General features: G+C 28.6%; 48 protein-coding genes and 3 tRNA genes (2 of these 51 cut by a window edge). 24 read left to right on the forward strand and 27 right to left on the reverse strand.

Going from position 1 to position 57,671, the window contains the following annotated elements:
* The 4 genes from ACXYRR_RS00355 to ACXYRR_RS00370 form a co-directional block, all read left to right on the forward strand.
* On the forward strand, positions 1 to 231 hold the 3' portion of the coding sequence (locus ACXYRR_RS00355; RefSeq protein WP_458597245.1) for a hypothetical protein. Its footprint begins 225 nt before the window's first position; 231 of the gene's 456 nt are visible here — the last part of the coding sequence; its start codon lies beyond the left edge, outside the window; it ends in the stop codon at positions 229 to 231.
* A gap of 125 nt (positions 232 to 356) precedes the next feature.
* Entirely contained in the window at positions 357 to 1,730 is a 1,374-nt protein-coding gene (locus ACXYRR_RS00360; RefSeq protein WP_458597246.1) for a dihydrolipoyl dehydrogenase, read from the forward strand.
* Positions 1,723 to 2,892, forward strand: a complete 1,170-nt coding sequence (locus tag ACXYRR_RS00365) for a nicotinamide mononucleotide transporter (protein ID WP_435130212.1) — start codon at positions 1,723 to 1,725, stop codon at positions 2,890 to 2,892. Before ACXYRR_RS00360 ends, ACXYRR_RS00365 begins: the two co-directional genes overlap by 8 nt.
* Before the next feature lie 86 nt (positions 2,893 to 2,978).
* Positions 2,979 to 3,488, forward strand: a complete 510-nt coding sequence (locus ACXYRR_RS00370; protein WP_458597247.1) for an adenine phosphoribosyltransferase — start codon at positions 2,979 to 2,981, stop codon at positions 3,486 to 3,488.
* Positions 3,489 to 3,524: 36 nt separating this feature from the next.
* Here ACXYRR_RS00370 and ACXYRR_RS00375 read toward each other — a convergent pair whose 3' ends face one another.
* Positions 3,525 to 6,362 carry an amidase domain-containing protein gene (locus ACXYRR_RS00375; protein ID WP_458597248.1) on the reverse strand — a complete coding sequence of 946 codons (2,838 nt, stop codon included), beginning with the start codon at positions 6,360 to 6,362 and terminating at the stop codon, positions 3,525 to 3,527.
* Positions 6,363 to 6,688: 326 nt separating this feature from the next.
* Here ACXYRR_RS00375 and ACXYRR_RS00380 point away from each other — a divergent pair.
* The 3 genes from ACXYRR_RS00380 to ACXYRR_RS00390 all read left to right on the forward strand — a co-directional run bounded on the left by ACXYRR_RS00380 (position 6,689) and on the right by ACXYRR_RS00390 (position 8,133).
* Positions 6,689 to 6,763: transfer RNA gene (locus ACXYRR_RS00380), tRNA-Cys, on the forward strand.
* A 9-nt stretch (positions 6,764 to 6,772) separates the two neighbouring features.
* A tRNA-Arg gene (locus tag ACXYRR_RS00385) sits at positions 6,773 to 6,849 on the forward strand.
* A 225-nt stretch (positions 6,850 to 7,074) separates the two neighbouring features.
* Positions 7,075 to 8,133: a zinc-dependent alcohol dehydrogenase family protein gene (locus ACXYRR_RS00390; RefSeq protein ID WP_458597249.1), complete on the forward strand. Its 1,059-nt coding sequence runs from the start codon at positions 7,075 to 7,077 to the stop codon at positions 8,131 to 8,133.
* A gap of 85 nt (positions 8,134 to 8,218) precedes the next feature.
* Here ACXYRR_RS00390 and lpdA read toward each other — a convergent pair whose 3' ends face one another.
* The 6 genes from lpdA to ACXYRR_RS00420 all read right to left on the reverse strand — a co-directional run bounded on the left by lpdA (position 8,219) and on the right by ACXYRR_RS00420 (position 15,618).
* Positions 8,219 to 10,084, reverse strand: coding sequence for a dihydrolipoyl dehydrogenase (gene lpdA, locus ACXYRR_RS00395; RefSeq protein WP_435130227.1), 1,866 nt, complete (start codon positions 10,082 to 10,084; stop codon positions 8,219 to 8,221).
* Position 10,085: 1 nt separating this feature from the next.
* The gene (locus ACXYRR_RS00400) at positions 10,086 to 11,021 is read right to left on the reverse strand and encodes a 2-oxo acid dehydrogenase subunit E2 (protein WP_458597250.1); all 936 of its coding nucleotides are present in this window, start codon (positions 11,019 to 11,021) and stop codon (positions 10,086 to 10,088) included.
* 29 nt (positions 11,022 to 11,050) lie between these two features.
* Positions 11,051 to 12,043, reverse strand: a complete 993-nt coding sequence (locus ACXYRR_RS00405) for an alpha-ketoacid dehydrogenase subunit beta (RefSeq protein ID WP_435130232.1) — start codon at positions 12,041 to 12,043, stop codon at positions 11,051 to 11,053.
* Entirely contained in the window at positions 12,043 to 13,155 is a 1,113-nt protein-coding gene (gene pdhA / locus ACXYRR_RS00410) for a pyruvate dehydrogenase (acetyl-transferring) E1 component subunit alpha (RefSeq protein ID WP_435130234.1), read from the reverse strand. Before pdhA ends, ACXYRR_RS00405 begins: the two co-directional genes overlap by 1 nt.
* 43 nt (positions 13,156 to 13,198) lie before the next feature.
* Positions 13,199 to 14,578, reverse strand: a complete 1,380-nt coding sequence (locus ACXYRR_RS00415; RefSeq protein WP_458597251.1) for an FAD-dependent oxidoreductase — start codon at positions 14,576 to 14,578, stop codon at positions 13,199 to 13,201.
* Between the two features lie 80 nt (positions 14,579 to 14,658).
* The gene (locus ACXYRR_RS00420) at positions 14,659 to 15,618 is read right to left on the reverse strand and encodes a phosphate acetyltransferase (RefSeq protein ID WP_458597252.1); all 960 of its coding nucleotides are present in this window, start codon (positions 15,616 to 15,618) and stop codon (positions 14,659 to 14,661) included.
* A 209-nt stretch (positions 15,619 to 15,827) separates the two neighbouring features.
* Between ACXYRR_RS00420 and ACXYRR_RS00425 the strand changes: the two genes are divergently transcribed.
* From ACXYRR_RS00425 to ACXYRR_RS00445, 5 genes are read left to right on the forward strand one after another with little or no spacing between them, the layout of a single operon-like run.
* Positions 15,828 to 16,145: a hypothetical protein gene (locus ACXYRR_RS00425; RefSeq protein ID WP_458597253.1), complete on the forward strand. Its 318-nt coding sequence runs from the start codon at positions 15,828 to 15,830 to the stop codon at positions 16,143 to 16,145.
* 3 nt (positions 16,146 to 16,148) lie between these two features.
* Complete coding sequence (locus ACXYRR_RS00430) at positions 16,149 to 17,132, forward strand: lipoate--protein ligase (RefSeq protein ID WP_435130245.1); 984 nt, start codon at positions 16,149 to 16,151, stop codon at positions 17,130 to 17,132.
* Positions 17,132 to 17,962: an alpha/beta fold hydrolase gene (locus ACXYRR_RS00435; protein WP_458597254.1), complete on the forward strand. Its 831-nt coding sequence runs from the start codon at positions 17,132 to 17,134 to the stop codon at positions 17,960 to 17,962. The genes ACXYRR_RS00430 and ACXYRR_RS00435 overlap by 1 nt, the downstream gene beginning before the upstream one ends.
* A gap of 30 nt (positions 17,963 to 17,992) precedes the next feature.
* On the forward strand, positions 17,993 to 18,727 hold the full coding sequence (locus ACXYRR_RS00440) for a type III pantothenate kinase (RefSeq protein WP_458597255.1): 735 nt from the start codon (positions 17,993 to 17,995) through the stop codon (positions 18,725 to 18,727).
* Between the two features lie 11 nt (positions 18,728 to 18,738).
* Positions 18,739 to 20,697: an MIP family Ig-specific serine endopeptidase gene (locus tag ACXYRR_RS00445; RefSeq protein ID WP_458597256.1), complete on the forward strand. Its 1,959-nt coding sequence runs from the start codon at positions 18,739 to 18,741 to the stop codon at positions 20,695 to 20,697.
* Between the two features lie 28 nt (positions 20,698 to 20,725).
* On the opposite strand, the gene rsmI is transcribed toward ACXYRR_RS00445, so the two are convergent.
* The 9 genes from rsmI to ACXYRR_RS00490 form a co-directional block, all read right to left on the reverse strand.
* A complete protein-coding gene (rsmI, locus tag ACXYRR_RS00450) occupies positions 20,726 to 21,448 on the reverse strand; it encodes a 16S rRNA (cytidine(1402)-2'-O)-methyltransferase (RefSeq protein ID WP_458597257.1) in 723 nt (240 codons plus the stop codon).
* On the reverse strand, positions 21,441 to 22,292 hold the full coding sequence (locus tag ACXYRR_RS00455) for a hypothetical protein (protein WP_458597258.1): 852 nt from the start codon (positions 22,290 to 22,292) through the stop codon (positions 21,441 to 21,443). The genes rsmI and ACXYRR_RS00455 overlap by 8 nt, the downstream gene beginning before the upstream one ends.
* Before the next feature lie 9 nt (positions 22,293 to 22,301).
* Entirely contained in the window at positions 22,302 to 22,949 is a 648-nt protein-coding gene (gene tmk, locus ACXYRR_RS00460) for a dTMP kinase (protein ID WP_458597259.1), read from the reverse strand.
* A 9-nt stretch (positions 22,950 to 22,958) separates the two neighbouring features.
* On the reverse strand, positions 22,959 to 23,549 hold the full coding sequence (locus tag ACXYRR_RS00465; RefSeq protein ID WP_458597260.1) for a toprim domain-containing protein: 591 nt from the start codon (positions 23,547 to 23,549) through the stop codon (positions 22,959 to 22,961).
* Positions 23,550 to 23,554: 5 nt separating this feature from the next.
* Positions 23,555 to 23,845, reverse strand: coding sequence for a YbaB/EbfC family nucleoid-associated protein (locus ACXYRR_RS00470; RefSeq protein ID WP_435130268.1), 291 nt, complete (start codon positions 23,843 to 23,845; stop codon positions 23,555 to 23,557).
* 11 nt (positions 23,846 to 23,856) lie between these two features.
* Positions 23,857 to 25,836 (reverse strand): DNA polymerase III subunit gamma/tau, encoded by a 1,980-nt coding sequence (gene dnaX / locus ACXYRR_RS00475; RefSeq protein WP_458597261.1) that lies wholly within the window; start codon positions 25,834 to 25,836, stop codon positions 23,857 to 23,859.
* Between the two features lie 385 nt (positions 25,837 to 26,221).
* Positions 26,222 to 27,922, reverse strand: a complete 1,701-nt coding sequence (gene aspS, locus ACXYRR_RS00480; protein ID WP_458597262.1) for an aspartate--tRNA ligase — start codon at positions 27,920 to 27,922, stop codon at positions 26,222 to 26,224.
* A 1-nt stretch (position 27,923) separates the two neighbouring features.
* Positions 27,924 to 29,270, reverse strand: a complete 1,347-nt coding sequence (gene hisS, locus ACXYRR_RS00485) for a histidine--tRNA ligase (protein ID WP_458597263.1) — start codon at positions 29,268 to 29,270, stop codon at positions 27,924 to 27,926.
* Between the two features lie 24 nt (positions 29,271 to 29,294).
* Positions 29,295 to 30,905 carry an MAG5620 family putative phospho-sugar mutase gene (locus tag ACXYRR_RS00490; RefSeq protein WP_458597264.1) on the reverse strand — a complete coding sequence of 537 codons (1,611 nt, stop codon included), beginning with the start codon at positions 30,903 to 30,905 and terminating at the stop codon, positions 29,295 to 29,297.
* A 103-nt stretch (positions 30,906 to 31,008) separates the two neighbouring features.
* Here ACXYRR_RS00490 and ACXYRR_RS00495 point away from each other — a divergent pair, with 103 nt between their 5' ends.
* Both ACXYRR_RS00495 and ACXYRR_RS00500 read left to right on the forward strand, forming a co-directional pair.
* Positions 31,009 to 31,866 carry a DegV family protein gene (locus ACXYRR_RS00495; protein WP_458597265.1) on the forward strand — a complete coding sequence of 286 codons (858 nt, stop codon included), beginning with the start codon at positions 31,009 to 31,011 and terminating at the stop codon, positions 31,864 to 31,866.
* Positions 31,859 to 32,083, forward strand: a complete 225-nt coding sequence (locus ACXYRR_RS00500) for a hypothetical protein (RefSeq protein ID WP_435130285.1) — start codon at positions 31,859 to 31,861, stop codon at positions 32,081 to 32,083. Before ACXYRR_RS00495 ends, ACXYRR_RS00500 begins: the two co-directional genes overlap by 8 nt.
* Before the next feature lie 6 nt (positions 32,084 to 32,089).
* On the opposite strand, the gene ACXYRR_RS00505 is transcribed toward ACXYRR_RS00500, so the two are convergent.
* The gene (locus ACXYRR_RS00505; RefSeq protein ID WP_458597266.1) at positions 32,090 to 32,239 is read right to left on the reverse strand and encodes a hypothetical protein; all 150 of its coding nucleotides are present in this window, start codon (positions 32,237 to 32,239) and stop codon (positions 32,090 to 32,092) included.
* Positions 32,240 to 32,505: 266 nt separating this feature from the next.
* Here ACXYRR_RS00505 and ACXYRR_RS00510 point away from each other — a divergent pair.
* Positions 32,506 to 32,582 (forward strand) — tRNA-Arg (locus ACXYRR_RS00510).
* Positions 32,583 to 32,640: 58 nt separating this feature from the next.
* On the opposite strand, the gene ACXYRR_RS00515 is transcribed toward ACXYRR_RS00510, so the two are convergent.
* Positions 32,641 to 34,014: a M17 family metallopeptidase gene (locus ACXYRR_RS00515; protein ID WP_458597267.1), complete on the reverse strand. Its 1,374-nt coding sequence runs from the start codon at positions 34,012 to 34,014 to the stop codon at positions 32,641 to 32,643.
* Positions 34,015 to 34,482: 468 nt separating this feature from the next.
* Between ACXYRR_RS00515 and ACXYRR_RS00520 the strand changes: the two genes are divergently transcribed.
* The 9 genes from ACXYRR_RS00520 to ACXYRR_RS00560 all read left to right on the forward strand — a co-directional run bounded on the left by ACXYRR_RS00520 (position 34,483) and on the right by ACXYRR_RS00560 (position 41,746).
* Entirely contained in the window at positions 34,483 to 35,538 is a 1,056-nt protein-coding gene (locus ACXYRR_RS00520; RefSeq protein ID WP_458597268.1) for a phospho-furanose lactonase, read from the forward strand.
* Between the two features lie 18 nt (positions 35,539 to 35,556).
* The gene (locus tag ACXYRR_RS00525) at positions 35,557 to 37,347 is read left to right on the forward strand and encodes a PTS ascorbate transporter subunit IIC (protein WP_458597269.1); all 1,791 of its coding nucleotides are present in this window, start codon (positions 35,557 to 35,559) and stop codon (positions 37,345 to 37,347) included.
* Between the two features lie 100 nt (positions 37,348 to 37,447).
* Positions 37,448 to 37,735, forward strand: coding sequence for a PTS sugar transporter subunit IIB (locus ACXYRR_RS00530; RefSeq protein ID WP_458597270.1), 288 nt, complete (start codon positions 37,448 to 37,450; stop codon positions 37,733 to 37,735).
* Positions 37,736 to 37,737: 2 nt separating this feature from the next.
* Positions 37,738 to 38,208, forward strand: a complete 471-nt coding sequence (locus ACXYRR_RS00535) for a PTS sugar transporter subunit IIA (RefSeq protein WP_458597271.1) — start codon at positions 37,738 to 37,740, stop codon at positions 38,206 to 38,208.
* 8 nt (positions 38,209 to 38,216) lie between these two features.
* Complete coding sequence (locus ACXYRR_RS00540; protein WP_458597272.1) at positions 38,217 to 38,873, forward strand: 3-keto-L-gulonate-6-phosphate decarboxylase UlaD; 657 nt, start codon at positions 38,217 to 38,219, stop codon at positions 38,871 to 38,873.
* Positions 38,848 to 39,723 carry an L-ribulose-5-phosphate 3-epimerase gene (locus ACXYRR_RS00545; RefSeq protein WP_458597273.1) on the forward strand — a complete coding sequence of 292 codons (876 nt, stop codon included), beginning with the start codon at positions 38,848 to 38,850 and terminating at the stop codon, positions 39,721 to 39,723. The genes ACXYRR_RS00540 and ACXYRR_RS00545 overlap by 26 nt, the downstream gene beginning before the upstream one ends.
* Complete coding sequence (locus ACXYRR_RS00550; protein WP_458597274.1) at positions 39,713 to 40,432, forward strand: L-ribulose-5-phosphate 4-epimerase; 720 nt, start codon at positions 39,713 to 39,715, stop codon at positions 40,430 to 40,432. The genes ACXYRR_RS00545 and ACXYRR_RS00550 overlap by 11 nt, the downstream gene beginning before the upstream one ends.
* Complete coding sequence (locus tag ACXYRR_RS00555; protein WP_458597275.1) at positions 40,413 to 41,273, forward strand: HAD family hydrolase; 861 nt, start codon at positions 40,413 to 40,415, stop codon at positions 41,271 to 41,273. Before ACXYRR_RS00550 ends, ACXYRR_RS00555 begins: the two co-directional genes overlap by 20 nt.
* A 2-nt stretch (positions 41,274 to 41,275) precedes the next feature.
* Complete coding sequence (locus ACXYRR_RS00560) at positions 41,276 to 41,746, forward strand: MPN499 family protein (RefSeq protein WP_458597276.1); 471 nt, start codon at positions 41,276 to 41,278, stop codon at positions 41,744 to 41,746.
* 149 nt (positions 41,747 to 41,895) lie between these two features.
* Here the strand turns inward: ACXYRR_RS00560 and ACXYRR_RS00565 are convergent, their stop codons facing one another.
* From ACXYRR_RS00565 to coaD, 9 genes are all read right to left on the reverse strand, one after another.
* Positions 41,896 to 45,315 (reverse strand): DEAD/DEAH box helicase family protein, encoded by a 3,420-nt coding sequence (locus ACXYRR_RS00565; RefSeq protein WP_458597277.1) that lies wholly within the window; start codon positions 45,313 to 45,315, stop codon positions 41,896 to 41,898.
* Positions 45,315 to 46,580, reverse strand: coding sequence for a restriction endonuclease subunit S (locus tag ACXYRR_RS00570; protein WP_458597278.1), 1,266 nt, complete (start codon positions 46,578 to 46,580; stop codon positions 45,315 to 45,317). The genes ACXYRR_RS00565 and ACXYRR_RS00570 overlap by 1 nt, the downstream gene beginning before the upstream one ends.
* Positions 46,580 to 49,213: a type I restriction-modification system subunit M gene (locus ACXYRR_RS00575; RefSeq protein WP_458597279.1), complete on the reverse strand. Its 2,634-nt coding sequence runs from the start codon at positions 49,211 to 49,213 to the stop codon at positions 46,580 to 46,582. Before ACXYRR_RS00575 ends, ACXYRR_RS00570 begins: the two co-directional genes overlap by 1 nt.
* Before the next feature lie 220 nt (positions 49,214 to 49,433).
* Positions 49,434 to 49,592: a hypothetical protein gene (locus ACXYRR_RS00580; RefSeq protein WP_435130333.1), complete on the reverse strand. Its 159-nt coding sequence runs from the start codon at positions 49,590 to 49,592 to the stop codon at positions 49,434 to 49,436.
* Between the two features lie 143 nt (positions 49,593 to 49,735).
* On the reverse strand, positions 49,736 to 50,425 hold the full coding sequence (locus ACXYRR_RS00585; RefSeq protein ID WP_458597280.1) for a hypothetical protein: 690 nt from the start codon (positions 50,423 to 50,425) through the stop codon (positions 49,736 to 49,738).
* Positions 50,426 to 50,515: 90 nt separating this feature from the next.
* Positions 50,516 to 55,807, reverse strand: coding sequence for an MGA_1079 family surface serine endopeptidase (locus ACXYRR_RS00590; protein WP_458597281.1), 5,292 nt, complete (start codon positions 55,805 to 55,807; stop codon positions 50,516 to 50,518).
* 174 nt (positions 55,808 to 55,981) lie between these two features.
* The gene (locus ACXYRR_RS00595; protein ID WP_458597282.1) at positions 55,982 to 56,917 is read right to left on the reverse strand and encodes an MAG1430 family protein; all 936 of its coding nucleotides are present in this window, start codon (positions 56,915 to 56,917) and stop codon (positions 55,982 to 55,984) included.
* Positions 56,917 to 57,492: a ribosome biogenesis GTP-binding protein YihA/YsxC gene (yihA, locus tag ACXYRR_RS00600; protein WP_458597283.1), complete on the reverse strand. Its 576-nt coding sequence runs from the start codon at positions 57,490 to 57,492 to the stop codon at positions 56,917 to 56,919. Before yihA ends, ACXYRR_RS00595 begins: the two co-directional genes overlap by 1 nt.
* Positions 57,485 to 57,671, reverse strand: the 3' end of a protein-coding gene (gene coaD, locus ACXYRR_RS00605) for a pantetheine-phosphate adenylyltransferase (RefSeq protein WP_458597284.1). Its footprint extends 245 nt past the window's final position; 187 of the gene's 432 nt are visible here — the last part of the coding sequence; the start codon falls outside the window, past its right edge; its stop codon occupies positions 57,485 to 57,487. The genes yihA and coaD overlap by 8 nt, the downstream gene beginning before the upstream one ends.

Consider the following 57,671-nt stretch of genomic DNA (forward strand, 5'->3'; position numbering starts at 1 on the left):
GGATTTATGGAACGAACATTTGAAAGATTTCGTGAAAATAAGTCTATTTCATCGCGATATAAAGAAGAAAAAAAGATGTTAAGAATGACTCATGCTGAAAAAGTTGCATACTTAGAGCAAAAAAAACAAAAACAGCAACCCAAAATCAAAAAATCTAATTTTCCGTTTTATTTTAACTTAATAATTTATTTTATTGCAAGTTTAATAGTTGTAATCATCGCTTATGTATAAAACACACTCAGTTGTGTTTTTATTTTTAAAAAAATGCAAAAACATATTAAAAAAATGATTTTTTTACACTTTTTATTATTATTTTGTTTATAATATATGTATATATTTAAAAATAAAGGAGAAATATGAAACACTATGATGTCGTAGTATTAGGTGCTGGACCTGGTGGGTACGCTTTGGCTGGTATTCTATCAAGCAACGGGCTTAAAGTAGCCTTAGTTGAAAAAGAAGATTTAGGTGGAACCTGTGTTAACAAAGGTTGCATCTCTACTAAAACTTTAATTAAGTCAGCAAAAGTTTTAGACACAATCCAAAATTCTGAAAAATATGGAGTTTTCAACAAATACCTTGGATATAGTTTCCAAGTAATGCAAAACCGTCGTAAAGCAAACAAAGAACTTTTGAACGGTGCTATTAGCAACTTTTTAGCAGGCGCTCATGTTGATGTATTCAAAGGAATGGGTACTGTTGTAGATGAACACAGTTTAACAGTTAATGAAGAAACATTACACTTTGATAAATTAGTTGTAGCAACTGGTTCATCAAATCGTGCATTAAGCATCGAAGGTGCCATGGAAGCATATGAATCAGGATACTTAATCGATTCTGAACAAGCAATGAAATTAGATGCTGCACCAAAAACACTAGTAATTATTGGAGCAGGACCTATTGCATTAGAATTTGCTTATTTTTATAGCACATTAGGAACTAAAGTTACTATTTTATGTAACACTAAATTCTTAGCACATCTTGATCCACATGCTGCTAAAGCAGTTCGTGCTACTTTAGAAGCAAAAGGTGTTGTAATTGTTGATGAAATGAACTTAGAATCAGTTTCTAATGGATTTGTAAGTTATCAATGAAGAGAGCAAAAACACTCATTGGCTTCACAAAAAACATTAGTAGCAATTGGTAGAGTAGCAAACCTATCTGGTCTAGATGCACTTAAATTAAAACTAAATGCTCGTGGATTTGTTGAAGTAAACGAATCGATGAAAACTAGTTTAGATCACGTTTATGCTTTAGGTGATGTAACTGGATTATTTATGCTTTCTACTGTTGCTTACAAAACAGCAGATGTGATTGCTAAAGATATTTTAGGATTACAACCTGAAAAATTAAACTTAAACAATGTTCCATGAGCAATTTATTTAAACCCTGAATTAGCCGGTGTTGGTAAAACAGCTGCTCAATTAGAAAAAGATGGGGTTGAATTTAATGAAGTAATGGTTCCTGGTATGGCATTACCAAGAATGCATGCTGATGGTTTAGCAAATGAATTGGCTTTCGTTAAATTCTTTGTTTCTAAATCAACCGGAGAAATTCTAGGAAGTTTTATGTTCTTAGAAGGTGGACATATTTTAATCAACCAAGTCGCATTTGCAATGCAACAAAAAGTTACCTTTAAACAACTACAAGAATCTATTTACACACACCCAACTATTGCTGAAGCACTTTATTATTCATCACGTACTGTGGCTTTAAAGAAAAATGCTTAAGTTCAAGCAACAAGTTCTTAAACATCGTGACGTAATAGAGAAATGTTATATTGTAATTAACATAGTAGTGTTGGTATATGTTTCACTTTATAATTTTGATTATAAAGTGTGAGCATGACAAAACCCGAACCGTTCGGTTGCAATTATCAATGTTTTAGTTTCATTTTCTGGTATCTTTGGTATTTTAGCTAATTATTTCTTTTCAAAGCATTATAAAATTGCTTATTTACTGAGTTTGATAAATATTATTTTCTTTATATGCTTTGCTTTCTATAACTATTTAATTATCGATGGGTTAATTAATTTATTCATATATATACCAATTTTAATTTTTAACTTCCATAAAACATATATTCGTAAAAAGATTGTCTTTGAATACTTTGTTTCGGGTGTTCACACATGAACTTTCTTTGGAATGATTTTTATTATTTTATCAATTGCTTTTTACTTCTTAAATCCACAAGTTACTTATTTATACAACATCACTTTTGGATTCGATCCTGTGCAAAATGCTTTTGGGACCTTTTATAAATATAAACTTGATGGAAACATACTATTATCAATGATTAATTCACTTTCAGTTGTAGCATTGATGATGCTTTCATTAGGTTTTCGAGAAAACTGATATGTATGAATTGTTAAAAACATCATTTCATTCGTCTTCTTTGGTGGAGTTGGTTTCTTTAGCATCGTTGTAATTTTATTAAATGCAGTGTATATGAATATGTCATTATTCTACTTTTATGTAACTTCAAGAAAACAAGAAGTTAGAGTTAAACTACAAACAGAAGCAAATTCGGTTCTCTCAGCACATATGGCTGCTTCGTTAAAAGAAAACGGATATGTAATCTATGATAAAATTGAAGTTGCTAATAAGCTCTCATATGCAGATGCTAAAAAGTTATTAAAAGAATCAATTTATCAATTTAAACCTACCTATGGAAATATGAAGAATATTATTTTATGAGATATGAAGTCCTTACTTCATACCATCGAATCGCGCATTGTGTTGGATAGTAAAATATCTAAGTTAAAATGAGCATTTAGAAAGAAAATTTATCAACTTTCAATTCTCCTTAGACCAAAAATGGATTATACAACTAACATTGAAAAATTACCACATTTATTAACTTCTTTTGATCACAGTTATACATATAACTAGGATTTTATAAAACACATAAAAATTTTATGTGTTTTATTTTTTTGATAAATATAGCAAAAAATAAGCAAATAGTTTATAATTAAAATATGAATATAGCAAAATTAATCAGAAATGTTCCCGACTTTCCAAAACCAGGGATAATGTTTAAAGATATATCACCTTTATTAGCAAACGGAGAGGCTTTAAATTATACAATTTCAAAGATTGCTGATGAGTGCAAAGATGTTGATATCATTGTAGGCCCAGATGCGCGAGGATTCTTATTCGGTACACCCGCTGCTGCTTTTTTAAAAAAACCATTTATTATGGTTCGTAAGCCTAATAAACTACCAGGTGAAGTTATTGCGATGAAATATGATTTGGAATATGGAAGCAATAGTTTAGAATTACAAAAAGGGTTTGTTAAACCAGGTCAAAAGGCTGCAATTGTAGATGATGTGCTTGCAACTGGTGGAACTACCAAAGCAATTATTAAGTTATTAGAATCGCAAGGTGTAGAAGTTAAAAAAGTAATTGTTTTATTAGAATTACAAGAATTGCATGGAAGAAAATTATTAGGTGAACATACCGAAGTAGTTTCATTAATTAAGGTATAAAAATCACAAATTAGGCATCTAATTTGTGATATTTTTTTAACTTAACACAAAAGTTTGTGAGTATTCTTTATTGTCGTCATCAATATGGTATTTAAATGTTAATGTGTTTGTATTAGGATCTCAAGTTGAATCGGTGAATTTTTTAGCATCTGATTTTTTTGATGTAATTCTATTTGCATATGACGCATCTGCAAAAGCAAATAATTTATTTTCATTTTGCCGTCCCATACCTGATATACCAACATATTCATTTCCTTTGGTTCCGTATTTTTGTAAACCAGGAAATTTTTTATTTTTCTTTGTCTTTATTTTCTTTTCGAGTGCTTTTTGAATTTGTTCTTTGACTTTTTCTTTTGTAACACCATCATATAATTTTAATGGAGCAGTTTTAATAGTGTCTTCACTTTGTTTTGGACTTTCTTCTTCATTTTCATTGTCAACATTTTTTGATTCATTACCATCTACAACTTTTGTATTATCAGATGTTTCTTCACTAGTTAGATTATTTTTTGGTAAAGTTTCAGTTTTTAATTTTGGTTGTTCTTGTGGGTTTTCGGTTCCGTTAAATGGAGTTCCTGTTTGTGTTGAATCACTTGGTTGGTTTTGTTCATGTTGCTGTTCGTGATTTTCGTTTGGATTAGGTTGGTTATTTTGGCTTGCTACAACTCTAGGTTGTGATTCAGAAGATTTTAATGTAGGTTCTTCTGAAGGGGTATCTTTCTGATTATTTTCTTTTGTTGGTGTTTTTGCACTTTGATCATTTGTATTATCATTAGATGTTGGTTCTGAGTTTTCTGGTTGATTTTTAGAAGTTTCACTTGATGTTGTTTGTGCATTTGCATTAGGTTTTTCAGTCTTTAATGCTGCTGGAGCAGGGGGTGTTTCATGGACTGTTTCACCTGAACCAGATTGTATATTTTGTTCATTGTTATTTTTTTGTTCAGAATCAGAATTACCTGTGGGTTGAGTAGAGTTTTTTGGTGAATCACTTTCTGTTTTTGGATTTGTTGTATCCGATGAATTAGGTTTTCCTTGCGGAGTTTTTGTAGAATCTGTGGTTTTTGGTTCGTTGTCAGTTTTAGAATTTACATCATTAGGTGATTCTTCTCTTGAAGAATCTTGATGTTCTGTATTTTGTTGCTTTGTCTCTGCAGAACTAACCTTTTCTTCAGTTTTACCTGTTGAGTTTGTTTTTTGATTACCCTTATCAGATGGAGTATTATTTGTTTGTGATGTATTAGGATTTTTTGGATCTTGTTCTTGTGTTGTTATATTAAGTTTGATTTTTTGCTCGTATGTTTTATTTTTACCATCAACTATATATCTAAATGTTAATGTTTTGTCTTCTTCATTTCAAATTGAACTCTCAAATACATTATTGTTATGTTTATTACGTCCCTTCTTTCTAGTTTTCTTAGTTTCAGAGGTTTGTGTTTTTGGGATATCTTTTAATTTTAGTGGATCAAGTCCATCTTTTGTTTTAAAGAGTTTATTATCATCACTTGTACCACCAGTTGCTATTCCAAAAAAGTAAGTGCTATTTTCTGCTTTTCCAGCTTTAGTCTCTTTATATCTTTGTAACCCAGGGAATACATTTTTCTTTGTTGACAATCTTTCTTTAATCTTATTATAAATTTTTTCATCTGTAACATTAGGTAATTTTTCTAATGCATTTTCATATGAAAGAGGTTCAGTATTTTCAGATTTGTTTGTTTTTTTGTCTTCATCTGTTTCAGATGTAATTGGAGTTTTTGGAGGGGTACTACTTCTCGCTCCAGATGTTGGTTTTTGTTCAGAACTTTGAGTTTCTTGTTTTGTTTTATCTAAATCAGGTTTTGGAGCAGATGTTCCATTTTTGTTAGTAGGTTGCCCATTATCTTTTGTAGAAGGTTCTGTTATATTATTTAATTTAATAATTTGTGTGTATTCTGTTTTGCCACCAATTACCATATATTTAAATGTAATTGTCTTAGTAGCAGGATCTCAGGTTGAATTTAGAAATTTGCGATTATCTTTGGTTTCAGGATTACCATCTGATGTAAGTTTAGTAATATCCAATCCATCTCTAACATCAAATAATTGATTATCAGTTCCGTTTCCTCCACCTGCTATACCAATAAAATCAGGATCTTTATATCTTTGTAATCCTTTAAAAGGTTTTTTTAATATCTTATCATAAATCATTTGATCACTTATATTTGGTTTTTTAACTAAAGCATTTGAATAATCTATGTTTGTTTCTGTTTGGTTATTCGGATTTTGTTCGGATGTTTTTTCAACTATATTTGTTAAAGTTATGGTTTGTGAATATTGCATTGTATAACCAATTACCATATATTTAAATGTAATAGTTTTAGTTTTAGGATCTCATGTAGATTTATCGAACACTCTATTGCTTTTAGTTTCCTCTTTTCCATCTGATGTAAGTTTACTAATATCCAATCCATCTCTAACTGAAAATAATTGGTTATCAGTTCCATTACCTCCACCAGCTATCCCTATAAAATCAGGATCTTTATATCTTTGTAATCCTTTAAAAGGTTTTTCTAATATTTTATTATAAATTACTTGATCACTTATATTTGGTTTTTTAACTAAAGCATTTGAATAATCTACTTTATCAGGTTTATTTTTTTCATCACTTGGATTAGGATTGTTTTTGATAGGTAGATTTTGAGATTGTGGGTTATTAGGTTTAGGTTTTTCAATAGGATGTGTTGGTGTAGTTTTTGTAACCTGCATTTTTGGAGAATTTAAATCAACTGGTTTTGCTTCTTCTTTTATTTTTGGTGAGCAGCTTACAGCAATAACAATAGGAGTTATAGTTAAAGATGCAATTGATAAGAATAATTTTGATAACTTGTGCTTTTTCATAATTTCCCTTAAATTCCTTATAGAAATATTTTATAATTTATATGTATATAATTAATTATATATATAAAAAGTATGTAATTTTATATAAAATAAATATTTTCATAATTTCCATAAAAAGATATCGTTATTTAACGATTATAGAGTAATAATATCTCATATTGCTTTCTTATATCATATGTTATAAATATAAGAATATATATATAAAAGTATTTCCACATTTTACAAGATAGAAATTAATAAAAATATTTATGTATTAAAATTATAAAAAATCTATAAAAATATTTTGTTTTTTGTTGTTTTTCGCTATAATAATTTAGCAATTTATAGGCACTATAGCCAAATGGCCAAGGCATGGGTCTGCAAAACCTTGAGTGCGGGTTCGAATCCCGTTAGTGCCTCCATAATTAAATGCGCCCGTAGCTCAACTGGACAGAGTGTTAGGTTACGGCCCTAAAGGTTGCGGGTTCGACTCCTGCCGGGCGCGCCATATATTTAATACCATATAACCCCGTTTTGGGGTATTTTAATACACTTTTATATAAATTTGGATGCATTGTTGGTATTAGTTTGTAATATATTCAAAACAAAAAAGTAAACCAGTTTTGATAAAAACATGAAATGAATTTCATATTTTTTCTAAAAAATTCAACAACTTATATAGATAAGAGTATAATACTATCAAATAGTTATTTAAAATAAAGGAGAAATTATTATGAAAATGAAAGCAATTACATTTAATAAAGAAGGAAAAGTACAGTTAGTTGACTTTGACAAACCTAGAGTTATTAAACCTACCGATGCAGTTGTTCGGATTTTGAAAACTACTATTTGTGGAACAGATTTACACATTTTAGGTGGAGATGTTCCTGAAACACAACCTGGTAAAATCTTAGGACACGAAGGAATTGGTATAGTTGAGGAAGCAGGTTCAGCAGTATCTAACTTTAAAGTAGGTGATAAAGTTATTGTTTCATGTATCACATCATGTAATAAATGCTACTACTGTAAACGTGGTCTTCCCGCACACTGTGAAACAGGTGGATGAATTTTAGGACATAATATTAATGGAACACAAGCAGAATTTGTACACATTCCACATGCTGATGGTTCATTATATCATGCACCTAAAACAGTATCTGATGATGCTTTAGTAATGTTATCTGACATCTTCCCTACCTCATTTGAAATCGGGGTACAAAGTTCTCATATTAAACCAGGAGATACTGTTGCAATTATTGGAGCAGGACCAATTGGTTTAGCTGCTTTACTGACAGCACAATTTTACTCACCATCAAAGATTATTATGGTTGATTTATCAGAATCAAGACTAGAATTTGCAAAAAAATTCGGTGCAACACATACTATTAAATCAGGTAATTTAGAAGAAATTAAAGCAAAAGTTTCGGAAATTACTAATGGACGTGGAGTAAATGTGGCAATGGAATGTGTTGGTTATCCAGCAACATTTGATGTAGCACAAAATATAGTTGCTATCGGTGGACACATAGCTAATGTTGGAGTACATGGTAAACCAGTAAGTTTTGAATTGCAAAAACTATGAATTAAGAACATTACTTTTTCAACAGGTTTAGTAAATGCAACAACTACACAAATGCTTTTAGATGTCTTAGAATCAGGAAAAATCGATGCAAGCAAAATGGTAACACACCACTTTAAGCTTTCAGAAATGGAAACTGCATATAACATCTTTAAGCATGCTGGAGACAATAAAGCGCTCAAAGTTATTATTGAAAATGATATAACTAAATAACAAAATCCAAGGATTATCCTTGGTTTTTAATTCTAGTCCTAAAAAGAAAAAAAAGTATAAGTGAGAACTTATACTTTTATTTTGTTTATTTTTTTAGTTTGTTTAATTGATGTACTGCATTACGTGCAGCTTCTCATAATACTTCTGAGAAAGTTGGATGTGGGTGTATAGCAGAAGCTATTTCATAGATAGTTGATTCTAAATCCATAGCTAAAACAACCTCTGAGATTAAGTCTGTTGCTGTTCCACCAATAATGTGACATCCAAGAATTTCACCAAATTCTTTTCCAATAATAAATTTAGCAAAACCTTTTTCTTCGTGTGCTGCTAATGCTTTACCAATGAATGTGAATTGGTGTTTAGCTACTATAAAATCTTTACCTTGCTCTTTTGCTTGTTCTTCAGTTAATCCGACAGTTGCAATTTCTGGATGGGTGTAAACGCAAGCAGGAACGGTTTTTGAAGAGTATTTAACTTCTTTTTTAAGAATGTTAGATACAGCAACAATTGCATGTCTGTAAGCAACATGTGCTAACATTGATTGACCTACAACATCACCGATACCATAAACACCATCAACATTGGTTTTACAGAATTCATCTACTAAAAGTTGCTTACGATCTCCAAGTTTGATTCCGACTTCTTCTAAACCAAGTGATTCTGGAACTCTACCAACAGAAACTAAAACTAATTCTGATTCAATTGATTCTTCCTTACCATTTACAGTATAGAAAATTTTGTTGTTTTCAAATTTTGTTGTATTTGCATTAGCAATAACTGTAACACCTGCTTCTTTTAAATCAGCAGTAACTTGTTTGATAATATCTTTATCAAGCATTGCTAAAACAGTTGGAAGGTTTTGTAAAATAGTTACTTTTGTTCCAGCAGCAGAAAATACTTGGGCAAATTCAACCCCGATTACACCTCCACCAACGATAGTTAATGATTGTGGTTTGTTTTTAAGGTTAATTGCTTCCTTTGAAGTAATTAACTTACCTGATTTATAACCTTCTTCAAATCCAGGAAGTGGTATTTTACGATCAGATGAACCGGTTGCAATGATAATATTTTTCCCACGGTAAACTTTTGAATCAACTTCAACTTCATGGGCTCCAACAAATTTTGCTGTTCCAAGGATAGTTTTAACCTTGTTCATACGCATTAGAGCTTGTACACCATTAGTAAGTTGTTTTACCACACCGGCTTTTCTGGCATGCATTTTTTCTCAGTTTACACTAACATCAATTATTCCATCAATTCCAAAATCGTGTGCATGTTTAATATTTGATAAAACTTCAGTAGTTTTTAATAATGCTTTTGTAGGGATACATCCAACATTTAAGCAGACTCCACCTCAAAATTCTTTTTCGATGATTAAAGTTTTTAATCCAGCACCACCTGCTTCTTCAGCGGCTAAATATCCACCAGGCCCAGAACCAATAACAATTAAGTCAAATTCTTCTTCAACTTTACCTGTATATGCTTTTCCTGTGTTCTTTGCCTCAACTGCAGGTGCAGCAGATGTTGAGGCAGGTGCAACTGGTGCAGGTTTGGTAGCGGTTGCTGGTCTTTTGAATGAAGAAAGGTCAAAAAGTTGATTTGAAACCTTAACTTCACCTACAACTGAAGCTCCCCCACCTTCTTCAGCAGGTTCTTCTTTAGTTGGTGCAGGTGGTGCAGGAGCAGCGACAGGGGCTGCTTCTTCAACATCTCCACTTCCATCATCGATATAATATATTTCTTGGCCAACATGGATAACATCCCCGACAGCCATTAAAACCTTCACAATTTTACCAGTTGCAGGTGAAGGGATATCTGAAGTAACTTTATCGGTTTCAACAGAAAAAAGCGAATCACCTTCTTTTACTTCATCACCTTCTTTTTTGTAAATTTCAGCAACTGTTCCCTCGTGTAATCCTTCTCCTATATCAGCAAATTTAAATTTATGCATACTATAAAACTCCTAAAATTTCTGGTTTTTCAAGTAATTCTTTAACTCTAGCAGCGAATCTACCGGCAGCAGCACCATCAATTCATCTGTGGTCTGCAGCGACGGTAAAGTTCATTACTTTACCAGGTACAATTTGCCCATTTTTAACAACTGGTTTATCAAGAATAGCTCCGACACCAGCGATTGATATTTCAGGCCAGTTAATAACAGGTGTTCCAAATAAAGCACCTACTGAACCATAGTTAGTAATGGTAAATGATCCACCAGACATTTCATTAGGTTTAATTTTTTTATCTCTAGCAGCAAGTGCTAAACGGATAATTTCTTTACCTAAATCCACGATTGTAAGGTTTTGGGCATCTTTTACTACAGGAACCATTAACCCAGCTGCTGTATCAACAGCAATTCCTAAATTAATAGTTGTAGGATAAACGATTTCGTTAGCTGCTTCATCATATTTAGCAGCAAAAATAGGGAATTCTTTTAAAGCAGTAATAATTGCTTTTGCAATGTAAGGTAAGAATGTTAATTTTACCCCAGTAGCTTTTTGCACATCTTCTACGATTGATTTTCTTAAATCTCAAAGACGTGTTACATCAATTTCATTTACTAATGAAAAGTATGCAACAGATGCTTGTGAAGTTTTCATTGCACGAGCAATAGCATTACGGATTGGAGTAATTTTTTCTCTTCTTCCGTCTAAGGTAACAGGTGCAGGTTTGCTCACTACATCAACATGTGCAGCAGGAGCAGCAGAAGTAGCAGCAGGTGCAGCGGTAGCAGGGGCAGCAGGTTTTGCAGCAGGTGCTGCAGCAAATGCACGAACATCTGCTTCAGTAACTCTGCCTTGTGGCCCTGTTCCAGTTACTAAATTAATATCAATTCCCAATTTGTTCGCTACAGCACGAGCAATAGGAGTTGCGATTTTTCTTTCCATAAATTTCCTTTCTAGTAGTTAATTATAACCTAAAAAGAAACAACCTCTTTAATTTTAGCAACAATTTTATCACTATCAATTGCGTGATATTTTTCTCCACGTGCTAAAGGAACTGTGATGTCGTATCCGGTTAAACGTGCTAAAGGAGCTTGTAAGTATTCAAATGCTCTTTCATTTACTCTAGCAATAATTTCTGCTGAAACTGAAAATGATCTAACGGCTTCATGAACCACAAGTAATCTTCCGGTTTTCTTAACTGAATTTACAATAGTTTCAGTGTCAATTGGTTTAATAGTTCTTAAGTCAATTAATTCTACACTGATTTCTGGATTAGATGCTTGAAGTTTTTTAAGTGCTTCAAGTGATTCGTGAACTTGTGCTCCGTATGTTACAAGAGTTAAGTCGTTTCCTTCAACTAAAACATTTGCTTTTCCAATTGGAACTTCATAAATTTCAGCTGGAATTTCTTGTTTAAATGAACGGTAAATTTTCTTTGGTTCTAAAAATACAACTGGATCTGGGTCATTGATAGCTGCTATCATTAATCCTTTTGTATCATAAGGAGTTGATGGCATAACAACTTTTAATCCAGGAATGTGTGAATAAAGTGCTTCAATCGCTTCTGAGTGATGTTCGAGAGCTCTAACTCCACCTGCCATAGGCATTCTTAATACCATTGGAACTGTTACTCTTCCACGAGTTCTGTTTCTATATCTAGCTGCATGCACAAAAAGTTGTTGAAATGCAGGGAAAGAGAATCCTTGGAATTGAATTTCAACAATAGGTTTTAGTCCATAAATAGCTGCTCCAACTCCAACACCACACATTGATGCTTCAGCAATAGGTGAATCTCAAGCTCTGGTAAGCCCGTATTTCTTTTGTAATCCTTCGGTTGCTCTGAAAACTCCACCTTCATACCCTGCATCTTGTCCTCAAAGAACAACTGTTGGATCTTTTTCCATCATTAAATCAATAGCATTAGTTAAAGCACCAATGTTATTTAATGTAACTGTTTTATCCATTATTTACTCTCCTTTAAGTTTGCATAGTAAGCTAAAGCCTCTTGTTTTTGTTCTTCTAATTCAGGTGTAAGTGTGTGATAGGTGTAGTCAAATACTTCATTGATGTCTACATCTAATTCTTCTAATGATTCGTTGTATGCTTTCTTAACTTCTTCCATTGCAGATTCTCACATTTGATCTCTTTCTGCTTCGGTTAAGTATTTTTTATCGTATAGATATTTTTCAATACGGTGCATAGGTTCTCATTTTTCGTGTTCTTTTTCTTCTTCAACAGTACGATATACTCTAGGGTTATCTGATGTTGTATGTGGTCCTTGTCTTCAAGTAATGAATTCGACTAAAACAGGTCCATTTCCTTCGCGAGCAAATTCAACTGCTTCTTTCATTACTACATAAGAAGCTAACAAGTCATTTCCGTCAACACGAACTCCTGGCATTCCAGCAGCAGCAGCCTTAGCAGCAACTGTTTCAGAACCAGTTTCAAATTTTTCAGGTGTTGAAATACTTCATTGATTATTGTTTACACAGAAAACTGATGGTCATTTTCAAATTGAAGAAATATTAATTGCTTCATAGAATTCACCTTCAGCTGTTCCCCCGTTTCCAACAAAAGAAACTGATACAGTTTTTTTACCTAATTGTTTTGCTGCATAAGCAATTCCGGCAGCATGTGAACATTGTGTCGCGATAGGAACATTAACAGGAAGTAAATTAATTCCTTCTGGAACTACACTTCCACGTTCATTTCCATTTCAGTATAATAATTGATTTTTAATAGGCATTCCCATATAAAGCATAGTTGCATTTGAACGGAATGCTGGAACAAATCAGTCGTCTTTGGTTAACACCATAGCAGACGCTACTTGTAATGCTTCTTCACCAAAGTTAGGTGCAAAAGTAAGCATTCTCCCTTGTCTTTGAAGTTGTGTCATATATTCATCTTGTCTTCTTGAAAGAACCATGAATCTATATGCTTTTAACAATTCTTCTTTTGATAATTTAGGGTCGTGTTTTTTACCTTCGGCTGTTAAATTTCCATCAATGTCTAAGAAACGAACAATTTCTTCTTTTTTAGACATTACTAATCCAGGTTTTACAAATTTAAAAGTCATAACATCCTTTCTGATTTAATGTTTGATTTAAAGGAAAATTTCCTTATTTTTTGTTGTAATTTAGATTTAAAGCATTTAAAATGGTTTGGATTACAAAGTTAAATGGTTTGTTAAAGTGTGGCAAGAAGTAAAAGTCCATTAATGCAATTTGTGGTAAGGTTAATCTTTCTTGAATTGCTAATGATAGCATATAAATTACCTCGGTGTGGTTTGCTTCTTTACCTACTGAACCAATTTGTGCTCCTAAAAGTCTAAGTGTGTTTTTGTCATATGTAATTTTCATTCATACTTTATAGTGTTTACGCATAAATTCAGGACGATCATTGTCTTCAAAGTATTCTACAGCATAAGAATCTTTGAATTTTGGATGTCTAGATGCTGCTACTTCTGAAAGTCCTGTTGATGAATAGTTGAAATCGAACACACTAATAGCGTTAGTTCCTGAGTATCCAGGAAATGGAATAGTTTCGTTTCCTGCTAAGTGGAAAGCAGCAACAATACCAGTTTTAACAGCATTTGTTGCTAAAGCGATGTTTACATATTCATCTGAAACATTGCTAATCATTGAAGCTGCATCACCGATAGCATAAACATCTTGATCTGATAATGATCTTTGGAATTTGTCAACTTTAATTGCACCATTAGGTAGTTTGTCAACACCTTGAATTAATTCGGTTTTTGGTCTAAATCCGATAGCTAAGATTACTAAATCAGCATCGTATGTTCCTTTGTCTGTAACAACAGCAGAAACACATTTTCCGTCTTTAGTTGTAAATCTTTGAACTTTTTCATTAAGTTGTAATTGAATTCCGTTTTTTACCATAGCTGCTTCAACTTTGTCAGTAAATTCTTTGTCAAAGTAGTTTGGTATAATGCGGTCTTGCATATCAATTAAGGTAACATGTTTTCCATATTTATGGAATGCTTCGACAATTTCCACACCAATGTATCCAGCACCAATAACAACAACATTTCTCACATCTTTTGATTCTGCCTTAGCCTTAATTTCTTTTGCATGTGCAAAGATTTTAGAAACTAAAATGTTGTCTAAGTGAATGTTTTCAAAAGGTGGAATAATTGGTCAAGTTCCTCCAGCATATACAAGTTTGTCATAGTAGTCTTTAAAAACTTGTCCAGTTCTTAAGTCTTTAACTACAACATATTTTTCTTCACGATTTACTTCTATAACATCATGAGCATCTTTGATGTCTACTCCAAGTGATTTAAGTTGTTCAATACTTGAGTAGAATAATCCATCTGGATTAGAAAATTCCCCACCAACTCATAGAGCAATACCACATCCTAAAAAAGAAATGTCAGTATTTTTGTCATATGCCACTAAATGTGAGTCTGGAGCAATTTTCTTCATTGTTCTTAAAAATGAAGTCCCAGCATGGTTTGCTCCTATTGATATAATTTTCATTAAATAACCTCCGTTTTATTTAATATGAATAATTATAAAACTTTTTTCATTCTTTATACAGAATAACAAAAGCATTCATATTATTTATAAGATTGTAATGCAGTAATTAAAACTGTATTATAAACATCTTCTGTGGTTGATCCTCTTGATAGATCGTTTACAGGTTCAGCAATCCCTGTAATAACTGGTCCGATTGCACCGAATCCCCCAAAACGTTGTGCAATCTTATATCCGATGTTACCTGCATCTAAATTAGGGAACACAAAAACATTTGTAACTCCTGTATATGCAGGTTTTTTGTATTTTGCTTGTCTTACTTTTTCATCAAATGCTGCATCAAATTGGATTTCTCCTATTGCCTTAGTATCTGAAAGTTCATTAAATTTTGCTGTTGCTTCAGCAGATAATTTTGACTCATCGCTAACTGCTGAACCATCTGTTGAAAAAGACAAGAAAGCTACTTTTGGATCAAAACCAAGGCTTTTAGCAAATTCGGTGGCATTTAATCCGATTTCTGCTAATTGATCTGCATTAGGTTTGATATTGACTGAAATATCTGAAAATAGGTATTTTTGTTCATCCTTATGCATAATCATAGCAGAAGAAATAGTTTTGATGTTTTTCTTAGGTCCGATTACTTTAAAAGCAGCACGTAAAATATCAGCTGTTGTGTAATTTAATCCACCGACAACCCCATCAACTTCTTTGTTTTTAAGCATCATCATTGCATAAAAAGGTGCTTGTTCAAGGTTTTTAACTGATGCTTCTAAAGTTTCCTTTCCTTTTCTTAATTCAAAATATTGCTTTGCATATTCTGATTTTTTCTCATCTGAGATAACTTCCTGCTTGATATTAGGTGTAAGTGAGCAGTTGTGTTGTGAAACTAATAACACAATATTTACTAAATCACTTTCAGCAACTTTAGCTGCTGCCTGAATCGATCTTTGATCTTCACCATCAATAAGCAAAATAGTCTTCTTACTCTTTAATTGAGTATTTTTTTGATAAATTGTATTTTCTAATTGTTTTTGGAAATTCATCCTTCTCCTTAAATATTAAATACGATTATATTATAATATATTCTAAATAAAAATCCTTAATATAGCAGTATTTTTGCAAAATCTGCTTTAAATATGAAAATGTATGCAATAAATTTGCTCAATTTGTCATTAAAAGTTTATTTTATAATCAAAAATACTGCTTTTTATTAACTTTTTCATTTGTATTTATATAGTGATATAATTAAAAAATGAAGAAGCAATTTCAAACAGTAACAAGCAAAGAATTAAATTTATCTTTTGATTTCGAGATTCTAAATCATCAAAATCGAATTTTGGATATAAAAATTAATGGACTACTTCGTGAGTTAAAATATTCTGTTGAATATTTTGACTGATTCATCGAAGATTTATTATTTTTGCTTGATAAAAATCGATACCAAAAACGCTGAGATTATGGACAAATCAATATTTTTGGTGTTACAAATTTAAATCTTAAGGAAAATGAAACAAAATTTGTTAAACTTTTTAAAAGTATAACAAATTTTGATTTAGTAAATAAGGAGTAAAAAATGAAAATATATGTATGTAAGGAAACTACACCATTTTACACACTTCCTCTTGAAGAAATAATGGCTAAAGATGAAGATAATCATGAAGATATTATTTATCTTTATCAACATGCTAATGATGTGATTATTGGACGTAATCAAAATGCATATAAGGAAGTTAAATTCGATGTTTTAGAGCGTGATAAAATAGGTTTATATCGTCGTTTATCAGGTGGTGGAGCTGTTTATCATGACCTTGGTAATTTAAATTTCTCATTTATTACTAATGATAAAACAGAGCATAGTTATCAAAAGTTTTTAGAACCGGTTCTTAATTTCTTAAAATCACTTGGTTTAGATGCACAATTTAAAGGAAGAAATGATTTAGTAGTAAATGGTGCAAAATTTTCAGGTAATGCACAATTTATTTATAAAAATAAAATTGTACATCACGGAACTATATTATTTAATGTTGATTTAACAAGACTTTCAACTGTTTTAAATCCAAGTAAATTGAAAATGGAATCAAAAGGAATAAATAGTGCAAGGCAAAGAGTGACAAACATTTTAGATGAATTACCAGTAAAAATGAGTATTGAAGAATTTAAAAATAAATTCATTGAATATTTGATGCATAAATATGATGCAAAATTGCTTGATATACCTGAAAAATATACTACCTTAGTTCCACAATTGCGCAAAATTAGATCATCAAATGAGTGAGTTTTAGGTAAGAATCCGGAATTTTCCTTTTATAGCGAAAAGAAAACAGATGGTGGAATTTTACAAATAAGTGCTAATGTAAAAGAAAACAAGATAGTTGAAATTAAATTTGAAGGTGATTTTCTTACCTTACTTGGAACCGAAAGCATCGAAAGTGCATTAGTTGGACTTGATTTTGAGAAAAATAAAATATTAGAATTTTTAAAATCAGTACCTAATTTAGATAACTATTTTGGAAGCATTAGTCCACAAGAAATAGTTGATATTATGTTTGGTGAATAATGGAAAGTAAATATATAGAGATTTTAAACGAAAGAATACATTATATAGAAGAAAACACCGGTAAACCAAAAGTTTTATTTTTACACGGATTTAATTCCTCTGCTGCTTTTGCAAACCAAGTTTACTTACAGAAAAATCGTAATTATGATGTAGTTGCTCTCGATTTTCCCGGTTGTGGTTTCAGTAGTGCTAAAGAAGCAATATCAATTGAGTTATATCAGCAGGTTGCATTGGAATTTGTAAAGCAATATAATTATGATTTTAAACTTGTTATTGGGCATTCACTTGGAGGAGCAAGTGCTTTGTATTTATTAAATAATAATTTAGTTAAAAAAGCACTACTAGCAGCACCGATAAATTATGAAATTTTGGATAATAAATTAGGTGAAAGTGTTGAAGCAGCAATCAAAAGAATGAAAAGTTGACTCATACCTGAAAATTATGATTCAGCTTATGAAAGTTCAGATAATTTGATTTATAATGATAAACTGGATTATCGTAAAAACTTATCAAAAGTTGCTACGATGTTTTTGAAATTAATGGATAGAAAGCGACCTATGTTTTTAAATATGGTTACATCACAGATTTTAAATCCCAATTACCTAAAAACAAGCATTAAAAGTTTATATCAAGCAAATAATGACTATGAATTTATTACTGGTATTAATGATAAATTTATTCCTTACTTTACTATAAAAAATATTGCAAATAAGATGCAAAAAAATGTAACACTTTTGCAAAATTGTGGACATGCCTTATTTTTTGAGCAACCTGAAGCAATAAATAAAAAAATTAATCAACTTGTTGAGTATTTATATATAAAAGGTTAATAACCTTTTATTTTCTTATTCTGGAGTCTTATGTTATATATTGATTTTGGTAATACATTAATTAAAATTGGTTATTTTTTGAATTCAAACTTAATAATTGAAAAATTAGAGGTGAAATTATTAAGTTTTGATTCATTGAAAGAAAAAATTGTTCAAATAAAAAACAAAATAAATATTAAAAGTATTATTATTTCTTCTGTTAAACCAGAAAAAAATATCATTTTATCGCAAGTATTTGATTTTTTAAAAATAAAATATAAATTTATTTCATATTTGGATTTCAATGAAAATGATTTAACATTCAATAAAAAAATAGCAAAAGAAGAAGTGGGAAATGATATATTACTGGCTGCATATTATATTGGGCATAAATATGAAAGTGGTTATGTAGTTTCATTAGGGACAGCATTAGTTTTAAGTAAAACTGAAAATAAAAAAATAATCGGTGTTAGCATAATGCCCGGGATAAAAAAAGGTTTAAATGCACTTTTTGATAATACTTCATTAGTTAAACAAATCAAATTAAATAAAGATATAAAAAATATCGGTTATAATACTTCTGATGCAGTTTCATCAGGGATTCAATTTAGAATTTTATCTTTAATTATGTATTTAAATTATATAAATAAGCAAAATTATAAAATAATTTTCACCGGAGGAGATTTAAGTTTCTTTAATAAAGAAATTTTTAATAATATTGAAGAGGAAATTGTTGTAAAATCTTTAATTTTATTTACTAATAATAAACTCAAAGAAAGTATATAAGAAAGGAAAATATGAAGAGAAAATTATCTCTATTAACATTTGTTTCATTGCTAACATCTGCACTTGCAATTTCATGTGGGACAACTAACCAACAAAAGCAACCACAAAAATATAAAATACTTGTTTCTGGTGTTGAAAATAAAGCAAATAAGTATATTTTAACATTAAAAGCATATGAAATTCCAATTTCGTCAGATATAACAACTGATAAAATACAAATACAAATAAGTGGTTTAACTGAAAAATTGACAGCAATAAGTTTTGATAAAAATTCAAGGGAAATTAAATTTAATGTAACTAATTTAGACTTTGATAAAGATTATAAGATTGAAAAATTAATTGTAGATACCAATCAAATAAGTACTAATTTGGTTTTTAAAAAACAAAGACCAAAACAAGAACCGAACCCAATTCCACAACCATCAAAACCAGATAAACCAAAAGAACCCGTGACCCCCCCGCCTTTACCGCCGGATTTTCATATTCCTACACAAGACTATAGTAAAAATAATCAATATCCAGATTTTGTTAAGCAATATAAGGTAGTAGATAGAAAACAGTTATATAATGAAATTTTTGATCGCAGTTTTGCTATAAAATTCGGTGTTGGTAATAAGACAGGTGATCACAGTAATGATTTTCGTTCAACAGATAGTGGGACAGCATGATTACTTGATTATCATAAACAAGACGATAATAAATATAAACTTTTCTTAGCAACTAATTTACATGTTGCAGCTGATTTATCAAATACATTAGATGAAAATGTTGCTAATAAACTTAATTATATTGATCCAAGAAATATTAAAGCTCGTTCAATCTCAATAGGTAAAGCAGCAAAAAAAACTGATTTTACAATCAAAGAAAATAACTATAATTATCAAGCAGATAGCGCAAATACTGTTAAATGATTCGCATCAGCAGATGAATTTTTGGATGCAAATAAGTCTGATTCAGCCGCATCAGAAACTACAAAAGCAGTAGGTATATCATCTCCAAAGTTAATTTTTGCAGGTTTTGATTTTATTGATCACAAATATATTCAACCATTTCAAGATAATTTAAAGAAATTAGCACAAGAACGACTAAAAAATTATACTACTGATGCTGATCCCGATGATGAAAGCGATGAAGGACATATTTTAAAGCAACAATTAAAAGATGAGAATTTTTATCCATTTTATACAGATTTTGCTGTTTTTGAAATAGATATTGATATGTCTAAGTTAAATACTCAAGCACAGCAAATGTTTAAATTGGCTATAGCAGGTGTTGATTCTTATTTAGCTAGACTAAATGCAACAAATCAATTACCTAATCAAGATAAAAAAACTTCTGTATATATGCAAACTGTTGATTATATGAGTGCATTTAATGAAAAAAACCAAAACAGTTTAACTAATTCAAAAGAAGTATATATAGGTGGCTATCCACAAGCTGATGCATCAGGAACAGCAGCATGAAGTATTAATAATCCAACTGAAAGAAATTCAACTTCTTTAAAATGAAATTCACGAAGTAAATCAAATGAAAAAACTTTTGCATTACCTACAAATAGCGCAGAAGAAAAGATTAATAGTGGTAATTATACACCTTATACTTCAGCACAAGGAAGATTGCTAGGTAATTATTATGGTTATAATTATTCAATTTGATTTTCATCATTATATTATGGAGCATCTGGTTCGCTTGTGTATAATGAATTTGGACAAATGATAGGTATATATGATGCAGTTGCTTCAGATGTTCAAAAGAATGACTTTTCTAAGGTAGCTGGATTTGCACCGTTCTTTCTATCACATGATTTTGGTAAATTAAAAGCATATAATTTAATTGATGGGAGTGATAAGAAGAAATACCCGGCACAAACAGCTTCGTATCGTCAAAATTTATCAATAATTTATCCGAATGGTTTTGATAATTCACAAACACCGTTTAAGACAGCATTATTTCCAAATGGTTTTAAATAAATAAATCGTTTAGCACTATATAGCAGCGCTAAACGATATTTTTATTAATTTTAGGATATTTATTCACCTTAATATGTTTTGTTTTTGGGATGTTTATAACTAAGGTATATTCACCTTTTATTTTTTCAATATCTTTAAACTTTGTTATTAACACAGAAGGTTTATCAAAAAATCATTGTTCATAAATTTTTGTAAGTTCCTTAGCTAAACATATATTGACATTATCATTAAAAACATCATAAATATCTTTGATGGTTTGAAGTAGTTTATGTGGTGATATAAAGAAAATATATGTTCCTTCAGATAAATTAGTAAGTTGATTCTTTCGCTGCTGACTTTTATCTTTGATAAAACCTAAAAAAGTAAAATTATTAGAAAATCCGGAACCAACAAACGCTGTTGTTACTGCAGAAACACCAGGAATTATTTCAATATCATATCCGTTATTTCTTGCAAGATTAATAATACTAAAACCAGGGTCAGAAACAACAGGCATCCCAGCATCGGAAACCAATCCGACATTTTTTTGTGCTTGAAGATAGTTTAAAATAATTTTAGCAGTAGCATTTTCGTTAAAAGCATTATTAGTAATCAATGTTTTTTTGGTTATACTAAAATGTTCTAATAGTTTGGTAGTTACTCTGGTATCTTCACAAGCAATTATATCTACTTTATTTAAAGTTTCAACAGCGCGAAACGTTATATCCTTAAGATTACCTATTGGAGTTCCTATTATATATAACTTACTCATATAACCTTCTAAGTTTAATTAATAAAGCAACTTTTTGCATCTCAAAATTACTGTTATAATCTGATAAATTTTTGTTAAATTCAAGCATTAATTTATTAGCAGAATTAACTTGTCGAATATTTTGTGTTTTTCTATTTATTGATCTATATATTTTGTCCAATTCTTTATATTTATAATTTAATAAATTACTGGTTTGAAATAGGTATTTTAATGCATTAAAGAAAAAAATATTTTCTTTTTTTAGATTTTCATTTAAAAAATCTAAAAATAAATTATGTGTATATTTTGAATTATTTTGTAATAGTTGTTCAAAATAAGTTATTAATTGTTTCAAAATTACTATATGCTGCTCGTTTTTGCTAAAATTTTGGTATCAATTTTCCTTATTTGGTTTTTTAAAAAAAGGGATAAGATTAATAATTTGAGATCGTGAAATAATTGTTGGTAAAACCTTATTTATCTTGCTGGTGGTAGCAAAAATAATTGTATTATCATTTGGTTCTTCAATAAATTTTAAAAAACTATTTATTGTAATATGTGTAGTATGATCGATATCTTTAATTATTATAATGGTTTTTTGATTATTATTTTGTTGAAATTGTGCTTGATAAATTACTGCTTGAAGATCATCTTTTTTAATTATATCCTTGCTTCCATCGATTAAATAAATATTATTTGTAAGTTTGCTTAAATCTGTGTCTGGTGCAAATTTAGTATTATTAATGATGTTAATAAGCTGCAATAAAAAAATATCAACATTATCTGAATTAGTTTTAAAAAGGTATAAATGTGACAATTTATTTTTTTTATTTAACTCATCAAATTTAGTTAGTATTTGGTACATTTTTATTATTTATTTATTATTTATATAACTTAAAAATTTAGGATTTTGATGGAGTTTATCAACAACTTCTTTGCATACTACATCAGCATTTTCAGAACCATCAACAATAATAAATCTTGAAGGATTTTCGGAAATAAGTTTTTGATAACCTAAATAAACATCTTGATGGAACTGCATTTTTTCATTATCGAGACGATCTTGAACTAAACGATTTTTATCACGGCGTTCCTTGCTTTTTTCAGGTGTGATATCAAAGAAAATAGTCAAATCAGGTATTGCATTATCAATAATTAAATTTGTTAGTTGTTTAACAAAATCATATCCTAACTTACGTGCGAACCCCTGATAAGCATAGAAACTATCAATATAGCGATCACAAAGCACTAACTCACCTTTTTCTAATGCAGGTCAAATAACTTTCTCAAGATGAATCCTGCGACTAGTTGAATATAGCATCGCTTCTGCAACAGGGGATAAATCACTATTTTTATCAAGAATAATATCTCTAATCCGTTCTGCTTCAGGGATGTTATGTCCACCTGGTTCGCGTGTTGAAATAAAAGGTAAGTTTGGATATTTTTCTTTGAAATATTGAATAAGTAGGTTTAAAATAGTGGTCTTTCCACTTCCGTCTAATCCTTCGAATGTAATAAACATAAATGTCCTCTATTCATTTTGACGATTTTTTATTGAGAATTTTAAGGTAGTTTCGTCGATATAATCAACTGAAGCACCTAATGGTATTCCAATTGCTATTTGTGAAACATTTAAACCTTTTTCTTTTAATGATTGTTTAAGTATGTTAGTTACAATTTCACCTTTTAAAGTAGGAGAAAGTGCTAAAATAATTTCATCAAAGGTTTGCGCATAGTCTAAAAATTTTTTTATCTCTGTAATGCTTTGATTGTATTGTATTTCATTTTCGATTTTTTTATCAAAAACAAAGTATTTACCGAAGTATATACCTGATTTTTCTATCTTGTTTAAAATAGCAAGACTTTCAATAACTAAAAGAGTGTTTTTGCGATCGAAGTCTGTGCATATTTTGCATTCTTGATTTTCTGTTAATATACTAGTGCAATTTGGACAAAATTTAGTTTTTTCCTTAATTTTTTTAATTTCATTTGCGAGTAAATTAACACTACTTTGATCATTTTCAAAAATCCAGTAGATAAATTTTTCAACTGTTTTTTTACTAAATCCTGGTATTTTACTTAGTTTTTGAGAAAGATTTATTATATCATCTGAATCAAACATAGTAATTAAAAAGGAAGTCCACCAGGCATTTCTTTTGGTGCTATTTTATCTTGTTCTTCATTGATTTTATCAACCAATGCATTAATTGTAACGATTAATAAATCTTCAAGCAGTTCTTTGTCATCTGGATCTATTAAAACTGGATCGATATCAATACTTTTTATTTGAATATCACCAGTAGCCACAATTTTAATCCCTTGTTTTTCTACCTCAAATTCTTGTTTTGAAAATGCATCTTGTTTGATTTGCATCTCTTTTTGTAATTGTTTTACTCTTTTAATAAAATCTGCATTCATAATTTGCCTTTCTATGATTTTCAAGTTTTTTTATAGATATATTTCGAAGCTTCAATTTGGTCTTCGCGATCGTTCGGAATAACATTAATAAGTTTTTTAGGTTGATGTATAGGATTTTTGAGTTTATAATTACCTCTACGATATTCAGTGACAAGTTTTTTAATATTTTCACGATCATTAGAATTTACAAAATATAATCATTTATATCCATCACCATAAACATAATCTATAAACTTCTGAAAATCTACTTTATATTTATTTTTATTTAATAATTCAATCATTTTATCATCATTACACTGAAAAATAATTGCATTTTTTGTTGCTACTAAAATATCAATTACTCTAAATCATTCAAAAAAACGATTTAAATCTACTCGATTATTAGTAAATTCAGCATCTTGTTTTAGTTTGTTATAAACATCTTTTGTGCTGCGATTGTTACGATCTTGTTGGATTCATAAAACTAAATTCAGCATACTTTCCATTTCGTCTTCACCTTCTCACTGATATTTGATCGGTTGATGATTATGTGGGATATTAATCTCAATTGTATTGTTAAATAATTGTTCTGATGTATCAATATCAGTAAGTATATTACTTTCTAAATCTTCTTTGTTTCCGTTATGTTCGTTAGATGAAAGAATAAATTCATTAGTTTTCAGTAACAATTCTTTTGTATGCTGCATTGTTTCATCTACATCAGTGTAGTTGATATCTGCATTTGTCTTAGGTTCAACTTCAAGATTATTAAACTTGGATTTTAAGAAATCATCACCTGTGAATAATTCATTTAGTTTATTTTCTTCTAAAATAGGGGACTCAGTTACCTGTTCTTTATATGGTTGATTAATAAAATTTATTTCATCATTTTTTTCAGGTATTTTCTTTCCTTGATTTTGAGTGTGATTTGCTTTAATTTTAGGTGAATTATCCAAATCAACTATATTAATAAATCCTGTTTCAATTAGTTTAAAAGGTTCTTCGCTTTTTGTTATTTTAGTTAAAATATCATAAATATTCTTTGATATTTTAACTGCTAAATCATTATTTAAAGGAAGTTTATAAAAATCATCTTGATTAATATGATGCAATATTTGCACATCGTAAGTTTTAGAAAAAATAATTCATTCCTTTAAAACTTCTAAAATTGATATTAGAAAATGTTTTGGATCAATTCCATCTTCTTGCATTTGCTGAATCAATTTTAAAAGATTAATTATATCGTTGTTTTTTAAATAAATAATTAAATCAATAATTTTTTGCAAAGACATCAAACCAAAATTGTTTACCACATCTTCTAATAAGATTTTATTATCATTAAATGAACTAGCTTGTTCAGCAAGTGAAAGTGCATCACGCATCCCCCCAGAAGCAAGAGAAGCAAGTGCTTTAAGAGCATTTTCTTCGAATTTAATATCTTCTTTTATCAAAATACTTTTAAGTTGCTTGACGATTTGTTGTTCGTTAATTCGCTTAAAATTAAATCTTTGAACCCTAGATAAAATTGTTAAAGGAATTTTTTGTGGATCAGTAGTTGCAAGGATGAATATCACATGTTTTGGAGGTTCTTCAAGTGTCTTAAGTAAAGCATTAAAGGCACTTTTAGTTAGCATATGCACTTCATCGATAATGTATACCTTAAAGTGCCCATTGATAGGAACCTGTTCAACTTTTTCTTTTAAATCACGAATTTCTTCAATTCCATTGTTTGAAGCAGCATCCATTTCAATAATGTCAAAATTATCATTATAGTTTGATAAACAACTTTCGCAAGCCTGAGTCAAATCGTGTGTATGCATACAATTTAGTACAATAGCAAATATTTTAGCAACTGACGTTTTACCAGTTCCTTTTGGGCCACTAAATAAGTAAGCATGATGTATTTTGTGAGTTTTAAGTATGTTTTTTAATGTCTCAATAATATGTTCTTGACCTATAACATCAGCAAAAGTTTTAGGTCGATATTTTCGATAAAGTGCCTTATGTTCCATTATCCTCCTTTGCTTTTATTTTGTATTTTATAAATTATAAATTAAATTTATTAAGTTTATAAAAAACTATAAAAATAACAAGAAAAAATAATTTATATTGTTTTCATAAATTGCTATAAATCCTTGATAAGCAAGTAAAAAAGTGTAAAAAAACCCGTTTGGGTTAAATTATTGTGCTTGTGCTAATCTTTCTTGTCTTCTTAAATCTCTTGCATATTCTTTAGAAAGTTTTTTAGCTCTTTTTTCTGCGATCATTTTGTTTTTAAGTCTAACTTCTTTACGCATAAATTTCCTTTTTATTATATATTAAGTTTATTTTAAAACAAGTTCTTTAATTTTACCAAAAAAAGAAGTAAAAACAAATCATTTTTAATTTATTAATTTACTATTTTGATTTTACTTGCAAAAACAATTCATCTAGTTGTTGAGTTTCAACTGATGAAGGCGCATTAGTGAAAACATCTTGATTCTTAGAATTCTTAGGGAATGCAATTGTATCGCGTATTGTGTTTAAATTAGCTAAAATCATAACGATTCGATCGATACCGAGTCCGATTCCACAATGTGGTGGAACTCCGTAATCTAAAGCCTTTAAAAAGAAACCAAATTTACTTTCTTGTGCCTGCTTATCCAAACCGATTAAATCAAACATTTTTTCTTGCACATCTTTATCATAAATACGTGCAGAACCCGAACCTAATTCATAACCATTTAATACTAAATCATAACTTTTAGCTTTTATATCAGATTTATCCATTGCATCGATTTGCGATAAATCGTGATCAAATTGTGTGAAAGGATGGTGTGCAGCTGCTCATTTGTTGTTTTCTACATCATATTCAAACATTGGAAATTTAGTAATTCATTTAAAATTAAATTCATCTCTAGCTCAATTAAATCAGGTGTTTAGTTCTACCCGCAACGCACCAAGTGCTTGTGAAGCATTTTCAAAGGTATTAGCAACAATTAAATATGTTCCATCAGCATAATTAAACTCTTTTAAGAGTTGTTCAACTGAATCGCCTGCTTTTGAAGCAAAATTACTTGCTGTAACTATTTTTTGCTCTACCACCAAGTAAAATAAAACATTTGCCTTATTTTTCTTTGCGATCTCTTCTAATGTTTTAAGTTGTTTTTTGTTTAGTATTTCATTTATTTTCAAGAGTCTTTTTGCAGGAGCATTTTTTATGATATCAAAATTAGAATTATTACAAAAACTATTAATATCAACTATTTTTTGCTCATATCGAAAATCCGGCTTATCACTACCATAATTTCTGATGCAATCATCATAACTGACACGATCGAATGGTATTTTAATATCAACATTCATAACTTTCTTCATTAAATATTGGAACATTTCTTCAACTATCCTTTGAAAAATTTCAACATCCAAAAAAGATGTTTCTATATCTAACTGGGTAAATTCTGGTTGTCGATCTTTTCTTGAATCTTCATCACGAAAACATCTAGCAATTTGAAAATATCTTTCAAAACCCGAAATCATTAACAGTTGTTTAAATAGTTGCGGCGATTGTGGTAGTGCATAAAAAGAATTTAAATCACGTGTGGGAACTAAAAAATCGCGTGCCCCTTCAGGTGTTGCTTTAGATAGAATAGGTGTTTCAATTTCTAAAAATTCGTTATTTTGCAAATATTCTCGCATCGCAAAAATCAATTTATTTCTTAAAGCGATTGTTTTTTGCATTATTGGTCTCCGTAAATCTAAAAACCTATGTTTGAGGCGAATTTCTTCTTTGACATCGATATCATCTCGGATTTGAAATGGTAATTCTTTTGCAGTTGATAAAACTTTATATTCTGAAACCACTACTTCTATTTGCCCTGTTGGTATTTGAACGTTTGGATCTTTACGTTTAACAACTTGTCCTGTAATTTCTAAAACACTTTCTTTTGCAAAGTTAATTGCTTGATTGAAAACCAGTTGAGTAATACCGTATTTATCACGTAAATCAACAAAATTTAATTCACCAAAACGACGTTTATTTGCAACTCAACCATATAAAGTTACCTGCTGTCCTATATTGCGGATATTTAACTCATTATTTTTAATTGTCTTATTCATTCTATACTTCACTTTCATATTGAGCAATAAAATCACTCACTACTTCGGGTTCGAAAACATCTGCATCATTGATAAATTTAAGTAAATCAATAACACCATCACTATTTAAATAAAATTGCATTTTATCACCTGTTATAAGATTTTTGATATAAAAAGAGTTATGAGGTAGTAATTTGTCATCTGTAATTAAAAAAACTGCATTTAATTTTTTTGCTTTTTCATATATTTTTTTGGATTTCATTAGATGAAAATCCATATGATAAAAATTAGTTAATCCATTTAAATCGTAGTGAGCTAAATGAAAAAGTTTTTCTAGATTTTCGTTGCTTACTGATGCAGCAAAATAAATATCGACTTTTTGATTTTGCATTTGTTGTAACGGTTCTGTATTTTCAATAATATTTTCTCGAATTAATTCAATGCAACGATCTATTCCGAATCCGAAACCAACACTTGATACATCTGGACCATCTAATTCAGCGACTAAATTTGAATAACGACCACCACCGATTAATGTGTCCTGAGAACCTGCTTTATCGGATTTTACTGTTATTTCAAAAACAAATTCATCATAGTAATCTAGTCCTCTTACAAGTTCAGGTGCAATATGATATTCAATCTCATAAAAATCTAGAATACCTTTAATTTCTTCAAAATATAACTTCGATTCTTTACTTAAATAATCTTGAATATTTGGAGCTTTATGCATAAAAGGTAGTTTAGAATCAACTTTGTCATCTAAAATTCTAAGAACTTTTTTATCTTTAAAACGCTGCTGCGAAATCTCGCTTAATTGAGATTGGTATTTTGTTAAAAATTCAGTTAAGGCATTTTCATAATTTAACCTAGTTTGTTTATCTCCAATTGAGTTAATTTTAAGCACATATTTTATATCTAATGCTTCTAAAATATCAGTAGCAACTTGCACAACTAAGAAGTCTTTTAAATATGATTTAGGACCAACAAATTCAATTCCTGCTTGATAAAACTGTCGATAGCGTCCTTTTTGTGGTTGTTCGTAGCGAAACATTGGCATATTGTATGCGAATTTTTCGTTTACTAATGTATATCACTTATTTTCAATAAAAGCACGCACAAAAGATGCGGTTCCTTCAGGACGTAAACACAATGAACGATTTGATTTATCTAAAAATTCATACATTTCTTTTTTAGCAATTTCTGATTCATTAACAGAACGTTTGAATAATTCAGAAGTTTCAAGTATCGGTGTTTCAATCATTTTAAAACCATAATTTGCACATATATCTGAAAATACCAAGTTTACTAAGTCTTTAATTTGATATTCTACAATATCATAATCCTTTGTTCCTTTTACTTTAGAAATCATATTTCTCCTTTATTATATTTTACTTTAATTTTGTTTATTAAGATATTTCTTTACATATTTAATGATTATGTTGTTTAGATGCGAACCTTTAAATTTATTTAAATAATATTCAATTTGTGTGTATTCAAAATTATGTTCTTGCTTAAATATCAAACTTTCTCGATTAAAATCATAATATATGCAGATATTGAAAACTTGTTGCTTTTTATTTTGGATTTCAAGGTTTAAAAATTCATAACTATAGGTGTTATATGCATTTAGTTGTTCCATTTTAGATATTCGATAATTTCTTGATATGGATTGATTTACTTGAAAAAATGTAGCAAGATTAGTTGTTTTAAAAAAAGGTATTTTGATTTTTTTAACTATATATATAGTATTTTTAAAATAATTACGCATCTTCAAGTATTTATAATCAAGTAAATTATTGTTATTTTTATAAGAAAGCAACATCTGACAAATATTGATAATGAACTGTAAATTACTAAATTCTAATGCTTGATTATTATTTGCACCAAAATGTTCTAAAATATTAGCAAATAAAACATTTTTAGTATCAGATTTTTCAGCAAATTCATAAGGAATATTAAAGTTATTTAATAAATTAATGATATTTTTACTAACACTATGTGTTATTATAACCTTATTTTGCTGAAGTTTATTTTCATTCTTTCACTGTAAAAAGAAATAGTTAATATAAAAATAAATTAATTCTTCGTTATTTATTTTTATATATCTGTCATTAATATTGAAAAAAAAATTATAACGATTTTTTTTATCAGAAGTAATTAGAAAATCAGTTTTAGATTTTTGATAGGAAAAAAGGTTTCATTTAAAAAAAATTCAAAATAAATTTTTACTTCGTTCTTGGATTCTTAGATTTGAAGCTTCTTTTACATTAAAACCTAGCGAATTTAGCAAACTCTGTAAGATATTGTTATCAGCAGGATTGTTTATAGCAATTTTAATATTTAAATTATTGCGATCAATTTGATTTTCAAGGAAAAGATGTTTTTGATTTTCAAGTTTTAATTTGTAAAAAGATAAAAATTTATCTATTTTTAAGATAAACAAATTATAAAAATTATGCAATATAATTTGTTTATCAAATTCAAAAACATTATTTAACAGTTGCTTTTGTTCGTTTACAGAAATTAAAAATAAATCATGATAAATTTTAATGTAGTAATTATTATTAAATGGATTTTTATATAAATAAATATAATAATCAACATCAATACCTAATGTTGTGTTTATAATAATAAATTCATTTATAACATTAATATTATATTCGAGTAGCTTTATGCTTTTATGTGAAAAAGATCGCTTAAATAACTCATATATTTTTGCATCAATACCTTCAGAGTGTCCTAACAAAAGAGTTTTATTGCGCTTTTTAATATTTATCAACAAACTCTTGGTAATTGCTATTAGTGTATATATGTTAAAACAATGCATTGAAAAAGGATTATCACAGTTAAATTCGATACCTAAATTAGTTGCTTTTACTTTATATTCAGGATTAGAATTAGCAAGCCTTATATGATTGAAAAAATCAGGAAGTGAAATTATTTCAATTCCTTCGTTATAATAAAAAGAATGTCAATTTTTGATTTTCTGCTCACTAAATTTCATCTTTGATATTATATATTTTTATCATAAATTTATTCATATTTCATTTGCTCAAAATTTTTAAATTTGTTTTTATATCTTTATATTTTTTAAATATAATTATCATATGAAAAGATTGGGAATAATAGTAGATTCTTTTTCTGGTTTATCAGTTGCACAAGCAGATGAACTAGGTTATAAATTTTTACCTTTACAAGTAGAAATCGATGGAGAAAGTTTTGAAGATGGATATGTATCAAATCTAGAAATACTAAAAAAGATATCGGTTACATCTAAAATTAAAACTTCATTACCAAAAATAGACAAGATGACTCGAATCATTCAAGATGCAGCAAAAAACTATGATGATGTGATTTATTTAGGTATCTCACAGCATTTATCTAACACTTTTATGCAAGCTCGTAGTATTTCAATGGAACTGTCAAATGTGCATATAATGGAAAATCACTTGTTTGGCAATCAAATTGTTCGAACAGTTGCACATCTTAAAAAAATGTATGAAAACGGTGCGAGCATTAACCAACTTTTTGAAACATTAAATAATATTAATGAAACATCAAGAACATTTATTGTTCCTTATCGTTTAGAATATTTAATTAATGGTGGTAGGTTGTCTGGTATTAAAAAATTTCTTTTATCTAAATTAAAAGTATACCCTGTATTAAGCTATAACGAAGAAGGTAAAGTTAAATCAGTGGCAACAAAATGAAACTTTAAAAATGCTACTGCTAAGGCATTTGATTTAGTTAATGAGTTTATAGATAGTTTAAAAAACATAGACAAAAATGCTAAATATTATGTAGATTTAATTTCAGGTGTTAATGATGAAGTTAATCAAGCAATTACATCTGATCAATTTATCAAGGCAAGCACACAAATAACAACTCCATTACCTATTGCAGCACATACTGGTCCAGAAGCATTTGCAGTATCTGTGATGGTAGAATTAGAAAAAAATGAGTAAAAAACAAACAAATATAAATACAGACACCAAAGATAAAATAGATCTTCAATATACTACATTAGTAAATTCAATTATTAAAGAAAATACATTACCTAAAGAAGCAATAAAAAAATATCGTAGAAATACTTGAATATATGTAATTTCAATTATTTCAATTTTGCTTTTAATCGTAATTGTAGGAATAATTATTTGACAAATTATTGTGCATGTAAAATAGCAGAAATTATGCTATTTTTATTATAGATAATTTTGGTTTATTAGTAGTATTTAGATATAAATCTTTTAGATATTCATAAAACTCAATTGTATTATCGTTTGAGATATTTTGGTTAATACTTACATTTTCATTTTCATCAAGATATTTTATATTCATTCATAATTGAAGCTAATTATATTGTGTATCAACAATAAGTTATCATAAATATTAGAAGTATGCTTTGATATATTAATTTTCAATTATAATTATGTTTATACACATAATTATTTTGTATTAAAAATGATATTCAATATAATAAGAATTATTGAAAAGAGAAGAAAAATAATAATTATGAAAATAGCTGAAAAAACATGAACAAAAAATTATAAAATATAATCAAATAATTTAAATTACAATCAAATTATGATAAAATAAATACTAGTGGTCGCGTAGCTCAGATGGACAGAGCACGAGCCTTCTAAGCTTGTGGTCAGAGGTTCGAATCCTCTCGTGATCGCCATTTTTTTATACTTTTTATATAGAGCAAAATAAAACCATCATAATTGATGGTTTTTTAATTACTCAGTTGCATTAAGCGCTAGTTGAACTAATGTTTTAACCATTGCACCAGTTGGTTTTCCACCTTGTTCTGCTGTCCCAGCAACATCTAAATGAATATATTCAATCCCTTCGGTAAATTCTTTTAAAAACATTGCTGCTGAACAACTTCCACCACCTGCACCAGATAAGTCAGTGTTTTTAAGGTCAGCTACAACTGAATTTTTAATTTCCTTAGCAAATGCTTCATCAAGAGGCATTCTTCATACTAGTTCATGTTGAGATTCTGCCGCATCCTTTAAATCATCTCATGCTTTATCAGTTGTTGCTCAAACTCCGGTATAGGTACTTCCGAGCGAAACAAGGATTGCTCCAGTTAAAGTTGCAACATCCACAAGTCTTGTTGCTTTCAGATTTCTAACTGCATATGTTAACCCATCTGCCATTACTAATCTTCCCTCAGCATCGGTATTATTGATTTCAACAGTTTTTCCATTCATACTGGTTCATACCGAATCAGGTAATGATGCATCACCATTTACTCGGTTATCTGTAATACACATTACAGCAGCAACATTGGTTTTAGGTTTTAATTGAGCGATTGCTTTCAATGCACTTGCTACAAATACAGAACCAGACATATCAAATTTCATTCCAAGCATTGAACGACTTGGCTTTAGTGAATATCCACCTGAATCAAAGGTAATTCCTTTTCCTACATAAACTGTTTTGGCTTTTGAATCTGGATTCCCGTTATATTCAATCACAACAACTCTAGGTTCATACATACTTCCACGATTAACAGAAAGAAGTAATCCCATTCCAAGTTCTTGGATTTGTGCTTTGTTTAATACTGTTACTTTTAAATTGTCATATTTAGTTAAATCTTCAACAACAGTTTTAGCTAAATATTCAGAGTTACAAATGTTAGGTGGCATAATTTGTAAGTTTCTTGCGTAATTAACTGCATCTGCTAAAACATTTGCGCTATAAAGTTTGTGTTCATATCTTTGTGGCTCTGTTGTTGATAAAAAACTTACTGCAAATTTTTCTGGTTTTTTAGAAGTTTTTGCATTGTAAATATCTGCATTTACATATTTATATGCATTTGTAAACGCATCTACAACACAAGGGATACAAACCTTTCCACGAACAAATGAATCGAGATCAATTTGTAAGTTGCGAACTTGTGATGCGAATAATCCCTTAGCGAATTTTGAGACTACATTATAGTCATATTTTTCTTCTGTTCCAAAATAAACTAATGCTTCATTGCTGTCAAAGTATTCAGTTACAACCGATTCTTTTTCAACTAAGGTTTTTGGATAACTGTCACCTTTAAAAACAGCTTTTAAAAGCATTGATGAATTTCTTGTATTTTCTACTTTTACCATTTATTTCCTTTCTGGTTTTGATTATATCAAAATATTTATTTTACACTTATAAATTGTATTTGTTTGTTGATATAGTTGTTTTTTTGTGTAAGTTTGTCTTCACTGTAAGGAAATAAAAAAAAGAAAAAATTAATAAATTATCTTTATTTATGAAATTAATTTCATAAATAAAGATAAAAACTTATATATTTTAGGAACATAATTTACAAATTTTATCTAACTTTTCTCCCTTATATACAGTTGAAAAAGAAATTTATTACTTTTACAGTACTACAAAATAAAAATTTATTTTTTTCATTTTGTAATTTTTTTAAATATGCTTTATCAAGAATTTAATAATTTATGGAAAAAATACGCAATTTTTTCCGTATTTAGATATTTTTAAACTAAAATAAATATATTTTACAAGAATAAATGAAAAAATGTTTTATGATAAAAATACATTTCATAATATTAAAAGGAGAATAAATGAAAAAATTCGCAAGAACAGTTTTAGGTGATATTGATCCTAAAGAATTAGGTGTTGTGGATTGCCATGATCATTTAATTAAAAATTATGGTCCTGAAGCACACGAACATCCAGACTTTGTTATGCTCTCAGTCGATGCAGCATTAAAAGAAATGGATGAATACATTGCAAAGGGTGGTAAAAGTATGGTTACTATGGACCCACCCAATGTAGGTAGAGATGTTCATAAGATGCTAGAAATAGCGAATGCTTTAAAAAACAAAGCTCATATTATTATGGCTACTGGTTTTCATAAAGCAGCATTTTATGATAAGGGAGCTTCATGATTAGCTTTAGCACCAATTGATGATATCGTTGAAATGGTTAAAGCAGAAATTGAAGTTGGTATGGATGGATACAACTACAGTGGACCAGTTGTAAAAAGATCTAATGCAAAGGCAGGAATTATTAAAGCAGGTACAGGATATGCTGCTATTGATAGACTTGAACTTAAATCATTAGAGGTTGCGGCTCGTTCAAGTATCGAGACCGGAGCTCCAATTTTAGTACATACACAATTAGGAACTATGGCATATGAAGCCGCACAACATTTAATTGATTTTGGAGCAAATCCAAGAAAAATTCAATTATCACATTTAAATAAAAATCCTGACAGACTTTACTATGAGAAAATTATTTCAGAACTTGGGGTAACTTTATGTTTTGATGGACCTGATAGAGTTAAATATTACACAGATTTAACATTAGCAGAAAACATCAAATATTTAGTTGACAAGGGGTATCAAAAACACATTACACTTGCATTAGATGCTGGTAGAGTGTTATATCAAAGACACTATGGAGCCGAAAGAGGTAAAGAAACTTTTGGTCTGGGATACTTATTCGATAGATTTATTCCGCTTCTTAAACAAGTTGGAGTTAGCGAAGAAGCAATTCAAGATATGTTAGTAAACAACCCAGCAGAAATCTTGGCTTTTGATGAACCAAGAAAATACGATGTTACTAAAGTAAATCCTAGAGTCTTAGAATTAAAAAAACTATTAAAAGTAAAATAACCTTATTTAAGGACAAATATGATTAAAAAAATTGACTCTAAGAAAAGGAAAGGATTAATCATTGGGTGATCAATATTTGCTTTAATCAATGTTTTCATTATTTTAGTATCAATGTTGGTTAAATCAGCACAACCAAATGATCCAAAGGTGTTACCATGAACACCAAAAGCTGCTGGTGATGCCTTCCTTTTCATGTTTAACAAAGTTTATATGGATAACTTCTTTAAGCAACCTGCATTGTTATTAGGTTCGCTTACATTTGTAGGTTATCTAACCATCGGAAGAGGTTTTCGTGAATCAGTAATCGGATTTTTAAAAACCGTTATTGGATTTATCTTATTACAAATTGGTTCAGGAACCTTAGTTTCCTTAGCTAAACCCGTATTTGAAGGAGTTAAAAATATAGGTCAAGGTGCAGGAATCGTACCATTAGATCCGTATTTTGCATTAGCAAGTTCAAATACATTCTTTGAAAAAGCTTTCTTAGGAAATAATTATGTTTCATTAATCTCATTTGCATTCATCCTTGGATTTGCTGTAAATATTGTTATGGTAGCATTAAAAAGATGAACAAACACAAATAGTTTAATGATAACAGGACATGTTATGATTCAACAATCAGCTGTTGTTACAACCATTTTATACATTATCTTATTCCAAGATATGCGTATCTTTACAGGTGCTTTATCAGCAGGTGAACAAGCAGGAATTATAATTATGTCAGGTATTTTCTTAGGAATTTACTGAGCAGTTGGTTCTGCATCAACTGTAAAAGGAACAAATGCTGTAACACAAAATGCAGGTTTTGCAGTTGGACACCAACAAATGCTTGCAATCGCTACAACATATAAATTAGGTAGATTTTTTGGTAAAAAAGAAGATTCAGCTGAAAACAAAAAACTTCCTTCATACCTTAAAATCTTTGAAGATAACATTTTCACACAAACAATTATTATCTTGCTATTATTCTTAGTATTATTTATTGTATTGTTATCTGTTAATCCGTTTAGTGTTATCGCTCCAGATCACATTAAATTTACCTCAAATTATGCAATATGAAACAATTCATTTGGTGGTGCTAACTTTGGATTAAATATCCTTGGTGGAGCATTGAAAATAGTTGCATCATTAGTTGCAATTATTACTGGTGTTAGAATGTTCATTACAGAACTACAACAATCATTCCATGGAATTAGCGAAAAAATAATTCCTGGTGCAGTTGTAGCTGTCGATGTAGCTGCAGTTTATGGATTTTCAATCAACTCTGTTACATTTGGATTTATTTCAGGGGTAATTGGGCAATTTATCGCAGTAGCAATTATTGGTGGCTTATCAGCAATTCCGAACCAAAAATTCTTTAATATTGCAATACCATTATTTATCACCTTATTCTTTAACTCGGGATCATTGGGTGTATATGCAAATGCATCAGGCGGATGAAGAGCCGCATTACTTCTTCCTGGAATCTTTGGTTTCTTGGAAATTGTAATTATTTCGATTGCGACAAGAGCAATTGATAATTCATACCAATCAATTATTACACAACACTCACAATTTGCTGATGGTATAGATAAAAGTGGTTTTGTTTCACCTGTTGCAAATGGTTATATTGGTATGGCAGACTGAAACTTATTCTTTGGTTTATTAATGTGAATTTCTTCATATAATTTCATCCTTGCCTGAATTTTAGTTATATTAGCAATAATTGGATTATTGGCATTAGGACAAATTGTAGATAATGGATCACAAACCAAAAAAACATTTTTACAAAAAATACTTAAGTTACAACCAAAATTAGTTAACAGCTAATTTACTAAGATTAGCCTTGTGCTAATCTTTTTTCAAAAAAACATCTTTTTATCTATGATATAGGTAAAAAACATATTATTATATTATTTAGGAGATACTTATGGAAACACTTAAAATTATCGCAGCATGTGGTAATGGAATGGGAACTAGCATGATAATTAAACTTAAAGTTCAAAAAATTATGAAAGAACTTGGAGTAAGCGCAACTGTTGATGCTTTATCGATGGGCCAATCAACAGGAATGACAAATTCTGTAGATATTATTATTTCATCAAAACATCTTTCAGAAATGTTTAATCACAACCAACGTGCAAAAATTGTTGGTGTTACAAATTTGATGGATGAAAACGAAATTAGAGAAGCTCTTAAAAAAGCACTAGGTTTATAATTATGGAAAAAATTAATTTATTAGAAATACTTAAAAAATATCAAACAGTTAATGTAGGTTTACATGCAAAAGACTGAAAAGAAGCAGTTTATTTATCAATTAAACCTTTAATTGATAAAAAGCTTGTTGAACCAAGATACTACGATGCTGTGATTGAAAGTACCTTAAAATATGGACCATATTATATTATTGCAAACCATCTTGCAATCCCTCATGCCCAAAGCGAAGCTGGAGTTTTACAAAATTCATTTTCATTAGTAACTTTAAAACAACCAGTTTACTTTGAAAATGACGAGCGTCCAGTTTCATTATTAGTTGCTTTAGCAGCAACATCAGCTGATGTTCATACATCAGAAGCATTACCACAAATTGTTAGAATTTTTGAACAAGATTCAAATATTGAAGCAATTATGAATGCAAAAAGTAATCAAGAAGTCATCGATATTATTAGCAAAATAGATGCACAAGCATAAAGGAAAATATGGCATTACCACTACTACAAATCGCATTAGATAACTTAACAATTAAAGAAGCAATCGAGTCAGCATCAAAAGCTGCAAAATACATAGATGTAATCGAAGTTGGAACTATTTTATTAGCTTCCGAAGGAAAAAAAGCTATTTCAGAAATCAAAAAAGCATTCCCAGATAAAATTATTGTCGCTGATGGAAAAATTGCTGATGCAGGAAGAGTATTTGCAAAAATGTTCTTCGAATTAGGCGCAGACTTTACAACTGCAATATGTGCTGCTGAAAATGCAACAATGGCTGATTTAGTTAAATATTCACAAACTTTCGATACTAAAAAAGAAATACAAGTTGAAATGACTACTAACTTCAGATGGGATCAAGTTGAGGCATGACAAGCATCAGGTGTTACACAAATCGTTTGACACCGTGCCCGCGATGCTCAAGCTGCTGGAGTTAAATGAGGTCAAAAAGACATTGATACAGTCGCAAAACTTGCTAATATGGGGTTTAAAGTAACTGTTACAGGGGGGGTAACAGTTGAAGATATTAAACTCTTTAAAGATATTCCAGTATACATATTCATTGCTGGAAGATCAATCCGCGATGCTGAAGATCCACAGCAAGCAGCAAAGGAATTCAAAGATGAATTTAAAAAATACTGAAACTAAAACCCGTTTTTTAGGCATTTATGAAAAAGCAATCAATAATAAATTTGATTGAAGTCAAAAAATCGATATTGCCAAGGCAGCAGGATTTGATTTTATTGAATTCAGTGTTGATGAATCAGATTTTCGTCTTGAAAGATTAGATTGAAATAATACACAAATCAATGAATTAAGAAAACTTTTGATAGAAAAAGATTTTTACTTTAATTCAATGTGTTTGTCAGCACACCGTAAATTTCCTTTCGGATCACATGATTTAAAAATTCGTGAACATGCCTTGCTGATAATGGAAAAAGCATTAATTTTGGCTAAAAAACTTGGTATTCGAACTATTCAATTAGCTGCCTACGATGTTTATTATGAAGATTCGGATGAACAAACCAAGCAATGATTTATCGCAGGGATGAAAAAGGTTGCTAAACTTGCATCAAAATATTCTGTAACAGTTGCTTTTGAAACAATGGATACACCATTTGCAGGAACTATTTCAAAATGTTTAGCATTCTTAAAACAAATCGATGCACCTAATTTTTATATATATCCTGATTTAGGAAACTTAAATCAATTTACCAAAGATATAGAAAATGAAATCTTTTTGGGTGCAGATAAAATCGTTGGTTTTCATTTTAAAGACACCTTACCTAATAAATTCAAAGAAGTTCCATGAGGACAAGGAAGTGTTGATTTTGTACATTCATTAAAGCAGTTAACTAAAAACGACTTAAATGTTCCGATTTTAATTGAAATGTGATCAAAAAACCACCCAGATGAAACTGCTATAGAAAACATTGAATTGCTAAAACAAGCAAAAGCATTTTATCAAATGCAATGAAAGGAAGCAAATGGTGAATAAAGCCGAAATTCAAAAACTTAAACAAGAAGTTTATCAAGCTAATATGTTATTATATCAATATAAGCTCGCAATTCATACCTGAGGAAATGTTTCGGGAATAACAGAAGATCGCAAATATATGGTAATCAAGCCATCGGGTGTTTCATATGAAACTATGAGTGCCGATGATATGGTAGTGGTTGATATGGATAATAATGTAATAGATTCTAAACTTAATCCATCATCAGATACTCCTACTCATACTTTATTATATAAAGCAAATAAGAATATCAAAGGTATCGTTCACACCCATTCACCTTATGCTGTTGGTTTTGCACAAGCAGGTAAGGAAATTAAGTGTTTTGGAACTACTCATGCTGATAATTTTTATGGTTCCGTTCCTTGCACCCGAGAACTAACAGATGATGAAATAAATGGTGCATATGAGCATAATACAGGGTTAGTTATCATCGAACATTTCACTAAAAACAACATAAGTTTTGAATCTACTAGTGCGACCTTGGTTAAAGAGCATGGTCCATTTGTTTGATCGATTAAAAATCCAAAAGATGCAGTTAATTTAGCACTTACCTTGGAAGAAGTTGCTAAAATGGCATTACACACTTTAATTTTAGTTCCCGATAAAGGTCCTGCAAATCAGACTTTACAAAACAAGCATCACTTTCGCAAACATGGACCAAATGCATATTATGGACAAATTAAAAAATAGTGATTTTGAGTATTTGTTTTTTGATTTAGATGGAACCTTACTTGATTCACACAAAAATATTACACCACAATCATATCAAGGCATCCAGAGAATGCGAAGTCTTGGTAAAAAATACTCAGTTATCACAGGAAGACCACATTATTTAGCTAAAGAAGAGTTTTTTAATTTAGATTGCGATTATCCTGCAATTTGCTGCAATGGTTCACTTATTTACGATTTTCAAAATGATCAAATTGTTTATAAAAATCCTATAAATAAAGCATCTGCTAAGGCAGTTTTTGAAGCATTGATAGCATCAGGTGTAGTATTTTTGGTGTATACATGTAATCAAATTTATGGTTTTCATAAAAATGCAAGCAAACCAAGTTGATTTGCTTGATTAGAAGACACAATTGCTAAACGCAAAAAAGAAAATCAATTTGCATTCGACTATTATGATTTAAATCATCAAAATTCAAACTTTAACACAGATGAACATGATATTTTAAAGTTCTTAGTTATCAAGCGTGATAGTACAGCTGAAAATACTGATATTTCAGCGATGAAAATTTCAAAGATTGACAATGTATATATTATCAACTCGCAAGTACATGTTTATGATATTATGCCAATCAATAATTCTAAAGGAAAAAGTTTGCAGATTTTAGCAGATAAATATAACATCGATTTAAATAAAACATTGGTATTTGGTGATGAAGATAATGATGTTTCGATGTTTGAAGTTGCTAAATATTCAGTTGCAATGGGTCAAGCACGAGATGATGTTAAATCAAAAGCAACATTTATCACAAATTCACATGATGAACAAGGGATAGCAAACTTTTTAAATATGTTGGAATAAGAATGAAAGTTAAATATATAAAAATTAATCATATGGAAAACGGATACTGAGTTGTTCCTCCAATATGAAAAGTTTTGACACCAAAATCACGTAATTTTGTTATCAAACATGCTAAATCTTTAGAGGATATTATTAAATATAATCAATGAGAAAACACTAATATTATTTTTTCATTTAATTCTGATAAGGATTTTTATTTGTTTAATAAGCTAATGCGAATTCGTGGTTTTGACTTTCAATTACACCGCAATAAAGTTGAAAAGATGGATGAACAAGATTATATAGACTATCAAATCATTGAAAATCTTATCATTCGTTTTAACATAAATACAATAAAAAATTTATATTATGGAAGAACTTTCTTTTTTACCAAGCAATACTTTGAAGACTTTTATCAAAAGAATGCTAAAGGTTTAAAAATATTATATGTTCAATGAACCAGATGAGGTTTTGAGGTTCTTTCAAATGTATAAGATATGCTTAGTGCAATTAATTTGTGCTAAGCATATTTTATTGATGCTTGCAGAATAAAGCAGTAGTTATAGCAGTCCAGGTTCTAGATTCAAGCTAGGTAACGAAAAGAACTAAGAAGCAACATACAAAAAACACCCTCTCGGGTGTTTTAACCAATTTTCTTGTTCTTTAAATCTTCACGGAACTGTGCTTGTATATTGTATACCCTAAAGTTTCCTTGCTTGTTTTTTATATATTTTTCAAATTCTGGAGAGTCTATTTTTTTGATATGTTCGTAGATTTTACCCAATCTACCATTTTCGCTTCATCTAGATTCTTCTAGATCTCATAATTCATCAAAGGTAGTTTCAATTTTAGTATCTTTTGATATATGATAAGTATCCTTGAATGCTTGTTTTTTGTCTCTAATTTCTTTGCTTTTAATTGAATTAGCAAGACCTTCTGTTCCTTGCAGTTTAATTATCTCTGTATTAAGAAGTCCACTATCAAACATGTTTTTAATTTTTAAGATTATCCCTTTTGTTTCTGGATCAAGATATGCCAGTGTTTCGTTAAATTTGGATTCTTCGTTTTTTAGATATTTATCATATTCATTTTGTTTTTTGTAATTATGATTAAGGAAGTATTTATCAAAATACTTTCAATCTATAATTTGCTCATATACATTAGCATTTGATGCTCATTCTATATCGGATTCGTTTAATGTTAAATCTTCTGGTTCATTTTTGTTTATTGATGTGCTTTTTAGCACACTACGATCAATTTCTTTAAATCTCAATGATAATTTATCGATATTATTTTTATTGATTATACCTTTTAGCTTATCATAAACATCGACTCTTAAAATTGATAATGCAGTAATGTTTTTTCGCATTTGTGCATAATGTTTGATAAAACTTCTTAATTGAGTTCTTAAAGTTTCATCAGGATTTTTTAAATCAAAAAACGGAACTTGTGCAAAGGTAGGTTCATTTCATTGTGAAAAAATACCAAAAATATGTGCATAATCTTTTTTAACTGCTTCTAATAAAACATCCTCTTTATCATAACTTATATCTTCTTCTTTTACACCTGAATATATTTTAAGAGCATTTTCTAAATTAATTTTCATTATTTCAGGTTGACGGTAGAAGTATATAGAACCAAATGGTTTATCATTATTATCTAAGCGGTTTGTCCGTGACATAGATTGAATAAGTTGTTCGTTTTCTTGGATTTTATCAAAGAAAACAGTATTAATGTATTTTGAATCATAACCAGTAAGCATTTGGTTTACTACAATTAATAAATCCAAAACCACCTTTTTATTCGGATCTCTTTTTTTGAAAATATCAGAAACAACTATTTTAAAATTATCTTTTAAATTGCTGGTTTGAACAAGATTGTTATTTTTATAATCTTGTTCAAACTTTTGATAAATTTCATTCAAAGCTTTTTCTTTGTCGGAATTAAAGTTGAGTTTGTTTTTAATATAGTCTGATATATCTTTAGGATCATTTCAATTGTTTTCTTGGTATTTTGAATTTAACTCATCATTCATCTTTTCTAATTCTTTATCTGTATATTTTGTTTTAGCAACGGCATTGATAAGTTCTTTAAATTCATATATATAGTTTTTAGGTTCCTGGATAAATTTGATAGCGAACTTTTTAATTATTTCGTTATTATTTTGTCCATATACTTGTTCAGAGGAGTCAAGATTGGGATCAAAAAGAGCCGTTACCTTAAATTTCTCAACATAGTTATCATATTTTTTCTTGAGTTTTTGAAAAATTTTAAAATACTCAATAGCATCCTTAATGCTTTTGGTAGCTAAAATAGCAGAGTATTTACGATTACCACTAGTACTGTTTCAATTTTTTAGTATATCATGAGCAACTAACATTTTAAAATATTTGTTATCATAGTAACCTTTATCTTTTAATCATTCTTCAATTGTTAGGGTATCATCTTTATTTTGCAGATTACCTTTATGTTTGATTAAATTTCAAATCTTCACATCCTTTGCAGATATTTCTTTATTTTCAATTAATAATTCTATTTCATTAGCAGAGAATTTTTTATTTGGATTATTTTTATTAGCTACAACACAGTTATAGAAAAACATAGGTAAGTATTTTTGTTTAAAATCGATATAGTGATTGTAAAATCTTAATACATTTCCATCTTCTAATCCATCTTTGATGGTATATTGATGTAGTTGTTTACCAAAAACCTGTTCAGTTGTTAAATCATTTTTTTGATTTACATCTTGAATCGGTGTTCCAGTAAAACCGATAAAGATTCCATTGGTAAATACTTCTTGTATTTTTGCAATCATTTCTCCATAAACACTGCGATGTGCTTCATCGAAGATTAAAGCAATTTTATCTTTATCTGAAAAATAGTTTTTTGTAATTTTTGAGAGTTTTTGAATTGATGTAATAATAATAGTAGCGAACATATTACTTTTTTGCGAAATCTTCTTAAGCTTTCGTTCTAAGTCTAAAATGCTAAGTGCCTTTTTTACTTCGATTTTATCTTCGTCGCTTTTTTTGAATTTTCAGAATTCATCGAAACTCTGTTTGTGTAAATCCATCCGATCAACTACAAAAATAACAGTTGAAACAATTTTTCGCTTCAATAACACTCTTGCTGTTTGAAAACTGGTTAAAGTTTTTCCTGATCCGGTTGTGTGTCAAATAAATCCACATTTATTATCTTTTATTGACTTAATTTTTTCAATTTGGTCCAAAATAGAACGAATAGCATAAAATTGGTAATTACGAGTTATAAACAACTTGTTATCTTTAATAATTGTTCCATTTGAAATAAGATTATGTGCTTCTGGTATTTTAAAGAACAAACTAATTATTTCATCTAGTTGATGAACAATTTGGTTGTTATGATTTTTTCAATATCTAAATGAATTAATATCGAATTCATAAAAATCATCAACTCTTGCTGCATACTCCATATTATTTTCAGTCATTGCAACAATAACTTGTACAAAATTTAATACACCTGTATTAAATACTCCTGCTTTTCCGTAATTAATAAGTTGATGTTTAGCATCTTGAATTCCTGATGCAATTTGCTTCAATTCAAGACAAAATAAAGGTAATCCGTTTATTAATAATAAAACATCAATTCTTTTTCTAACACCTTCGATATTAATTTGTCTAGCAGTTTGATAGATAGTATCTCCACCTCTTATTTCTTTATTACTGAATATTTTAAGGTTAACTGATTCTTTTTTATCCTCTTCTGAAAGTTCTGGATTGGTTCTTTTTATTGATACTGTTTCACCTTGTAAAAAAGCAAAAAAGTCTTTGATTTTATAACTTGATTTAAAGATAATGTTTTTTAATTCATCGAATTCATCATTATCTAAGGGAACATTTTTAAGAGTGGCTTTATTTATTTCGAATAAAATATTTCTTCAGTTTTCTTCTAAGTCTTTAGTTGAAATATTTTCTAGGGTATCCTTAATATTTGAGTTTTGGATTTTTTCGTTATTTCATCCGTAGTTCTTAAGTTTTTGTATTAAAGATTTTTCAAATTCAAGTTCATTATTAAATTTTTCCATTATATAAACATCCTTTCTAATAATTTTTTCTTAATGTTTTTAATTATTTGTAACTGACGCTGATGAAGTGAAAGGACGGAGTCTAGGGAAGTGAAAAGATGAGAGATTTTTTGTTGTTCAGGGAGGCTTGAAGTGATTTTGTGTGTAATATTTTTGACACTTGACCAATTTATATAAATTTGCGTTTTACCTTGTGAATCTCTTATGATTTTATTTCTATTTCTTTTGTAGTTCAGTAGGATGTAAGCAAAACTACTATTTATTTTATCATCTCTAGGTGATAATTTTTGAGTTCTTTGGTTATAAATAAAGGTATCGTCTTTGTCTATTAATAAGCATGAACCTATAATTTTTCCTTCAGGTGTCTTATCATTCATTATCATCGCTAAATCACCTTTTTTTAATATGTATTTAGAACTCTTTTCGTTTAAATCGATTCTCAATCCTTGATCTCTATAAGTAAAATTCTCTGCAAAACTCCCTATACTTATTACTTTATAAGGAGAAAAATTATCAAAATAATCCTCAAGCGATGTTCCACCATATGAATCAAAGAGCGATTCCAGAACCTCCTGTTCTCAAGCGTGAGTAAATTCTGAGAAGCGAATATTGGGAAATTTTGAGTTTTGATCAGGGAACATTTTTGATAGCAAAGTCGACTTAATGTTCATTAAAAAATTATACTTACGCTGATGAAGTGAAAGGATGGAGTCTAAAGAAGTGAAAAGTTGGGAGATTTTTTGTTGTTCAGGGAGAGAAGGTGGAAATGTCAATTGTAAGTTTTTTAAACCCGTTTTGCTTATATTAAATCTAGAAATACCTTGTGCAAGTAACAATACTTTGTCCCTGAAATTTTTACTTCTAAAGTAAAAACCAAAAAACTCTATTATATTTTTAAAATTTTCATTAAATCTAAATCCTGTAGAAAAACTATTTAGATAGGTATTTTCAACATTTTCTAATATAACAGAAGACATCGCAACCTCTTCTGGTGTTTCAGAAGATATAGTAAAAAAAATGTCTCCTTTTTTTACTAAATTTTGTTTTTCATCTTCTTTTGTTGATTTAAGTTCATTCAAATTTATAAATGTATTATTTAGTATATTTAAATAATCTATATATTTTGCATTACCAATTCCAAAATCTTCTTTTGTTTTACCACTCAAACCACTATAAAATTTTCCTAACTCTCCCAAAAGATCCTGTTCTCAAGCGTGAGTAAATTCTTTGAATCGTAAAGAAGGAACAAGAATGTTCTTTGACATTATTTGTTCCCTAGAATTTTAATTAATTCTGAAATACCTTGCATATCTGATTCTTCACCTTTAAGATCAGAAAGAAGTTCAATAAGTTCATTTTCTTTTTGAGCAATTTGGTTATTAATATCACTTAAAGTATCAAAATATTTATCTGAAAGTGTTTCTAGTTTAGAAATTAAGTTATTGATAATTACATTATGTTTTTCAAAAATGATGTCTTCAAAATTATTATTTCATTGTATTTTAATAAGTTCTAAAAATTGTTCTTCACTAATATTTTGTAGGAAGTTAGCAACTGCAGAGAAAAGTTGTTGTTGTCGTTCTTTAAGTTGTTTATTTATTGAAACTTTTTGGTTATTTAAATCATCTGCTTTAAATAATTTATATTCAAATGATTCTTCATCTTGATTTTTATCTGCTTTTTTAAGGTATTTAGAAATTTCTGGGAATTTAAAATCACCAGTTTTACCAAATAATGAATCGTTTTTATCTTCTTCATCAATAGTTTCTAAAATTGAAGAAATTTGTGAATCTAAATTAGAAATTTCTTCATTTAGATCTTTTATTTTGTTATTTAAGTCGACAAAATAATTTTCACTAATAACATCGATATTAATCAAATGACTTTCTAATTTTGAAATCTTTTCATTCTTAGTTGTTTCAATCTCAGTAGTTTCTTCAATTAAGACTTTAAAATCAGCATCAACATATTCATTGATTATATCAATAGTAGGTTTGATATTTTTATGTACATAATCTAGTAAGATTTGGAATAATTCATATTTGTCTAATAATGGAATATCATTAAGTTTTTCAAATACATAATTTGAAATAGCATAATCTAAATCAATATCTTTGATTTTTTTGATGTTATCTACTGATGTAGCAAATGAATTTGTAAGATCTTTAAAATCAGTAACAATTTGCTTAAAGTGTGCTTGGTAATTTTTAACATCTAAATTATCTTTGGTGGCTTCAGAAATCTTTTCCTTAGGTATTAAGTTATAATATGCATCATTTACTTTGGTAGTTAATTGATTAAAGAGAGAATCAAAAGTATTTCAATAATCATTTAGTTGTTTTAATTCTGTTAATGGAATTCCACCAAACATTGAAGCATATAAATCGTAGGTATCTTCTTTTTCAAAGTTATCTATATATCTTGAGATATTTAAATTAAAGTCATTATCCTTGATTTCTTGTAAAGAAACAACCCTTGAAAAGTTAGCAATATCTGTTTTGGCTTTATATGCATCGGTAATCTTTTTAATATGTGAGCTTTCAAGTTTGTTATTTTTACCATCTTTGATAAATAATTTGGACGCATCGATGAATTGGATGTTTGAATCTGATTTGTTTTTCTTTAAAATCATTATGATGGTAGCAATACCGGTTCCAAAAAAGATGTTAGCAGGTAACCCTATAATAGTTTCAATTTTTTGATTTTCAATTAATTTTCTGCGGATTTCTTTTTCACTACCCCCTCTAAATAATACTCCATGAGGTAATACGATAGCCATAACCCCATTGGTAGCAAGGTGATAAAGTTCGTGTAATAAGAAAGCATAATCTGCTTTAGATTTAGGTGCTAAACCGTATTCGTTATAACGAGGATCGTTTTCTTTTCCTTCTGGGCGCCAGTGTTGTGAGTAAGGCGGATTTGATACAACTGCATCTACAGAAATAATATTCCCACCATTTTCAATAGTAGGTCAATCTTCTTCGAGTGTATCACCGTTACGAACATTAATATCAGCTGAATTAATGTTCTTCATTATTAAATTCATCCGAGTTAGGTTAAAAGTCGCTTTGGTAATTTCTTGAGCATAATATGTTACAGAATTTTCATCTTTACCATACTTTTTAAATGCTTCTCCGATGTTTAAAAGCAGCGAACCAGATCCAGATGTAGGATCATATATACTAATTCTGTCGCGATCTTTAAAGTTATATGAAATTATATCCGACATTAAAATTGAAACTTCATGTGGTGTATAAAACTCCCCCCCCTTCTTTCCGGCAGTTGAAGCGAATTTACCGATTAAAAACTCATATACATAACCTAAAACATCATAGTTTTGTTTTGTTACCGGGATTTCATTCATTTGTTCCATTAACTTTTTAGCATTTTTGGTTTGTTCTTGTTTGTTACTTCCAAGATTATTTAAATCCTCAGGTGTTGTAATGATAATATCTCTAAATAGATTTTGATATTTATAATCTTGATAAATATTTTTGTTAAATCTATTGAAAGCATCTTCCATATTATTGATGCTAAAGTCGATTTGTTGACCATATTTATTTGTGGTTCATACTTGATATAAGTCGTTATAAAAAATAAAGTAACCTAAATATCTTTTAATTTCATCAATTTGTGTTTCGATTTCATCAGTTTCCTTTTTAGGTAATCCTAATAAGTTATAATTTGACTGTAATTTTGAGATTTCTTCAATTGATAAACCCAAATCATTTAACATATAATCAATTTGTTTTTGTGAAAGGAAACTGTAAAATAAAAATGATAAGATAAAGTCCTTGTATTTATATGCTTCAAGGTTTTTTCTTAATTCATTTGCTGCATTTCATATTTTATTTGCTAGTTCTTGTTTGCTTAAAGTTTTAAAATATTTATTTGACATTTTGCTCCTTAATTTCTGATATTAATATAATTATATAGAATAATGACTAAAGACCTTATTATTTCTGGGTTTTTTTAATCATTTTATAGTTTATTTGACTTTGGGCAAATTATGCAGTTTAATCAGTTGATTTTTTTGCATGATTAGTTTTTGAATTAAAATGCTGTGAAACATTTTAGATTTTGTTTAAAAATAAACCTGTTCAATGCACAGAACAGGTTTACATTTTAGCGAGCATTTTCATTATTCTATCCACTTCTTCTCATTGTCCTATGTCTTTAAGTCATTGATCTGTTGGATAATCTCTTAAGTATTTTGCTCTTTTTTTAATATCTTCTATAGTAAGTTTACCTTTATTTATAATCATAAATCTCTCCATTTAAAATTTATATATATTTTACATTAATTTACATTAATTTTCAGAATTATTCTTAATTTTATTTATTTTGTAATAATCTCGGTATTATTTGAAATTACAATGTTCTTCTTTATTCAATTACGTATTTCTGTTTTTGTCCTTTCTTATCTTTCTTTTACTGGTAAATTTTCATATTTCAATCGTATTTCTTCAATGCACTTTTTCAAATAATCTGCATCAGTTAAATCTGTTATACTGTTATTTAGATTCTTATAATCATTTATAACATCTTTATAATTTCTGTTTTGAAGTTTATATACGAAGCAATAAACTACTCTTTCATTTTTTAATTTATAGATATTAATTTTCTTTGATGTGCTTAATTTGAAGTAAAAACCACAAAAACGGACTAAGTTTATCAAAAAGAAATATGCAAATCTTTTGTTACCGTTAATAAGTTTGTGACATTCTAATAACGAAATAAATAATTTAGAAAAAAAGTCAAATATATCATTTATACCATATTCACAATGACGTAGTAAGTAATAAATATGTGTATCATCTGCATTAATATATTTAAAATCTTCTACTTCTTCAGATCAATTATTTTGAAGAAGTTCGAAAGTATTGATAACCGTCTCGGTTATTAATTGATGAAGTAACTCAAAATCATTCGTATCAGAGAAGTCAATTTTATTATAAGATATTGAGCATTTATTTACTTTTGCTTTATATTTTTTTCTAAAATAATATTCATCATTTAATTTAAACACAGATGAACTTAGGTATTTATCTAAAAATTTATCAAAATTTTCTTCTTCTTTTTTAGTTATATAAATTTCTAATTCATTCATAACTTTATTATACATTTTTTAACTAACTGTTTTTTACTTATTTAGTTCTTTTTTTGGTATTCTTTGAGTTATAACAATTTATTATATCAATTATTTTATTTCCTTTAAAAATCAAGGTATTGCATACTTATCAGGATTAATAGAATTTAATCTAAATATCTGTGAAGCAAATGAATGTGTGTTAGGTAGAGCAAGTGGATTTTGCCTATTTCAGTTAATACCCATATAATTAAGATTATATGCATCCAAATATTGATGACGTGTAAAATCAAAACCACCTCCAGCATTTAACAATCCCATCATAATATCACCTGCTAAGTAGTTTCCAGCACCGGAGTGTCCTGATTCGGAAAGTAAAGGCAAGAAATTAGTTTGCATTGCTACATCGAATTGGTTAGTATCTGTTGAACGTGTGATGCGATGCATTAAATAACCAAATTCCTTTTGTCCAGGTCATCCCATCATCGCTGTATCAAATTGCATATCATATGGAGCAGTGGTATATTGTCATTTAAAATCAAATTTTGCACTCGGTATTTTGAATCATTTTTCAAAGAAAATCACTTTATCAATTTGTCCTAATCTGCGAGCTTGCTGAATAATAGGATTGATATCCAAAATCATAATTGATTCATCGAAGAAATCACCAGGTTTTTGTTTTCCATCATTTTGGATCTGATTTACACCTGATCAAATAAAATCTATTGGTTGACTACCTACTGAGTAATTTGGAGTATTTCTTGAGTATCGATACCCAACAGTAACATTTGAGTAGTTATCAAATTGTCCAGAACGGTATCCGTTTTGTCAACCTGGAACAGGTTGTCATATTGGAATAATCAAATATGGTGAGTTAATTCGTCTTGGTAAGTTTTCACCACTGAATTCAGCAAAATTATTTACTCTTTCAACATGTCAGTTGGTGGCAAAGTAAAATCTACCATCATTAGGATCATCGTTAACTTTTGCTAACATTGATGCACTTCCGATATGTTTAGCACCGTTTGCTGTATATAAAAATGATCTAAAAATTGTATTATTAATAAGAGGATCATTAATATATTTTTTGGTTCTAATGTAATCAAAATTCATTTTGTATCCATCGTGAAGCTTATATACTACATTGATGTTGGGATTGTATGTATCTGTATCAAATAGATATTGCGGTTTAGTATATATAACTAATGGGGTAGAGTATGAAGAAAGCTCGGTATTAGTATAATCAAATTCATTTGTTATTTGTCCAAAGTCTTCCGATGCTGAATCAGATTTATATTTGATTTTAACTCTTGCTCCATAGTTATTTATAATAAATGGTTGTTTCGGATTAAAATTACTGTTCTCATCAAATTTTATATCTCTGTTTTGATCGACTACAATATCTGTATTATTATCAGTTCAAATTTGATAAATAACACCTTGTTTTGCATCTCAATGCACTTGAACATTAATTTTTACTGTATATTCAGAATGATTAAAATCATATCTAAAATTTAATCGTTTTGCATCGATTAATTTATTTAAATCAAAATTTATATCAAAACCACTTATAGAAGTATTTTTGGCCAAAATACCACCATATATATGAGTTAAAACTTGATTATTTTTATTCTGAGGGTTCAATAAGGTTTTTTCTAGATATTTACGTTTTAAGATTCAGCCTGCAATTTTGGAGTTAGCATCATAGTTTCAAATCGCATCCTGTCAATATGGCTCAATTACTCTTGTTCTTTCTATTTGGTTTGGTTGATGATAAATTTCTTGTAATTTATCAGAACCAAAAGTTAATTTATCAAGCGATTCAACATCCGATGTATTTTTAAATCCTGTTATTTTATATCATACATTTGCTGTAACTAGTTGATTATCGATATTGGTATAACCTAGTTTTATATATGCAGTATCATTTTTATATCCTCCGATAGCAACAATTTTATATTGATTTTCTGGGAAAAGATAATTATTATATAAAAAGTTATGATCATCTCTGTTTGATGTAACTTTTATATATTCATTTAGTTGATCAAGATGATTAGCAAAGTATTTTGCTGAATTTTTAGCTATTTCTTTCTGGTTTATTTGTAAGTTGCTATGTTGGATGTTGTTTAAAATAATATTTGGATAATGAACTTGTTTATAATCGTTAACAAGATTAATAAGATGATATTCTTTAAAATTAGAATATCTTTTATTTGAATCAAATTTATTGATGAATCCGAGCTTAAATTTCAAACCACGTTTTCCTTCTAATTTGAAATCGTAAAAGTAGATAAAGTAGTTTAATATTAATGTTTTTCGTTGCTCATTATCAAGTGGATTGACAGGATTATCAGTTGGATTTATATTAGTTTGATAAGGAACATAAAGTTGATCATCTAAGTTAGTTGCTTTGTTATCTACCCCATTTGAAATATTGATGAAATAATTAGCTTTTTTGAAAACATTTGCAGCAATAAAATCCTTAGCATCAAAAAGATTAAATTTCGGACCATTGGTATGTTTTCCATCATTTTTACGAATGCTAAAATTAGTTTCATTTAACTTATCAATTATTGCTTGATGGTTAGCATCAATTGAAGTGTATCCTGTAAAATCTGAATCTGTCATATTATTACCTGATTTGGGTAGAATATCTTCAAAATCAAGCAATTTGAAATAAGGAAATTCCCTTTCTCAATTTTTTAGTTGTTCGTTTGATACATTTGCTTCGACACCATCGATACTATAAGAAAATTGTAATAATGCTTCACCTTTTCGTAGGTTTTTAACCTTTGAACTTTTTACTATCATTTGGTATCTACCGAATTTTGGTAAATCATATGATTCGTCAAATGCTTTTTTAGCTTCTGATGCTAAATACTGAGAGTGTCCTCAATTTCTTCCGTCTTTTATTTTAAGCAAGTTATAAAAAGTTACATTTCCATCTTTTTTGTTTAATAAATCCAGCATAGCCTGTAAATTTATTGCATCAGAATTACTTGGATTTTGAGAAAAAAGAATTGTAGAATCAGTTGATAATTCTGAAGTTTTGATAATTTGTCTATCAAAAAGTACATCAAATTTAAAATATAACTTAGAATTTTCGTATTTTATAAATTGACTAATATCAAATTTAAAGAATTTGCCAACACCACTTGTTTTCGGTTTAAAATACTTTTTTTTATCTTGCAATGATAAGTTTTGTCATTGTTGAAGTGTAAGTTTTTTAAGATTGAAATAATCAACTTGGTAGAATTGATCTAAATTATTTAAAGTAATTTCATTAATAATCGGGTTCACATCTTTGCTAAATGTTATTTCTTTATCAATGGTTGTAAAGAAACTTGGATCATTTTTTAAGAATGCTTTTAAATGAATAATCAAAGTATTCTTGTCATTGTTTTTAAGTTCAAAACTTACTGGTTGATAATCTAAAAACTCTGTGTTAAAGTTATTCAAATAAAATTTTGCATTATTTTTATTTATGGATGCTGAATATAGGTAATTATTTAATTCATATCTTTTTGCATCATCAGAAAGTTCTATATGATCGTTTCCTTGTGCTTGTGTATTTAATTTAGAATCAAAGTCATTTTGATTAAAAACACCTGCTGTCCTTAAAGTTTGATCAATTAGTTGTTTAAATTTATTGAGGGTATTAATAGATTCTTGTATATTTGTATAGTCAAAATCCTGAAATTTATCTGTTATAAAATTATAAATTTTATTAGCATTTAAAGTAATATCTGAGTGTAAAAAATCCCATAAAGCATTGGTATCTATTTGTTTTTTATCTCGTTTATTCTTATATGCTTGATATGCATCTTTTGCACTATTAAATGATGTTATAAAATTTCATAAATTATTTTTATAATTATTATAAGATGTTCCATCCGATAAAAAATATATTTTAGTAGCATTATAGTTATAAAAACCTTGTGGTGCTTGAATTTTTGATATTTGTGTTAGTAATGCCTTTTTATCATCTTCTATGTTTTTATCATTTTGTTTTATTTTATTCCGTACTTTTGTGAATTGATTCAGTGTTATCACTTGTGATAACTCATTTAATAATTCATCTCTTTGAAAATCATCAATATACTTATCATTTGTAATTTTTTCTTTTAATTCTTTTATTCTGTCTTTTAATTCACTTGGAATCAAATCTTTATCTGTTATATATTTTTTTAATTTATCAGTTTGAGCATCTAAATCATTGTCTAATTTTTCAAATTCATTGTATCTAGGTATAGAACTTATGAACAAATCGATGTCATCGTTGATTTTTTGTAACAAAGTGTTTTGTGAATTTTTAAAATATTGATCTTGCATGGTTTTTATAAAATTAATTTTATCATTAAGGGTTTTTGCTTCAGTTAAAAATTCATTATTTGGATCATTTCTAAATTTTATGTAGAATGTATATCTATTGTTATAAAAGAATTCAAAAACACTAGAATTAATTACTTCATCTGAATCATTCAATGCATTAACCTTATGAAGGTAGGATTTATATGAATTTTCTTGTAAACTGAAAAACTCCACTTTTCCTGTTTGTAATTTACGGATACTTTTGATTTTTTCCAATAAATTATCAGTTGTTTTTAGATCAAAAAAGTTCTCAAATTCACCTTGATTTAAATATTTATCTAGCGACTTTATTTCGCTTTCAAGTTCGTTATCAAAAGAATATATAGCATTTGCAGTGTTTTCATATGTTTGTGTAATTATTTGATTGTATAATTGAGTTATATATCGTAGATTATCATAAAAATTATGGTTTATTGAATTTAAATGTGGTACATAATTATTTTTGTTTAACAAAAATAATTTAAGTTTATCGAAAATTGGATTAACTTGATTCAACATAGATGAATTATTTTCAAAAATATCCTTAATATTACTTCTATATTCAGGACCTTTATCATCTAAAACTATATTTTGGATGTTATTAATTTTTTGTTTTAACTGATTCAAAAATAAATCAATATCACTAAAACCATTATTTAAAAATGATTTGGTTTCTGTCAATAGCGATGCTCATTCTTCGTAATTTTGTTTATTAGAATCGAATTCATTTAATTGTAAGACAAGGTTATTTAGTAATTTAGATTTTGACACAACTTCTTCATCACTAAGATCTTGATTGATTAGTCAATTCCTAACATTTGACATTAATTTATTATATGAATTGCTTTTAATGTTATTAAGATTTATGTTGATAAAATTTTGCATTTGTAAATCTTTGTTAGGTTGTTCAGGGGTTGTATTATCTGTTGTATTCGGGTCCTCAGGATCATTTGGGGTGTTAGTTTTTAAACTTTCTTTAAATTGTCCACAAGAAACAGTGGTTAATGTTACAGTTGAAAGTAACATAGTAGTGAATCATTTTTTGAATTTCATATACTCCTTTTTTAAATTTTCAAATGTGTGTATTAATATTTTATAAAATTTAATCTAAAATCTATGTAAAAAGTAGATTTTTTTAAGATTTTCATGATTACATAAGCATCAATATAATGTCTTGATATGAAAAATGAAAAAGTTTTTATAATGAAAAATAAACCTCATAAAGGTTTATTTTTCAAGGGAAATTTGAACATCAATTTCTTTAGAAATTTGATCATAAACTTGTGAATCATCTAATTTATTAACTTTTGCTCAATTGATAATAGGATGTGTTATAAATTTAATATTTAACTTATCCTTGTCAAAATCTAGAGTTGTCTTTTGATAATCAATTTCAAGTTTATTTTTATTTATATTAAGCAGCGAATTAATGAAATTAGTTTTCTTGGTTAAATCATCTTTGTCTGCTTCGTATTTTTGCTTTATATCTTCTGAAGTTTTAGCGTTTTTATAGATATCAGAATCTTTGTTAAGGGATGGAGTTAAATACATCAGTTGATCAATATCAGTAAGTTGTATTTGTTTAAAACCTTTAATTTGATAAAGTGTTCTATATGTTTTTGGATCTTTATTTTTAGCATTTGGGATAAAGGTAATTTGTAAATATAAAATTCCATCCTTGTCATTTGCAAAGGAATAAAAATTTAAGTTATAACCTTCACTTTCACTGTTTGATTCTCTTTTGCCATCACTAGTATTTTTGATGTCTAAAAAAACATTTAATGGAACATTTGAATGGTTTAATGCATAAAAATCTAATGTATTAAGTTGTTTTTGATCTAAAGTTGTTTTAGGTAGTAATTGATCTGATCAGTAATTGTTATCTATCACAGTTGTTCCTGTACGATACAAAGGATTTGTAGCATATTTGCTTGCTAATTCAGATGACATTTTCTTTTGTAATTCTTTACCTGGTTTAAATCCAAAATCTCAACTTGCATAATTTTTATATTTAACATTATTGCTAATTGTTGCATCTTTAATAACATCAGATGATGATGTATCCTTATTTTTATTTAAACTTGCAACTGTAATACCTGCTACAAAAGCAGTGGTTGAAGCAACACCTAAACAAGAAAGAAGTAGAATCTTAACTTTTTTCATTAAACCTCCAATGTTTCATTAATACTTAATAATAAATTATCAATCCCATAATTATTTTCTGAAGAAACAATGTAATATTTATTAAAATTATATTGCTGCATTTCACTTTTGATGTTCTTTAATAACTTACTTTTTCCCTTTTGATTCAGCTTATCTGCTTTGGTATATACAGGTATAAAAGGTAAGTTAATTGAATATAAAAATTCTACCACATTTTTATCATTTTGTGTCATAGAGTGACGACTGTCGATTAATAAATATACACATCTTAAATTTTTACGATTAATTAAATAATCTTCAATCATTTGCATCATTTGCATTTGTTGAGTTTTTGAAACTTTTGCATAACCATAACCAGGTAAATCAACAAATACTGCACCTTTATTATTTTCAAAGAAGTTAAGTAGTTGTGTTCGACCTGGTGTTTTAGAAACCCTTGCTAATTTTTTATTATTAACTAGTGCATTAATTAAACTACTTTTACCAACATTAGAGCGTCCTCAGAATGCGATTTCATAATTTGAATGCTCATATCAGTTGCTTTTATTAGTAGCCGATTTGATAAATTTAAACATTTTTTGCTCTTTCTAATGCAGATGAGTATTGTAGGTAGTCTTCATCAGGGATAATTAATATGGTTTCTAATTGAGAATTAAGCAGTTTGTTTCCAGAAGCTAAATCAATTTCGTATGCATAATCAGTTTGATTACGTGCTGAGCGAACCAAGTATTTAACATTAAGTTTTTTTGCAAAT

The sequence above is a fragment of the Mycoplasma sp. 246B genome (genome assembly GCF_054353935.1).